The organism is Paenibacillus sabinae T27 (assembly GCF_000612505.1).
Classification (GTDB): Bacteria; Bacillota; Bacilli; order Paenibacillales; family Paenibacillaceae; genus Paenibacillus_AQ; species Paenibacillus_AQ sabinae.
The window spans coordinates 2588024-2645694 of record NZ_CP004078.1 but is presented as its reverse complement, the minus strand read 5'-3'; the positions used below and the strand labels follow the sequence as shown (position 1 = coordinate 2645694).

Here is a 57671-nt window from a genome sequence, read left to right as displayed (position 1 = left end):
TTGAAGTCTCTGCGCAAATCTTCAAGCATTTGATAGCCGTAGCCGTGATGCTTCTCCACCATCGTAATGAGATACAGCTTGATAAACGCCCTTTGGGCAATCATAAAAGCCATGAAAGACCTCCCTTATTTCAAAATTACGGGTAACATATCTCTATATAATCACTGTTTCCCAAATTTCACAATATGATTTTAGGAAATTGGCTCACCTTTTTCCAATGCAACGGATGTGGGGAGAGATTATTGATGGTATTTGTGAAAGGAATGGGGGGAGTTTTTATGTTTTTCTATTATGAATTTTTCATATGTTGAAATATTGTTAATAGTGGGTGAGTTTGGTTGGTTGGTTTTCGTGACGCAAAAAACCGCACTTCCCGGGTGAAGGGGAAATGCGGTTTGATCAATTTATTTTAGAGAGATTACAACGGGTTCATACTAGAACTTGTCCCGTTTATTGACCTCCGGATCGGTATCTGCGTTCATTGGGCCTCTGTTGCCCATCGCGTTGCCAACCCTTGTATTGTCCGGTACGATATCCGGGTTGGTCGGACCTCTGTCCTGAAGCCGCGCAAGAGTGCTGATCCCCGGATCACCTGCCGACGATCGGTACCGGGAAGCGTTTAATGAGCGGTTCCCGCGGAAAATGTCATGAATTTCGGTATCTCGGCCGTTGTCGTCCACCATCACCAGAATTTTGCCTTGGTCGACGTATCCTTCATACTCTCTTGCTTCGTCTTCCGGGATGCCCAGTCCGACCAGTCCTCCGACCAGTCCGCCTGCTCCTGCTCCCACCGCAGCACCTGTCAGCGCAGCCGCAATCGGTCCTGCTGCAATAATCGGGCCAATACCCGGAATGGCCAATGCGCCAATCCCGGCCAGCAGACCCGCAATGCCTCCAACCACTCCACCGGTTGCAGCGCCTGTTGCGACTCCTTCCAGTCCTACTGTGTCCGTGTCGTCAGTGATCGTATTCAGATCATCGCGATTCCTCGTTACCACTGAAATATCTTCATTACGGAATCCTCTGGCCTGCAATTCCTTTATCGCTTGGGTCGCCTCTCGTTCCGTATCGAAAATGCCTACAATTTTCTTTGTCACTTGAAGCCCTCCTTTGTCATGGTGCTACGTTAGTTATTACCCTTCATGAGGTTTTCCAAACGAAATGAGCGAAAGTGGAGGAGCATCAAGCTGTTTCCAAAATTGCAGTTTTTTAAAAAAAGATACTCACCTGATGCTAATGGACCGGCCGCGTGCGGTTGGTCGGAATGGCTTGAAGCGGGTCCTCCGGCCAGTAATGCTTGGGGTACCGCCCTTTCAAATCTTTTTTGACCTCAAAATACCCACTCTGCCAAAAGCTGGCCAGATCGGCAGTTACCTGTACCGGACGCCTCGCCGGGGACAGCAGGTGCAGCAAAACGGGGATTTTGCCTCCTCCCAGAGCTGGTGTCTCCTTCTGTCCGAACATTTCCTGCAGCTTCACCGCCAGCACCGGTGCCGCCGGATCACTGTAATCCACGGCAATCCGGGAGCCGCTGGGCACCGTGATATGCGTAGGAGCCTCCCGGTCGAGCTCGCGTTTCCGCTCCCAACCCAGCATCCCTTCCAGCGCATCCCGCAGCGAAAGACGCTGTACATCGCGAAGACTTCGGCAGCCGATGAGGTAAGGCAGCAGCCATTCTTTCATGCTGGCAGTTAGCCCCTCATCGCTCATATCCGACCAGCCCGGATCTAGCCGGTGCATGAATGCCATCCTCTCCCTCAGCTGAACGGTCCCCTTGTCCCAGGGAAGAAGCCGGTGACCTTCACGGGCAATGACTTCCATCAGGACCCTTGCGGCTTCCTCCGGCGAAGGCTGTTCATGCCCCGTCTCTTTTAGCACAAGCTCGCCGAGCATGACACGGCGGCGGGATTTCACGCTCTTGCTCTCCTCGTCCCAGTACACTTCGGAGAGCTGGGTTAATTGATCCTCATGATGAGCCAGCAGATCTCTTTCCTGCACCGGAGCCGCCAGCATAATCCGGCTCTGCGTCCCCTTGTCGTCGACAGAGACGGCAACAATATATGGCTCGCGCGCAAGCTGCTGGCCCTCCCCCATCGCCGAGCCGCGCCCGCCGGACAGCAGGAAGGCTCCGCCGCCTCGGCGCTGTCCGATCCGGTCGGGATAGGCGAACGACAGGAGCAGGCCGCAGAGGTAAGGATCTGCGGCCTCCGTCTCGGCCGATAGTGAATCGGCCGAAAGAGCGGCTTCGGGCGCAGCCGTCCGCAGCTGCGCCAGCAGTCCGCGGCTCGCGCGCGCAGCGGCGCGCAGAGCCGCGGGATCGCCTCCGCCCGCTTCGCGCCCGGCGGAGGCCTCGTACCGCAGCAGCGCCTCCACGCGGAGCGTGAGGTCGCAGCTGCCCGAGGCGGGACCGCGCATCGGGTCCCGCTCCTGCAGCAGCGCCGCCNGCCGGCAGGCGAGCGGCGCTGCGCCAAGCCCCGCCGCGCGCAGCATCATGTGCGCGGTGCGCGGGTACGTGCCGAGCGCGGCCAGGCGCCGGCCGTGCGGGGTTATGGCGCCGGCAGCGTCCAGCGCGCCAAGCCTGCGCAGCAGCGCCGTCGCCTGCGCGTAGGGCGCGGGCGGCGGGGCGTCCAGCCAGCTGAGCTGGGCGGGGTCGCGCACGCCCCACAGTGCCAGCTCGAGCGCGAGGCCGGTGAGATCGGCCTCGAGGATCTCCGGCGCGTCGGCTTCGGGCAGCCGGTCATGCTCTTCCCGGCTCCAGAGCCGGTAGCACACGCCCGGAGCCGTCCGTCCCGCTCGGCCGCGCCGCTGATCCGCCGACGCCCTGGAGATCGGCAGCGTCTCCAGGCGCGGCATGCCGGTTCGCGGCGAGAACCGCTGCGTACGGCGCAGCCCGGAGTCAATTACGGTCCGAATACCTTCGATCGTCAGGCTTGTCTCTGCGATCGAGGTCGCCAGCACAACTTTTCGCCGGCCCTCCACAGCCGGCGCAACAGCCCGGTCCTGCTCGGCCTGCGGAAGCTGGCCATACAGCGGGCGGATTTCCGTGTTGCCCGGAAGCTGGCCGGACAGCAGCTCCGACTCCACCCGGCGGATTTCCCTTTCGCCGGGAAGAAACAGCAGAATGTCTCCGGGCTGCTCGGTGAGCGCGCGCCGGACCGCGTTTCCCGCGACTTTTTCAAGTGGGAGTGTCTTTGCCGGCGGCGCATAGATCGTCTCAACGGGATAAGTTCTTCCCGGACAACGGACAACCGGTGCTGCGCCAAGCAGTTCCGACACCTTCTCTCCGTCAAGCGTGGCGGACATGACGAGAAGCTTCAAATCCTCGCGCAGAACGGCCTGCGTTTCCAAAGAGAGCGCAAGGCCCAGATCCGCATTCAGACTTCGTTCGTGATATTCGTCGAAAATCACGAGGCCAGTGTCGCCCAGTGAAGGGTCGTCCTGGAGCATCCGTGTCAGTATGCCTTCGGTAACGACGATGATGCGGGTATTCGGCCCCGTCTTGCTGTCCAGCCGCATCCGGTAGCCAACAGTCTGGCCCGCCTGTTCTCCCAGAACGGACGCCATATAGACCGCTGCCGCCCTGGCGGCCAGCCTTCTCGGTTCCAGCATTAGCATCGTTTTGCCCTTCATCCAGGGCTCATCAAGCAGCGCCAGCGGGACCGCCGTCGTCTTGCCCGCTCCCGGCTCCGCAATAAGAACGGCGGAGGAAGCCTCCGCAAGGATATGTTTAAGCTCAGGCATGACCTGCATAATTGGCAGTGTACTCATATAAATCTCTCCGTCATCAAAGATAGGTAGTCAATTTGGATTAAGGCCGTCATTCAAATGATCCCGGCAAATAAACAGCCGGACTGGAAATGGGAGGGATCGTGAATTACAATAACATATTGAATAGTAAAGAGCCGGTTCATTCATAGATTCATTTGCATCATTTCCACTATAGTCATCATGGGCGAAACGTACGGAAAATTCAAGGGCGGGGGCTGCGCTTCAAGCAGAGGCCCGACTTGTAATGTGAAACTTTCGCTTCGCACGTTATCCTATTAATGCAAAATTAGGAGGGCTCTCCTTTGCTTCATCACTTGAATAATGCTCCATACGGCAGCGGCATTCGCGGCCGGTTCGCGCCGTCCCCGTCCGGCTGCATGCACATCGGCAACGCCCTGGCCGCCCTGCTCGCCTGGCTGCAGATTCGCAGCCGGGATGGGGTCTTCGTCCTCCGGATGGAGGACATTGACACCGCCCGCTGCCGGCCCGAATTTGCCCGGCAAATCATCGACGATCTCCGCTGGCTCGGACTCGATTGGGACGAAGGACCCGACGTCGGCGGTCCCTGCGGACCTTATGTCCAAAGCGAGCGCCTGCAGCTGTACGAAGACGCGCTGAACCGGCTGCAGGCCGGAGGCAGGCTGTATTCCTGTTACTGCAGCCGCCATGATATTCTCGCGGCCGCCGCCGCTCCCCACGGCCTGGCTTCGGAAGGGCCGGTTTATCCCGGAACCTGCCGCAGCTTGTCCCCCGAGGAGGCGCACCGCCGTTCCATGACCAAGTCGCCTTCTCTCCGCTTCGCTGTGCCTACCGGTGAAATTTCCTTCACCGACGGCGTTGCCGGGCATCGGCGGAGCAGCGCATCCGCCGGAGGCGACTTCATCGTGCGCCGCGCCGACGGGATCTTCTCATACCAGCTTGCCGTCGTCGTGGATGACGCCCTGATGGGAATCACCGATGTGCTTCGGGGAGCCGATTTGCTCGATTCTACGCCCCGCCAGCTGATGCTCTTCGAAGCGCTGGGCTGGAAGCTGCCGCGCTACGCCCATGTTCCGCTTCTGATGGGCCCGGACGGGCGGAGGCTCGCCAAGCGTCATGGCGGAATTACCCTCGCCGAGCTGCGCGAAGCGGGGGTGACCCCGCAGACGATAAACGGCTGGCTGGCCTGGGCGGCCGGACTGCTGCCCGAGCCTGTACAGGTCTCGCCGCAAGAGCTGCTCCTCTTATTCGAGCTGGGCCGGATTTCCCGCAAAGACATCATTGTCACTTCCGATATGCTGGGCCTCCTGCACCCTTCCCTGAAACAATAAACGGGGTACAGCTTACACCAGAAATGCTTGGACATAACAATAAATGCCCGGGCGCTCCATCAGCGAGCGTCCGGGCATTTTTACTTTTTGGTCACGGCTCAGGGGCTGCTCTCCTTTCAAACATCCCCGGCTGTTTATTATGAATGAGTCATTTCCTACCCTTGATCCAGTCTTATCCGAATCTGTTCACCGTACTGCGCAAAAGCAGCGCTTCCGTCAAGTCCCCGCTGCCGCAGAAGCTCTTCCAGCCTCAGCTTTTTCTCTGTGAGTCTGCGTCCGAGCTCGCGCTTCTCCCCCGCACAGCTGTGGCAGGCGGCCAGAAGATTTTCCAGAGTCGCGCATTCCGCCCGCAGCTGCAGCTCCTCCGGTAGAAGCCCGGCATTCTTCATGATCTTGAACGAGATCAGGAGATCATCGGGCACCCCTGACAAATCCTCCAGCTCCAGCGGCTTGCCATGGCCCGGCAAATTTCGGAATTCGCCTTTGCGCATCGCTTCTTCAATCCGCTGCTCGGCCAGCCAGGACATAATGGCCATTTCCACCGCCTCCTTGATCCATATGTTGCGTTTTGAGCGTCTGGCATTATTTTAACACAGGAACCGCCGGTGATCAGCCAAAGATAAAATCAAGGAGGGCATGGCACAACGTCACCCCTGCTATATTGTTCGTTCTCGTATAAATGTATGTAAAATAAAGATGCATGAAAAAAATAATTAACAATTGGATGTACATTTTGTCAAGATACCCGGCATAATTCAGATTCAGCACCGCCATTTGGAACGGAACGTGAGTTAAGGCAAAGAGCAAGCCCGTTGTGAGGATGGCCGCTGACTTACTTGGAATAAGCCCCATTATCCTCGTTTGGATGTAACCCCGGAAGATCAGTTCCTCAGGCAGCGCGATCAGCGTCAAATAATACAGAAAGCCCAGCAACACCCCTCCATCCAGCGGCAGAGATTTGCCGTGAAAGATCCAGTTCATAAGGGGGACCCATCGGAAAGGCAAGACGGCAATTAGACCGATTAGAATGGACAACCCGATTTTGGAACGTTTAATTCCGATCGAACTCCAGGTTTCCCCCCGCAGCTTCAAGATGATGTACAGCGGAGCCAGCTGTAGAACAACCGCCGGAAAAGTAAACGCCAATCTCATCCAGTCTTCATGGGGTATTGCAGTTGTTAACTGAACCATCCAATGGGAATTATAGATTAGCCCAAGCAGATAAAAAATCACATTCACATAAACAAAATACAACAGGGCGGTGATTCCCTCCCTTACAGCCGGCCTTCGAATCGTGCTGCATGTCAAATGGAAGGAAGTTATAAAATTTAACACTCTCAACATTGTCACCTCATGGGAAAAATAACAACCTCACAACAGTTTATCATTTATTTCCAGTTCATGCCGCAAAAAAAATCCGCATTTTCCGGAAACAAGTCCGAAAAATACGGAACAACTTGGGTGTATACTCGCCCTGCATTAAGTCAGCAGAGATTCGGCGCCGTCAATTACGATATGCGCTCCGGTAATATGGGACGATTCGTCCGATGCAAGGAAGCTCACAAGGTTAGCCACATCCTCCGGCTTGCCCGGCCCGTCGGCCAGCGGCTGCTGCCCTTCCGGAAATTCGATCGGGATGACAATCGATTCAAGTTCTTCGGTTGGTTCGGTGCTTTGGTCGATGTTCGTGGAAATAGCCCCCGGCGAAACGACGTTTACGCGGATTTTGAATTTGGCCAGCTCCAGAGCGGCCATCTTGGCAAAGGCGACCTGACCCGCCTTAGTTGTGCTGTAGGGCGAGAAGCCGAAGCTGGCAAACCGCCGGTTGCCGTTGATCGAGCTGGTAATAATAATGCTCCCTTTTCCTTTGCTCTTCATATGGGGAATGGTGTATTTCAAGGATAGAAACGTCCCGGTAAGATTCACATTCAGCGTGCGCTGCCAGTCTTCAATGCTAAGCTCTTCAATCGGGCCAATGGAACCGTTGATTCCCGCATTGGCAAATACGATGTCCAGCCCGCCGAAATGCTCCACCGTCTTCTTTACCGCCGCTTCCATCCGCTCAGGACTTGAGGTATCCACATCGACGGCCAGCGCACAGCCTTTGCGAATCTGGTTCAGCTTCCGCTCCACATCGGCGGTACGTTCGTTCACCAGGTCGAACAGGGCGATATTGGCGCCTTCACGGGCCATCTTAATGGCAGTCGCTCTGCCAATGCCCGAGCCCGCTCCGGTAATAATGGCTGTTTTTCCTGCAAAACGCTGTTTGGGTTCAGTATTTGGGCTCATATGCTGGCTCTCCTTCCTTTTTCACATGATAAGCTACCCTGTCTCAAGATTACCCAAAGGTACCGCTTCTTTAATCATTTTGGTCAAAAAAGGTTCCCTCGCGCCTCCGTTACAAGGAAGAGTGATCTTACTATTTTCTCCGAAAAAGGAAAAACAAAACGGCCGCCTCCGGTTAAGAACCGAAAGCAGCCGTAAAACTCTGGCACCGCGCTTAAGCGCCGTGTTAACCTGATTACTTGTCCAATAAGCGAACATCCACCGTGACTTCAAGATTGCCCGCAACACCGCGGTACACCCCTTTGACCGGAACAATATCTTTATAATCGCGACCATGACCTAGCTTCACGTAGCGCCAATTCACTTCCACATTGTTGGTCGGATCGAAGCCAAGCCAGCCGGTTCCCGGGATATGCGTCTCCACCCAGGCATGGGAAGCCTGTTCAAAATCGGCATTGCCGCCCTGAAGATCACCCACAAAATGATATCCGCTCACATATCTCGACGGAAGCCCGACACTGCGGCAGACCGCGATCATAAGATGGGCATAATCCTGGCAGACGCCGCGTTTGAGCTTTAACGCTTTTTTGACCGTGGTGTTGACGCTTGTCGCTTCCGGATCGTAAGTGAACTGCTCATAAATGGTGGAAGACAGCCTCTTGGTCCATTCGTATAAATCCTCCGCTTCGTCAAAAGGGTGCTGGGAGGCAAATTCCATCAGCTCCGGCGTTACCTCCGTATAGCGGGTCGGCAGAATAAACTCGATATAACGGTTCTGAAATTCCTCTTCCTTCATCCGTGTGATCTGATCTTCCAGAGCCAGCTTCGGCAGATCACGGCGTTGGGCCCGGTCTTCCGTTACGACTGTTGCGCGGGTATGAATGACCATCTCGGTATGAGGTTTGTTCACCGAATAAGCGTGAACCCGGTTTCCGAAGAAATCTTCGTAAGTAAGTAAATTCGCCGGCGGAAAAATTTCCACCTCGTGATGATAACAGGACTGCCTGTAATTGGTTCGCGGAGTGAGCCGGATTTCATTGACACTGTCCGTCACGGGCTCCGGATAAGTATACCGGGTCGTATGATTGATTTGAATTTTCATATTTTAACCCCTTCTTGCCGAAAAAAAGCAACCTCCATCGTTCTCCCCAGCTTCTGGCAGGATGACTTCAGCGACTCCAGCACCTGATCCACCACATGCCCGGCTATATCTTCCTTCTCCATATAATCAAGCTCCGCCCGGATCTTGCCCGCCTGACGGATGACTCGCTCATACCCTTCGCCCCGGTCGCTAAAATCAATTTCGATATTCGCCAAGTGCTCTTCGAGCTGATGGGCGGAATAGCGGATGGAACGCGGAAACGAGATGTTGGTAATCAAAAATTCCAGAATGCATTCCGGGGACACCGCATCTGCGAAAAATTTACGGAACGCCTGATATCCGCTGACCGATTTCAACACGGCTTGAAGCTGAGTATAAACCGCAGACGGCTCCTTTCCCTCGCAGGAAGAGGTCACCGATTGCAGAATGCGCACCGTATTCTCCGCCCGTTCCAGAAAGCGGCCGCTTTCGATAAACCGCCATTCATTGCCCCGCAGCATTACCGACTCCTCGGCTCCGAGGAACGTCGCCGCCCGTTCTTTAATCTGCTGGTAGAATTGGTGCGGGCTCTTCATAATATCCGCAACAGACCGTTCGCCGAGCCAAAGGTTAAAGCTGTTGACGATATCCCACAGCTCGCTCGGAAGCTGCTGGCGCAGAGTACGAAGATTGTTGCGAGCGTGATGCACGCAGGAGTACAAAGAATTGGCATTCCCAAGATCCAGTGTTATAAATGACAGAACATCCGGTTCACAAAAGCTTTCAAATTGCTGCAAATATTCATTTCTCGCTCCAAGCGCATCGATCAGTCTGGACCACTTATGTCCATCTTCCAGAAAATCTTTTTCCTGCTGAATATGATAATGTACGTCAATCAGTCTTGCATGATTCTCCGCTCTTTCCATATAACGGCCGATCCAAAATAATGATTCTGCGTTGCGGTTCAACATGTACCGTCACTCCCTCGTCCTTGTATTGATGCGATCTATTTTTCTAGGACATGACCCAGGTATCCTTGACTCCGCCACCTTGGGAGGAATTCACAACGAGCGAGCCTTCCTTCATGGCCACGCGCGTCAGTCCTCCCGGAATGACATGCGGCTTGCGATCCGCGCCCATCAGAACAAAAGCTCTCAAATCAATGTGCCGGGGGACCATCTGGCCTTCGGACAAAATCGGCGCTCTCGAAAGAGAGACATGATCGGCTGTGCAATGTAACGATCGGGTTCGGCCAAAATTTTGAGCCGGAATTCCTCCAGCTCTTTCCTGCTCGCCTCGCTTCCGATCAGCATGCCGTATCCGCCTGACAACGAGGTTTCTTTAACAACCATTTCTTCGAGATTATCTAGCACATGCTGCCGTTCGTCCGGTTTGGACAGCAGATAGGTTGGAACGTTATTCAAAATCGGTTCCTCTTTCAAATAATACCGGATCATTTCCGGCACATATACGTACATGGCCTTATCGTCTGCGACGCCGGTTCCCGGAGCGTTGGCAATGGCCACATTGCCTGCGCGGTAAGCGTTCATAAGCCCCGCCACCCCAAGCAGCGAGTTGGGATCGAAGGCAAGCGGATCGATGTAGTCGTCGTCGAGCCGGCGGTACAATACGTCCACGCGCTTGAGTCCGTTCATTTCTCTTAAATACAGTTTGTGGTCCTGAATGACCAAATCGCGGCCTTCCACAAGATGAACTCCCATTTGCTGGGCCAGAAAGGCGTGCTCGTAATAGGCTGAATTGTATTCGCCCGGAGTCAGAAGAGCAATTACCGGATCGGGCGTGCGCGAAGGCGAAAGGCTGCGAAGCACAGACAGGAATCGGTTGATGCTGTGCTCCACATCCCGGATGGAGCTTGAGAAAGACAGCTCGGGGAAGAGCTGATTCATCAGGGATCTTCCTTTAAATAGGTAGGAAAAACCGGAAGGCGTGCGGAGATTGTCCTCCAGCACATAATAATTCCCGTCGTGATGCCGGATCAGATCAATTCCGGATGTCGTAATATAGGCGCCGCCGGGAACGCGCAGTCCTGTCATTTCCGGTCGAAAATAGCAATTGGAGATAACCATTTTACGGGGAACTATGCCGTCTTTTACAATATATTGTTCATGATAAATATCATGGATGAACAGGTTCAGCGCCGTTACGCGCTGGATAATCCCCGCTTCGAGCTTCTCCCACTCGTCCTTGGCGATAATTCTCGGGATCATATCAAAGGGGATGGTTCGTTCCATAGGATGGTCCTGAGCCGGGTTGTACAGAGTAAAGGTTATGCCCTCCTCCATCATTCGCCGCTGCATTAAATGCTGTTTGGCCTGCAGCTCCTCGGGACTCATTCCGGTAAACATGCGGTTGACATGCTTGTAATGAGGGCGGACGCTGCGTTCACCTTCGAACATTTCATCGTAAAAGTGATGCAGCGGATACGGAGACAGACCGGGCAGTGGATCAAGTTTGGACATAAGCCCGACTCCTTTCACAAAAATGTAATGTTTTTTGACAAACCATACTTATAATTAATCCGTAATCCATAAAATAATTCAATCACACTTTCATAATACGTAAACACGCTTATTCATGTCAATATATATAACAACGGATTTGATAGACTACCATTTTATGCTAGTTTGTATGCGGTTTCCTATTTCTGGAGCGGGTAAATTTGACTGAATGATGGATAAATGAATGCGAGAAAGATCGAATATTTTTCTATTCTGAATTTTTCATATGTTGTATTATTTGAAATAAGGGGGATAAATTGTTGTTCTTTAGGTTTGGACTATTTTAAATTATGATAGGAATTAAATAGAAAGGATGTGAGTACATGGACACGCTTCGTTATCCGATCGGCCCCTTCGTATCTGTAGAGAATCCATCGTCTGAACAGTACAGCCTTTGGATTGAAGAAATCCTGAAAATCCCGGGCCTGCTGAGGCAGACTATTGAAGCTCTGACTTTGGAGCAGCTAAATACCCCATATCGTCCCGGCGGTTGGACGGTTCAACAAGTCATTCACCATATGGCCGATAACGATATGAACGCCTACATCCGTTTTAAGCGGGCACTCACAGAAGATCATCCCGTCTCCGGTTCTTACCAGGAAGATTTGTGGGCGGAACTGAGCGACTACTCGGCGCCGGTGGAACTCTCCTTGCTTCTTCTGGAGTCCCTTCACAGCCGCTTTGCCGTTTTGCTACGATCCTTGCGCCCTTCCGACTTTCAGAGAACCTTTACAAGTCCCACACACGGACCGATGAATCTGGAAACAGCCACTCATCGATATGCCTGGCACGGCAGACATCATCTTGCGCAAATCCTATCTCTTAAAGAGCGTATGAGCTGGTAAAAGATAAGGATGAATTAAGGGATCGGATTTCTGGCGTAAAAAAGCGCCGGCAGATGCCAGCGCTTATAGATGTTGATCAAAATTTAAGAAAAAAGTCAGTCTTCCGGGTTCGCGTCTTCCTTCTCTTCGATAATCGCTCCCGCGAACAGAGCGTGCACGAATTGTTCGGAGTCGAACGGCTGGAGATCCTCCATTTTCTCGCCTAGTCCGACCAGCTTCACCGGTAGGTTCAATTCCTGGCGGATGGCAACAACAATGCCGCCTTTGGCCGTTCCGTCCAGCTTTGTTAGGACGAGGCCTGTCACTCCGCTCTTCTCGCCGAACAGCTTCGCTTGCGCAAGCGCATTCTGTCCTGTCGTCGCGTCGAGCACCATCAGCACCTCATGCGGTGCGCCCGGAATCTCGCGCTGGATGACCCGGAATATTTTGGCCAGCTCCTCCATCAGATTGCTCTTGTTCTGCAGCCGTCCCGCCGTGTCGCAGATCAGCACATCGACGCCGCGCTGCTTGGCAGCATGAACCGCGTCAAACATGACCGCCGCCGGGTCGGAGCCGGCGCTCTGTTTGATCACATCCACGCCTGCCCGCTGGCCCCATACTTCAAGCTGCTCTATAGCTCCCGCACGGAATGTATCGCCCGCGGCGAGCAGCACTTTTTTGCCCTCCTGCTTGTAGCGGTGCGCCAGCTTGCCGATTGTCGTCGTCTTGCCGACGCCGTTGACGCCAACGAACAGAATGACCGTAATGCCGTCCGGATTCTCCTTCAGCCTAACATCGTCGTCGCCGCGCAGCAGCTCCATCAGCTTGCGGGAGAGAATCGGCTGAAGCTCGGCCGCGTTCTCGATGCGCTGCTTCTTGACCTCGGTCCGCAGCTCGTCGACCAGCGTCATGACCGTATTCACGCCAACGTCGGCCCCGATCAGAATTTCTTCCAGCTCTTCGTAGAACTCCTCGTCGATTTTTTTGCGGCGGATCATCAGGTCGGATACTTTCTCCACGAACCCTTTGCGGGTCTTCTCCAGACCTTCCCGGAACTGCTTCGTCACACTTTCCGTTTTGCCGGCAATGCTTTCCTTCAATTTCCTGAAAAAGCTCAATCTTCTTCCTCCGTTCGTCATGTAAAATGGCTACCCGCCAAATTTAAGCGATCTCCGCTTCCTCATCTTCAAGCCGCACGGAGACAAGCTTCGATACGCCGCCCTCTTCCATCGTGACCCCGTAGAGCACATCGGCCTCTTCCATCGTTCCTTTGCGGTGGGTCACCACGATAAACTGGGTCTGTTCCGAGAATTCGCGTAAATATTGAGCGAACCGGACCACATTCGCTTCGTCGAGCGCCGCCTCCACCTCGTCCAGCACGCAGAATGGGACAGGCTTCACCTGCAGGATCGCGAACAGCAGCGCCATTGCGGTGAGCGCCCGCTCGCCGCCCGAGAGCAGCTGCAGATTTTGCAGCTTCTTGCCTGGAGGCTGGGCAACGATGTCAATGCCCGTATCCAGCAGATTGTCCGGGTCCAGCAGCATCAGATCAGCCCGGCCGCCGCCGAACAGCTTCGTAAACACCGTTCCGAATTCCCTGCGGATGGCATCGAACGTCTGCTTGAACCGCTTGGACATTTCATCCTCCATCTCGCGGATCACCTGGTACAGCGTTGTCTTCGCTTCAACGAGGTCGTCCTTCTGCTCGCTGAGGAACGTATAGCGTTCATGTATCCGCTGATACTCGTCTACGGCGCCAAGGTTCACTTCGCCGAGCGCGGAAATGCTCCGTCTAAGCTTCTGGACCTCGGCCTGCGCAGCAGGGACGTCCTCCGGCACGGAATAGCGCTGCTTGGCCAGCTCATAGCTCAGCTCGTAATCATCGCTCAGCTTCCGCAAAATATTGTCCAGCTCGACGTCCAGCCGGCCGACGGACACTTCAGTAGCCCGCAGCCGGTCTTCCACCGCTTTCAGCGCCTGCCGCTGTTCCTTCGTTTCGCCTTCCTCGAGCTCCAGCTTTCGGGTCAGCGACGTCCGTTCCGCCCTTGCGTAATCAAGATTCTCTGCCGCCTCTTCTTTCTTGAGACGGAAGGTGTTCAAATCTTCCTGCTGCTTGACGGCTTCCTCGGCATTCGTATTCAAATCCTGCTCGATCGTCGTCAGCAGACTGCGGTTCTGCCGCAGCTCCTTGTCCTGCGAACCGGCGTCGGCCTTCAGCCTCCGCAGCTGTTCCTCCAAGGAGAAAATCTCCTGATCCAGCTTGCCCTCGGCAACCTTCATTCCGGTCAGCTTGCTCTGGAGCTCTTCCTTCTCGGTCTCGCTCGCCTTGCGGAGCGATTCCGCATTCCGGATCGCTTCATGGGCGGCTTTCTCCTCCGCTTCGAGCGAAGCCAGCTCGGCTGCCGCCTGCTCCCTTAGCTTCTCGAGCTGCTTCGCTTCATCAGCGAACCCGCTTCGCTCCGCCCCGGCGCTCTCCACCTGCTCCTGCACATGGCGGAGCTCCTGCTCCAGCTGCCTCAGATCGCCGGCAAGCCGCTGCTCCTCCAGCCGCTTCTCGTCCCCTCCAAGACGAAGCTTCTCCAGCTTGTCATTGGAATCTTCCTGCTCCTTCCGCAGCCGGGAGATGCCGGCTTTGAGCTTGTCGATCTGGCGCTCGGTTTCGCCGATTTCTTCCTTCAGCTGATCGAGCTGGCGTTTGCGTCCCAGCAGATTGACATTCTTCTTGTGCTGGCTGCCGCCGGTCATCGACCCGCCCGCATTGACGACATCGCCTTCCAGGGTAACGACGCGGTAGCGATACTGGCATCTGGCGGCGATTCGGTTCGCCTGCTCCAGATTCTCCGCGATCACGACATTCCCGAGCAGACTGCCGACAATACTGGCATACTTATCGTCAAAGCCGACCAGCTCGGAGCCGATGCCGACGAACCCTTCCGCTCCTTGGATCATCCCGCGGTCGCTGCCGGTAATCTGCCGCGGCCGGATGACATCAAGCGGAAGGAACGTCGCCCGTCCAAGCTGCCGCTGCTTCAGAAAAGAAATCGCCTGGCGCGACACAGCCTCGTTCTCCATCACGATATGCTGCAGCGAAGCGCCCAGGGCGGTTTCGACGGCCGTCTCCAGCTGCTCGGGCACGGAGATCAGCTCGGCCACCGCGCCGTGGACGCCGCTGAGCTGGCCCTTGCGCGCGCCTTTGAGCACTTCCTTGACGCCGAGCATGAAGCCGTCGAAGTCGTCCTGCATTTCCTTCATCGTCTCATGGCGGGAGACCTGGGCTTCCCGCTTCTGCTCCCACTTGCGAAGCCCTGTGTGAGCTTCATCCAGCAGCTTCTGCCTTGCCACCGTATGTTCGCTCTCGGTGATATAGTCCTTCCGCAGCTTTCCAAGCTCATTGCCCAGCGCCTCGATGGCGCTCTTCAGCTTGCCCTGCTCCCGCAGAAGCTCCTCATGCCGCGCCGTCCATTTTCCGCTCTCTTCTTCACTGCGGTTCATCCGCCGCTCCAGATTTTCCTTCTGCTGGTCAGCATAGCGGATTTCATTGCGCGCCTGGGCCATTTTGTTCATGAGCTCCAGAAGTGCGCTCTTCAAGCTTTCCTCTTTGCTCTGGCTAAGCCCGTCCGTAACACCCGACAGCCTTGCTTCTTCTTCCTTCAGCTGGTTTCGCAGCTCGGCAAGGCGAAGCCGTGTCTGTTCCATTGTCTTCTCCAGAGCGCTCAGCTCGCGCACCCGGTCTTCAGAACGCTCACCCACCGAGCCGATGGTCTGAAGCAGCTGCTCCCTGTTTTTTTCCAGATGCCGTCTGCGTTCTTTCAGCAGTTCACCGTACCCTTCGCTCTTCTCAAAAGCTTCGCTGTACCGCAGGAGCTGCTCCTGGAGCTTCTCGATCTTCTCCTCCAGCTGACGGAGCGCGGCTCTTCCGCCTTCGAGCTTGGCGTCATGGGCCGTGACGACCGTCGACAATTGAAGCTGCTCGTCCCGCAAAATTTCCAGCTTGGCGTTGCCGTCCTTCCACGCCTCATGAATCCCCTCGATCTGATGGACGTAGACGGATATTTCCAACTGCTTCAACTGCTCTTTCAGTTCCTTGTAACGGGTCGCTTTCTCGGACTGCTCCTTCAGCGGACCAATCTGATCCTCGAGCTCGCTGATCAAGTCGTGGATGCGCAGCAGATTCTGTTCCGTCTCATCGAGCTTCCGTCCCGCATCCTTTTTCCGCGACTTATATTTAACGATTCCCGACGCCTCTTCGAAGATCCCCCGCCGATCCTCGGACCGGGTGCTGAGAATTTCCTCAATCCGTCCCTGTCCAATAATGGAGTACGCCTCGCGGCCGATGCCGGTGTCCATGAACAGCTCCGTAATATCCTTCAGGCGGCACGCCTGCTTATTGATCATATACTCGCTGTCACCGCTGCGATGGACCCGCCGTGTCACCGTCACTTCGCTGAAGTCGAGCGGCAGGGCATGGTCTTCATTGTCCAGCGTCAGCGACACTTCGCCATAATTGACCGCCTTGCGGGCATCGCTTCCGGCAAAAATAATATCCTCCATCTTGCCGCCGCGGAGCGATTTGGCGCTTTGTTCGCCGAGCACCCAGCGGATGCCGTCGGAAATGTTGCTCTTGCCGCTTCCGTTGGGTCCGACGACAGCCGTAATGCCCCGCACGAACTCCATCTCCGTTTTGTCGGCAAATGATTTAAAGCCAGCTAATTCAATCCGTTTCAAAAACATACGTTGCCAGTCACCTCCGCCCCATTATACCATAGCGTTCCATGCCCACAAAGAGAACGTTGCCATGAAGAGCAGGATGTTGGAAGTTAGCTGGATTGTGAAATATAAAATTGACAGTTATTGCAATTCGTGATGTAGTAAAGCTGTTATCATTTCTATTATTTACTATTTAAGTTATTTTTCTATATTTCAAATCTTTCATTAATAAGGGTGATGGAGATGAAGCGTGAACCTGAACAGCAAGGACACATTATTCGCTACCGGAAGGGCCGAATCACCAGGGAACCGGATCTCATCGTGACGGAGCATCCGGTCACACTCAAGATCAACGGCGAAGAATTCGTGACTCTGGTATGCACACCCGAGCACATTGAGGACATGGCGGTTGGCTATTTGGCGTCGGAAGGCATTATCCGGGGAATTCAGGACATCAAAGAAATGTGGACACAGGAAGAAGAAGGATACGTACACGTCTCCACTGACCGCTGGAATGAGCTTCACCGCCAGCTGTATGCCAAGCGTTATGTCAATTCCTGCTGCGGCGGAGGGCGTCATGGCTTCGTGTATGTTAACGACGCAAGGACGGCCAAGATTATGGAAGGCGTTCATGTCTCTTTATCGTTTAAAGATTGCTTTCGCCTTATGGAAGAAGTGCAGACCGGGTCTGAGCTGTTTCACCGGACAGGGGGCGTCCACTCCGCCGCGATTTGCGATACTGACGGGGTGCTGCTCGCCCGCAGCGATATCGGCCGGCATAATGCCCTCGACAAAATTTACGGCCACTGCCTAAGACATGCGATGAACCTGAATGACAAAATCATCGTGTTCAGCGGTCGGATTTCTTCGGAAATTCTGCTGAAGGTCGCCAAAATCGGCTGCGAGATCATTTTGTCCAAATCCGCTCCGACGGCGCTGGCCCTTGAACTGGCTGAACAGCTCGGGATTACGACCGTCGGCTTCATCCGGCAGGACTCATGCAACGTGTATACACGACCGGAGCGGATCAGCGATTGTGCGCTTCTGAACAGCAATTGAATAATCTCTGATTTCAAGCAAAAAGCTCACAGTTCTTCATTTTTACTTTTGTTACATTATTTACATGTTTGTGCTTGCAAGAAAGGTTTACCTGTTCATCTTGAGGAGGGATGTACAACGGACTATTTACTGGATCAATTATTGGATCGTTTATATGCGCAAGAATCCTTGGATTCCGAAGAAATTATCCTGCTGCTCGAAAATCTCGGCCCGGATTCACGAGGGCGGCTGCATACTTTAGCACACCAGAAACGGATGGATCGTTACGGAACAAAGGTGTATTTGCGCGGGCTGATTGAATTCTCCAATATATGCAAACAAAACTGCCTGTACTGTGGGATTCGCTCTGCCAATAAATCGGCCGCCCGCTACCGGCTTCAGCTTGAAGAAATTATGGATTGCTGCCAGGAAGGATACGACTTGGGCTATCGTACCTTCGTTCTGCAGAGCGGCGAGGACGATTGGTATACAACGGACAAACTGGCGCAGCTGATTGCCGGTATCAAGCGGAGCTATCCGGATGCGGCGGTGACGCTCTCGATCGGCGAACGTGACGACGAGACGTATACCCGGTTATTTGAAGCGGGCGCTGAGCGTTTTTTGCTCCGGCATGAGACGGCTTCCCGAAGGTTGTATGAAGCGCTGCATCCGACCATGACCTTCGAGAATCGGCGGGACCGTTTGCGGTCTTTGAAAACCATCGGCTATCAAGTCGGTGCCGGGTTTATGGTCGGATTGCCCGGGCAGACGTCTCAAGACTTGGCTGAGGATTTACTGTACCTCAAGGAGCTTAATCCGGACATGATTGGCATCGGCCCTTTTTTGCCGCATCAAGCGACGCCTTTAAAGGACGAGCCAGCCGGAACGCTGGAAGCCACACTGGATATGATTGCTCTTGCGCGGCTGTTCGTGCCGGACGCCCTGATTCCGGCTACGACTGCGATGGGAACCGCCCATCCATACGGACGGGAGCTCGCACTGCAGGCGGGCGCAAATGTCGTCATGCCCAATCTGTCGCCTCTGGCCGTGCGTCCAAAATATACGTTATACGACAATAAAATATGCACGGGAGACGAATCGGCGCAGTGCCGGTTCTGCCTGGAGCAGCGGATCGAGACTGCCGGATTTCGAGTTGATATGGGCCGCGGAGACAGTCTGAACTGGCTGTCACGTCCTCAGAAGAAAATGAACCCAGAAAGAAGTGGATGTTCGTGAACCGAGTAAATGAGCGCCGTCCGGCGGATTTTATTCAAGACGAGGAAATCAAGGGAGCGCTGCAGTACGGGGAGACAGCGGTTAACGACAGCAAGCTCATAACCGCAATCCTGGACAAAGCAAGAATGTGCAAAGGCCTGACTTCACGCGAAGCCGCGGTGCTGCTGCATGTGAATGATGAAGAAACGCTGGAGCGGCTGTACCAGGTATCCCGGGAAATTAAGGAACGGATTTACGGCAACCGGATCGTGCTGTTCGCCCCCCTCTATGTCAGCAACTATTGTGTCAATAACTGCGTCTACTGCGGATACAAGCATTCCAACTCCGAGTTTGAGCGCAGCCGTCTCACTCAAGATGAAATTGCCCAGGAAGTCAAGGCTCTTCAGTCCCTTGGGCATAAACGGCTTGTCCTTGAAGCGGGGGAAGACACTAACCACTGTTCCATCGACTACATTCTGGAATGTATCCGGACCATATACGAGACCAAGCTGGACAATGGCAGTATCCGGCGGGTTAACATCAATATTGCCGCCACGACCGTGGATGATTACCTCAAACTGGCCGATGCCGGAATCGGAACGTATATTTTATTCCAGGAAACGTATCACCGGCCCAGCTACGGCAAATACCATCCGCAAGGGCCAAAAAGCGATTATGACTGGCACACGACCGCCATGGACCGGGCAATGAAAGCCGGGATCGATGATGTCGGCATCGGCGTCCTGTACGGACTCTACGATTTTAAATATGAGACCATCGCCATGCTGCAGCACGCTGAGCATCTGGAGCAGACATTCGGCTGCGGACCGCATACAATCTCTGTACCCCGGCTTCGGGAAGCGGAGAACGTGAATCTGGACAATTACCCCTATCTTGTGAGTGACAGTGATTTTGCGAAGATTGTCGCCGTCCTGAGGGTGGCCGTACCTTATACGGGGATGATCCTGTCCACTCGTGAAGACCCGGAATTCCGCGACCGGATCATTAAGCTGGGTATATCGCAGATCAGCGCAGGCTCAGCCACCGGTGTTGGCGCGTATAGCGTCAATAAAGACAAGGACGACAAGCCGCAGTTCACTGTCGGAGATCACCGTTCTCCCATGGAAATTATCAAAAGTCTGTGTCAAGACGGCTATGTTCCCAGCTATTGCACCGCCTGCTACCGCGAAGGCCGGACGGGAGACCGCTTTATGCAGCTGGCCAAATCGGGGAATATCCACAATGTATGCCAGCCGAATTCCTTGATGACCTTTCAGGAATACCTGCTGGATTATGCCGACGAGGAAATGCGTGCCATCGGGGAGCAGACCATTCGCGAGAATCTGGAGCGCATCCCCAAGGAATCTGTTAAGAAAGCCACGATAAAGCAGCTTGCTCGTATCCGTTCGGGTGAGCGGGACCTTCGCTTCTGATAACAATTATAATTGAACATAAATCTACAAAAATACCCGGAACCTTGAAAAAGGAACCGGGTGTTGTTATTAACCGAAACGCAGCTCGTCTTCCCATGCCAGCATCGCGGACGGAAACATTTCAATGGCCCTTGGGAATACCCCGTGGACATACGCAATAAACACGCCATAATTGACAATCGGGACACCCGCCGCTGAGGCCTCCTCAATTCGATGCAGCATCGCTTTGCGGTTCAGGATGCAGGCTCCGCAATGAATAATGAGGGAGTACTGGCCCAGCCCCTCTGGAAAATCACTTCCGGCGGCATGCTCGATCTGCAGCCGCCTGCCTGTAATCTCTCGGAGCCAGCGGGGAATTTTAACGGTGGCGATATCGTCGGACTGCCGATGATGCGTGCAGGCCTCCGCAATAAGCACCCGGTCGCCGTCATTCAAGCGGCTGAGCGCCCGCACCCCGCGAACAAGCCGGGGAAGATCGCCTTTATATCGCGCGAACAAAATGGAGAAGGAGGTGAGCCACACATCCTTCGGTGTGTCGGCCTGCACTTTCAGAAACGCCTGCGAATCTGTGATCACCACTTTCGGCTTACGCCCAAGTGTAGCCAACGTATGCCCAAGCTCCTGCTCCTTGGTCACAACAGCTACCGCATCGCATTCCATAATGTCGCGTATCGTCTGCTGCTGAGGCAGGATCAGACGGCCTTTGGGCGCCGCCTTGTCGATCGGGACGACAAGAACCGCAAGATCGCCGGGATTTAACAGATCGCCGACAATCCTGAACTTGTCATCCTCCCTCGGCAAAGCGGCGGTTATCGCAGTCTTTAATTCACCGATTCCATTGCCGGCGGCGGCACTTATTGGAACCGGCTTGCAGCCGAGCACGGCTTCGGCATGTACCACAGCCGCGCCGACCCCAGTTTCATCTCCTTGTACGTGAAGCAGATCGATTTTGTTTAAAACCGCTACCACCGGAATCCCTCTGGCGGAAATCGTCCGCAGCAGCTCCTGCTCGAATTCGCCGGCTCCATTGCCGGCATCCACGACGAGCAGCGCCAGATCGGTTTTATTTAAAATCCGCATCGTTTGGTGTATACGCTGCTGTCCCAAATCGCCTACGTCATCCAGACCGGCTGTATCAATAAGCACCACCGGGCCAACCGGCAGCAGCTCCATCGGCTGATAGACGGGATCGGTCGTCGTACCGCTGACGGGGGAGACAATCGAGGTCTCCTGTCCGCCAAGTGCGTTGATCACACTTGATTTCCCCGCATTTCTCCGACCAAACACGGCAATATGCAATCGTTCTCCTCTTGGTGTACCGTTCAAGCTCATAAAGTTTCTCCTTCGTTTCCCTATACCTCATTAGACCATTCTGCCGCTTCCGGGAATGCCCGGCTTGGTCACTTCCAGCGGATGAAGGGCCGCTTCGATTTGTTCCTCCGTCATGAGGCCGCGCTGCCGCACAACCTGTTCAAGCGGCAGCCCCGTGGCCGTCGCTTCACTGGCCAGCTCCGCCGCGGTGTCATAGCCAAGATAAGCTGCCGCAGCAGCAGCCATCACTCCCGAGCGGTCAAGATTCTCCCCGCAACGGGCGGTGTCAAGCGTCAGCCCTACAACGCACCGCTCCTTAAACAGCGGCACGGCACGGCTCAGCAGCTCCAACGATTCCAGCAGCGCCTCGGCGATCAAGGGCGTGAACGCATTAAGCTCAAGCTGTCCGCTTGCTGCCGCCAGCGTCACCGCCGTATCGTTAGCTATCACCCGCATCGAGGTGGACCCGGCCATCTCGGCGATAACCGGGTTGACCTTGCCGGGCATAATGGAGGAACCTACCTGCACCGCAGGCAGCATATATTCGCCAATGCCGCCCTGAGGTCCTGAACCCAGCAGCCGGAAATCGCCCGATATTTTCAGCAGATTCACCGCAGCCGCTTTTAGCAGACCCGAAGTCTCAACGAACACATCCATATTCTGTGTCGCATCCATGGGGAAATCGCTTCGACATAAGCCGAGGCCGGTCATTTCCCGCAGCTCCTCCGTAACAGCGTAAGCATATTTTAGCGGGGCGTTCATTCCCGTTCCGACAGCTGTGCCGCCAAGGTTGATCTCCCTCAGCCGCTCCTCCGCTTTATACAGCCGCCACCGGTCGCGGGCTACCGCCTTGGCGTAGGCGCCGAAGCTCTGCCCGGCCAAGATCGGCAGCGCATCCATCAGCTGCGTCCGTCCAAGTCTTAGCACATCAGCAAATTGCCGCTCCTTCTCCTGCAGCGATTCCTGAAGAGAAGACAACTCGTCACTCAAGAGACGAAGCAGCGGAATGACAGCGATGCGCAGCGCAGTTGGATATACGTCGTTCGTGGACTGATAGAGATTGACATGGTCAATGGGATGGACCAGCCGGTAATCCCCCTTTGTTCCTCCTAGCCGCTCGATGGCTCGGTTGGCAATCATCTCATTTACATTCATGTTAGTGCTCGTTCCCGCGCCTCCCTGATAGGCATCCACGATAAAATGATCGTCCAGCATACCCTTCAAAATATCATCGCAGGACCGCTCAATCGCTTCAGCTACGGATTCCGGAATAGTCCCTTGTTCTCCGTTTACTTTGGCCGCGGCCTTCTTGACCAGCACCATAGCCTGCATGAGCCGCCGATGGGCCGGGCGGCCGCTGACTGCAAAATTGTCCCGGGCGCGTACGGTATGAATCCCGTAATAAGCATCTTTGGGGACGGAGGCATGGCCAAGCGAGTCCTTCTCCATACGGAAGCTGGATTCATCAACCATCTTAAAGATCACCCGCCGATCTGTGACATCTGACGCATCATCGTATGTTGTGCAGGCTTCTGGCCCGGCTGAACAATCATCTCATGCCGCTGGGGCTTGGCTTCAAGCGAACGCCGGATGGCTTGTCTAAGCAACTCGTTATTGCCGATAAACGGTTTCAGATCCCACTCGTCGTTCCAGTAAAGGCAGGGCTTGACGGAGCCGTTCGCCGTAATGCGCAGCCGGTTGCAGGCCATACAGAAATGATCGCTGACCGGATTAATCAGACCGAATTCTCCGGCAGCTCCGGAAATCCGGTAATACTTGGCCGGCCCTGAATCATCCTTCGTACCGCAAAAAGACGAGCCTGACATTCGATCGGCAGGCTCAACACGCCTTGCGTTCCAGCCTTTATCCGCGCACTGCGCCATTATGCCATCCAACGCCATATATCCCGCTTTCCACGCTTCGGCCTGCTTGCCGATAGGCATATATTCGATAAAGCGGACTTGGAGCGGATAATCCAGAGTCAACCGTAAAAAAGACTCGATCTCGTCATCATTGACTCCACGCATGAGTACAACATTAAGCTTGAGCATTTCGAATCCGGCTTTAAAGCAGGCTTCTATCCCACTGATTACCCGGGACAAATCACCGCCGTTCGTAATCATGGCATACCGATCCGGGAGCAGGGAATCCAAACTGATGTTCATGTCGGTCAGCCCCGCCTGTCGAAGCGCCCGAGCCTTAGACGCTAGCAGCATGCCATTGGTGGTCAACCCGACGCGACTGATGCCCGGAATGGCGCTTAGTCTGTCCACAAGGTCTTCAAGATGGGGCCGGAGGAGCGGCTCTCCCCCGGTAATTCTCACCTTGGTAACCCCCATCTCCGCGAGCACACTTACAATGGCAGCGATCTCGTCAAAGGTGAGCAGGTCCATCTTGGAAGGATGTCCGGCCGTTTCCCCCGGCCTGCAATATTGGCAGCCCAGATTGCAGCGGTCCGTAACGGATATTCGTACATAATTATGCACACGGCCAAAGGAGTCAACCAGAAGATCGGACAAAGAATTCACCTTGCTTTCTAATTTTTCTGACAGTATTTGATTAAATGCAGTTTAAGTCTAATAACCGGACAAGCCGCCAAACTGCTGAAGCAGTTGTGCGCTGGCCGCTCGTTTCCGGGCAATCGATTCATCAATTTCACCGGGGACAACGAACCGCAGGGCACTTGTCGGGCACACACGCACACATTCCGGGCCATTGCCGCTTTCTTCACACAAATCGCATTTATTGGCAACAATTCTTTCCTTCGGACTCCATGTTCCTTCAATATTTGTCCGCAGCCCGGATTGCCGCTGTTTTCGGCCTTCCTGGTATGCGGTTACCATCGTAATAGCCCCGTACGGGCAGGCCAGCATACAGGTTTTACAGCCGATACATGTATCCTGGTTAATAAAAATGCCATTGTCCTTGTTAAAAATCGAGCCATTCGGGCACACATTGGCACAAGGTGCATCCTCACAATGCCGGCACTGGACCGGAGCGGTAACCTCGTCCGTTTCGATGACGGTGAGACGCGGGTAAAAAGCGATCTCGCTTTCTTCCTGCTCAAACAAACGGTTTCCCGAATGCGCAACGACACACGCCGCTTCGCAAGTATGGCAACCTATACATTTATCCGGATCGGCTAGTACGAAACTGTTCATGTCTACTCCTCCTTGGTACTTCTAGATATAAACTTGGTGTGGAGCAAATGATGGGAGACGTGGCCCAATGGCTCACCTAAAAAATCTTTATATAATTTAATAATGGCCGGGTTCTCATGCGACTTTCGAACCTTTTGGTTGGAATCATGACGGTAAATCGAGCTCTTGCGGGCCTGATAAGCGGCCTTCCGCTGCGTCTCCAGCAGAAGCTTCGGCTGCCCGCCGCCGCTGACGCATCCTTCCGGACAGGCCATCACTTCGATAAAATGGTAAGGGCAGGTCCCTTCGGCGGCTTGCTTCAAAATGGTCGAGACGTACTGAAGCCCCGCGACCATGGCGACTCTAAGCTCCAAATCCCCGATCTGAACCGTAGCCGTACGAATTCCTTCATTTCCTCTTATAAAATCGAGCTGGAGATTCGGAATGGACTCATGCGTTACCAGCTCATATCCCGTCCGGATTGCCGCTTCCATCACCCCTCCAGTTGCCCCAAAAATAGTTCCCGCACCCGAATATTTACCGAGCGGCGAATCAAACGGTTCGTCAGGGAGATTAAGGAAATCAATGCCCTTGTCCTTGATTAATTGGGCTAGCTCCCTCGTTGTAATGACGAGATCCACTTCCCGAAGCCCGTCGACATTCATCTCTTCCCTGCCGGCTTCAAACTTCTTGCAGGTGCACGGCATGACTGCCACGCTGAATATATCAACAGGATCGACTCCATCCAATTCGGCGCTGTAGGTTTTGACCAGGGCGCCCACCATTTGCATCGGCGACTTGCAGCTCGACAGATGTTCCAATAACTGCGGCGCGGCCGTTTCCGCATGCTTAACCCAAGCTGGACAGCAGGACGTGAACATAGGAAGCCGCTCGCCGGACATGACTCTGCTTATTAGTTCGCTGCCTTCTTCCATAATCGTGACGTCAGCGCCGAAGTTTGTATCATACACCCGGTCAAAATTCAGCTGTCTTAACGCAGCCGCCATCTTGCCTGGCGTCAGGGTGCCGAACGGCAGGCCAAATTCCTCGGCAAGCGATACGCGGATAACCGGAGCGCATTGCACGACTTTATACCTTTTCGGATCGGCCAGCGCTTCCTTCAGCTCTTTCGCATGCCCCGTCGAATAAGCGGCGAATAAAGGCTCGCGCACGCTGGGAAGCTGTCCTCGTTGCCGCAGCTTCTCCTCGCGAGTCGCCAGAGAAGGGGCGCTTTCCGCGGCGTAAGCAGAGCATATCTGTACACATTGCCCGCAAACTACGCAGCGGTGCGCGTCAATGCTCTGCGGAGCGCCCGCTTCCCCGGTAATGGCATCCACCGGGCAGACCGCCGCGCACCGTCTGCAGCCGGTACACAGCTGCTCGTCAATATGAATAATCGGATCGAGGTTTGACATTACAGATGTACCTTTCTTTTCTAAAATAAGGTTCGTCATAATTTCAGCCTGCTTAAACAACTCAGGCTTTCAGCCGCCCGTGAGCGGGCGGTCTCACGTTCCGGACTGACCAGCGTCAGCGCCTGTTCCGGACACACGGAGACACAAGCCGGAACAGGACCGCCTCCGTCTCCGCTCTGGCTGCCTGAAGGATATCCCGCGTTTGACACTGCCATTTCTCCGGACACCATTGTTGTTCCAGGAACCGCGATATTGCGGCATAAATCACATTTATAAGCGACGACTCTCGCTTTCCGATCCAGACCGCCGTTCTGCTGTTCCCTTAAGTAAGGCTGCTTCAACTCCTGACCGCCGGTATACGCTTTGTACAGGCTGATCGCGCCAAACGGGCATACCATGGCGCAGCCTTTGCAGCCTATACATCGATCCTCATCAATCAGAATCACGCCATCCTCTTGCCGGATTGCCTGCACCGGACACACGCCTGCGCACGGCGCATTCTCGCAGTGCCGGCACTGAAGCGGCATAGTGAAGCTTTCCGTTCGCATTACATACAGCCTTGGAAGGACCGGCGTGGCGACCGTTCCTACCGCTCCAGCCACCCTGTTATCCTGGCTATGCACCGCGAAGCAGGCCAGTTCGCACGCTTTGCAGCCTATGCATTTACCGGCTTCGGCAATGACGAACGAATTGGTCCGTTCATTCATCATGCCTGACCCGCTCCTACGTGCATTTGCTTTCTGAGAGAATCATACTGCTGCTGCACCTGCTGCTCGGCACGAAGCTGATCCGGAATTCTCTCCAGCCGAATTGCGCAATATTTGTATTCCGGCGTCTTGGAGACAGGGTCCAAAGCATCGCCGGTCAGCTCGTTGCAAGAGCCAATCCAGAAATGATAGGTCATATAGGTCGCGCCTTGCTTGACCCGTTCGCTGACTTGCGCCCTGGCCACCACTCTCCCCCGCCGGGAAATAATACTAACGAGTTCCCCGTCTTTTATGCCAAGGCTGGCGGCATCCCCGGGACTGACTTGAATATTGCCCGGCTCGTCGGACAGTTGGCTGAGGGCACGGCAGTTCCCGGTCATGGTGCGAACGGAATAATGTCCGACTTCACGGACGGTCGACAGCGTTAATGGATACTCCTGATCCGGCTGTTCAAGCGGGGCCCGCCATTCCGCGGCAAACAGCTGTCCTTTGCCGTTAGGCGTTGAAAAACGGTTGCCTTCGTACAAATACGGCGTGCCCGGATGATCTTCGGACGGGCACGGCCATTGAACGCCGCCCTGCTCCTCCATCTTCTTATAGCTTGCTCCCGCAAATGTCGGACAGAGGGCTCTCATCTCGTCCCAAATCTCCTCGGTATTTCGGTAAGACATCGGGTAGCCCATCGCCGTGGCAATCTCGCTGATGATCTGCCAGTCCGGCTTCACATCCCCGGGTGGATCGATCGCTTTTCGAATCCGTTGAAATCCGCGGTCGGCTGACGAATATACCCCATCATGTTCGCCCCAGGAGGTGGCGGGCAGGATGACATCCGCATGCAGCGCCGTCTTGTTCATGAAAATATCCTGCACAATGACAAACTCTATCTTCTCCAGCGTCTCTCTTACTTCGGCCGCGTTCGGATCACTCTGCACCGGGTCTTCGCCAAAGATGTAATAAGCCTTCACCTTGTCTTCCTTCAATACCAGATGGGGAATTTCCGTCAAGCGATAACCGATATTATCCGGTAGTGTCACGCCCCAGGCCTTCTCGAATTTTTTGCGGATTTTGGGATCGGTGACCGACTGATAACCCGGATATACATTAGGCAGCGCCCCCATATCGCATGAGCCCTGTACGTTATTCTGTCCGCGAACCGGTCCAATGCCGACTCCGGGTCTGCCGAAATGGCCGGTCAGCAGCGCCAGCGAAGCGAGCCCTTTGACAACGTCCACCGCCTGGGCGAATTGACACACTCCCATGCCATACAGAATCATCGCTTTATTCGCTTTGGCATACTGTCGCATCACCTTGCGGATCTCATTTGCTTTTACACCGGTGATGCTTTCGGCATATTCCGGCGTATACTTTTGCACACCGGCCTTATATTCGTCAAACCCTTCGACATAATTGGCTACATAATCCTTGTCATACAGCTCTTCTTCGATGAGAACATGTCCGAATGCATTGACAAGCGCCATGTTCGTCCCCCCTTTGAGAGGGAGCCAGGTATCCGCAATTCTGGCCGATTCAGTCTTCCGTGGATCGGATACGATAATAGTAGCGCCTTTCTGCTTCGCCTTGACGATTCTTCTGGCTACAATCGGATGCGTAACGGCTGCATTATAGCCAAAAATAAAGAGTAGATCCGTATCCTCGATTTCCGGAATCGAATTCGACATGGCTCCATCGCCGAGCGAATAGGTCAGCCCCGCCACAGAAGGCCCATGGCACACTCTGGCACAGTGGTCAATATTGTTGGTGCCGATCACCGCCCGCATAAATTTTTGCATCACATAGTTAGCTTCATTACCCGGTCCTCTGGCGGAACCCGTACCCATGATCGCATCCGGTCCATATTTTTCCTTAATAGCTGTAAGCTTCTCAGCTGTAAATTGGATGGCCTCCTCCCAGGGAACTTCACGCAAAACCCCTTCTTTACGAATCATGGGCTTACGAAGGCGAGCGGTCAGAATCTGCGGATCATTCAGAAAATCCCAGCCATAATGGCCCTTCAGGCACAGGTTCCCTTCATTCGTTCTCCCGTCAGCAGGCTCGGCTCCCACAACCTTTCCATCCTCAACCAGCAAATGCATCTGACAACCACTTCCGCAGTATGGGCATACCGTCAGAACTTTGTTCGCCATTGGTTAACCACCTCTTCATGTGATTTTTTGCACAATTTAAACAATAAAAAAATAAGCCAATACAAAGTATATTCAGAACATACACCGTGTACTGGCTTATTAAAAAGCGAAGAAGCATAGGCTCTTTCTCTTTAATCAAACCGATTTATTCAGTTGAATCATAATTGCCCGGCCGCTTGGACAAAGCTCGTAAATCTTCCAGTTATATGTAAACTGGGTGCCAATCGTCTCTATCATTTCGGCCATAAATTCTTTTTCCAAATAAGGCTTTAGCACTTTCCAATATTCCGCAACGAGATCGACAGCGCCTTCCTTTACCAAAATCTCCGACAGGCTCGAGAGAACCCCTCTAATCTCAATCGTGATTAATTGGCTGCTCTCCAGCTTAACCTTCACATTCTCCGGACCTTTGCCTCGATAATGCTTGACAATCTTGACTACAAGCCTTCTGATCTTCTCCTGGTATTCGAATTCAGCTTCAGACATCCAAACACCTCAGCAGTATTCATCATTTATGGTATTTTATATCATTTATTACATGTTCATGTTAGACTCTTCCAATTTTCTTGTCAATACACAAATTAACACATATCCATCGATTTCCAGTTGTTTAGCAAGAATTTCCGAATATGATCGTCAAAAATCAAAAAGAGCAGCAAAGGTCTGAGTTCCATCAATACGATGAATTCAGAGCTTTGCTGCTCTGCTGCGTTTCGTAAACGCGCTTGTTTAGTTAGCCCAATTTCTCAGAACCGTCTTCTTTCAAACGCAATAGCGCAGCTGCAGCAGCCTGCTGCTCTGCCTCCTTCTTCGAGCGCCCGCTTCCCCTTCCCAGGGTACGGCTGGTCATGCTCACTTCGGACACGAATTCACGTTCATGAGCCGGTCCCCGTTCCTCAATAATCCGATATTCCAGGGTGCCCATCCCATGATGCTGAATCAATTCCTGCAGTTCCGTCTTGAAGTCGTTAACTCCTAGAAGCAGCTTGCCGTCCGTCTCCACCAAAGGGAGCACATACTCAGCCAGAAACCGACGCACCGTCTCCAAACCCTGATCCAAAAAAAGCGCTCCGATAAAGGACTCGAACACATCCGCCAGCAGAGCCGGCCTGGTGCGTCCTCCTGTCAGCTCTTCGCCTTTGCCGAGCAGCACATAGCGGCCAAAGCCGAGGTTCTCGGCGAACTTGACCAGGGAGGGCTCGCAGACGATTGCGGCCCGCAGCTTGGTCAATTCGCCTTCCGGCCGATCCGGAAGCAGATTGTACAAATATTCGGAAACCGTCAGCTCCAGAACGGCGTCGCCCAGGAATTCAAGGCGCTCATTGTCCTGGTGCTGATTGAAGCGGTGTTCATTGACATAGGACGCATGGGTAAAAGCCTGCTTCAGCAGCTGAGAATCGTGGAATTGAATATGAAGTTGACTTTGTAATTGCTTCAGGTCCCCATTCATCGCACGGTCTCCTTACTGATTATATTTTTTCAAAATAACGGTTGCGTTATGTCCTCCAAATCCAAATGAGTTGGACATAGCGATGTTCAGATCCGCTTTGCGCGGCGTATTCGGAACGTAGTCCAGATCGCATTCGGGGTCCTGGTTATCCAGATTGATCGTCGGAGCGATCATGCCATTTTGCAGGGAAAGACCGCAAATGATCGCCTCAACGCCGCCGGCTGCTCCGAGCAGATGGCCCGTCATGGATTTCGTGGAGCTGACCGCCACCTTGTACGCATGGTCGCCCAGCGCCTTCTTGATGGCTGCCGTCTCGGACTTGTCCCCTACGGGAGTCGAGGTTCCGTGCGCGTTAATATAATCGATTTCATCCGGCTCAATGCCTGCGTCGCGGATCGCCATCTTCATGCAGCGGGCTGCGCCGTCCGGATCGGGCTCGGTCATATGGTGGGCGTCGCCGCTCAGGCCATAACCGATGACTTCGGCGTAGATCCGGGCGCCACGTTCAAGCGCATGCTCAAGCGATTCCAGTACCAGAATGCCGGCACCTTCGCCCATGACAAATCCGTCTCTGTCCGTGTCGAACGGACGGCTTGCCTTCTCAGGTTCATCATTGCGTGTGGACATCGCTCTCATCGCACAGAAACCGGCCATACCTGTCGGACGGATCGTCGCTTCCGCTCCGCCGCAGATCATGGCGTCCGCGTCGCCGCGCTGAATCATGCGGAAGGAATCGCCGATGGCGTGGCTGCCCGTGGCGCAAGCGGTTACCTGCGTCGTATTGGGGCCTTTCGCTCCAAGGCTGATGGACAGCTGCCCCGAACCCATGTTGGCGATCATCATCGGGATAAAGAACGGGCTGACACGTTTTGGGCCTTTTTCAAGCAGCAGGTTATGCTGGTCTTCCCAAGTGCCAAGTCCGCCGATACCCGAGCCGACCGATACGCCCACTCTCTCGGGATTAATGTTCTCGCCAAGAACGAGACCGCTGTCATTCAGCGCCTTCTGCCCTGCCGCAAGGGCGAATTGTACGAAACGATCCATTTTGCGGGCTTCCTTGCGGCCGAACAGCTCGTCGGGATCAAAATCTTTAATCGAAGCCGCGATCCTTGTCGGATATTCACTGACATCGAAAGCTTCGACTGTAGATACGCCGGACTTGCCGTTCATCAGGCTGTCCCAGAACGTCTCCAAATCTTTCCCCAGCGCTGTCATCACGCCCATACCGGTAATAACCACTCTATGACTCAAACGCATTCACCCCATCTGTTAACTGTTAGCTTGATTTCTCTCTTGATTAATTACTGTATATACCACAAACGCCGCGAATAAGGCGGCGGTTTGTTGTTTTCCGTGGAAATACGCGTGTCCGAGCTTTTCATTCGCCAAGACTTAGTCGCTTCTAAAAATGAGGAGAAGTCCCGCCTTAAGCAGGTACGGGACTCTTTAAGCAAAGGACTCTAGGTATGAGATTGTATGTAGTTTACAACTTCACCCACGGTCGTAATTTTCTCTGCATCTTCATCAGAGATTTCCATATCGAATTCATCTTCCAATTCCATCACCAATTCTACAACGTCGAGAGAATCAGCTCCCAAATCATCTTTGAAAGACGCTTCAAGTGTGACTTCGGCTTCATCGGCGCCTAAGCGGTCGACGACAATGCGCTTTACACGCTCCAATACATCGGACATCCGGTTCACCTCCTCTTTTGGTATTATACGAGATATGAATCCAAAATACCATAGAGCGAAAAAAACGCTTTACAGCAGCTCATTCCCGTACTTAGCACCCCGGTAAGGGGTTTCTGATCACTTTACATGTACATGCCGCCATCTACATGAAGGGTCTGTCCTGTCATATAAGCCGCTCCCTCCGACGAGAGGAAGAGGACAGCCGACGCGATTTCTTCCGGCAATCCAAGACGGGCCAGCGGAATACCCTTCGCGAGATCGGCGCGCACTTCCTCGGACAGCTGGCGGGTCATATCGGTGTCGATAAAGCCAGGGGCAATGCAGTTGACTGTAATGCCGCGGGAAGCCAGCTCGCGCGCCGCCGACTTGGTCAGCCCGATAATGCCTGCCTTGGCCGCCGAATAGTTCGCCTGCCCGGGATTGCCCGTCACGCCGACCACGGAGGAAATGTTGATGATCCGGCCATAGCGCTGCTTCATCATCGGGCGGGTGGCCGCCTTCAGGCAGTTAAACACGCCTTTCAGATTCGTCTCGATGACCTGGTCGAACTCTTCCTCTTTCATCCGCATGATCAGGTTGTCGCGTGTAATCCCGGCATTGTTGACGAGAATATCGATCCGTCCCCAAGCGTTAAGGGTCTCTTTAACCAGAGCTTCCGCCTGTTCGACGCTGCCGACATTCCCCCGGAGGGCGATGCCTTCGGAGCCGAGCTCCGCGATGCGTTCCACGGTCTCCCGCGCCGCATCCTCGCTTCCGGAATAGTTCACGGCAACCTTGACGCCGTACTCCGCCAGCGCCAGTGCGATGCTGCGGCCGATGCCGCGCGACCCGCCGGTGACGAGGGCCGTCTGGCCCCGCAATGATGAGAACATCCTTATATTCCCCTTTCATTATCCGTAAAACTTATTTGCGCGGTTCGAATCCGTTCACAGGTCAGGCAAGAGCCTCAATGCTTGCCAGACTGTTGATGTTGATCACTTTGACGTTCTTGTCAATTTTGCGGATAAGTCCGGCCAGCACGCTTCCGGAACCGATCTCGACAAACGTGTCCACGCCATCTGCAATCAGCCGCTCCACGGAGTCCTGCCACAGCACCGGCGAGTACACCTGCCGAACCAGCAGTTCGCGGATCTCCTGCGGATCGGTAACGGGAAGAGCAGTAACATTGACGACAACCGGAACGGACGGAGCATTGAACGTGATCTTGGCAAGCTCGTCCGCCAGACGCTCTGCCGCCTCCTTCATCAGGGAGGAATGGAAAGGGCCGCTCACTTCCAGCGGAATTGCCCGCTTGCCGCCCGCTTCCTTCACCCGCTGAACGACTGCGTTCACGCCTGCCTGCGAGCCGGATACGACAATTTGTCCCGGGCAGTTGACGTTGGCCAGCTCAACCGGGCCTTCCTGCTCCGATATGCTCCGGCACAGCTCGGCCAGCGCCTCGCGCTCGGCTCCCAGTACGGCTGCCATCGCGCCTTGTCCTCCCGGCACGGCTTCTTCCATAAACCGGCCGCGCAGACGCACGAGCTTGACGGCGTCCTCGTAGGTCAGGACTCCGGCTGCAACCAGCGCGCTGTATTCGCCCAGGCTGTGCCCAGCCACGTAATCCGGCTCAAGGCCTTTGCCCTTCAGCGCTTCCAGATAGGCTGCGCTTGCGGTCAGCAGTGCAGGCTGCGTGTTGACGGTCTGTTTCAGCTCGCTTTCAGGCCCTTCGAAGACGAGCTGGCTAAGCGGAAAGCCGAGAACCTCATCGCCTGTTTCAAATATCGCGCGGGCCTCGGGAACGGCTTCGAATACATCCTTCGCCATGCCGACCGCCTGCGCGCCCTGTCCGGGAAATACGAATGCGATTTTACCCATTATGCTATAACTCCCTTTCACTTACCAAATCAAGATGGAAGCGCCCCATGTCAGGCCGCCGCCGAAGCCGACCAGCAGAACGGTGTCGCCTTCCTTTATCCGGCCCTCTTCCGCCGCTTCCACAAGGGCAAGCGGGATGGATGCGGCCGAAGTGTTCGCATATTTATCTACATTAATAACACACTTCTCCGGCGGAAGCTCCAGACGCTGCATCGCCGACTGAATGATCCGAATATTCGCCTGATGCGGCACGAACAGATCGATGTCTTCTTTCGTAAGACCGGCTTTGTTCAATACCTTCTCCGTTGCAGTTCCCATAACCCGGACCGCGAACTTGAAGACTTCCCGTCCGTTCATGTAGATAAAATGCTTCTTGCCTTCAACCGTTTCCACCGAAGCAGGCAGCCGCGAGCCGCCGCCTTCGAGCTTCAGGAGCGGTCCGCCGGCGCCTTCGGCGCCGAGATCGAAGGACTGGAAGCCCCGTCCTTCCGGCACTTCGCCGACAATAACCGCTCCAGCGCCGTCGCCGAACAGCACGCAAGTATTGCGGTCCGTATAGTCCGTAATCCGGGACAGCGCGTCCGCACCGATAATCAAGGCGTTGTTGTACATGCCGTTCTGAATGAAGCCGACCGCCGTCGCCAGGCTGTATACGAAGCCGGAGCAGGCTGCAGACAGATCGAACGCAGCAGCCCCCTTCGCGCCAAGCTTATCCTGCAGAATGCAAGCCGTAGAAGGGAATGTCGTGTCAGGCGTAATCGTTGCGACAATGATCAGGTCCAGATCCTCGGGCTTCATGCCCGCCGATGCAAGCGCACGGAGCGCTGCCTCGTAAGCCAGATCAGAGGTCGCCTGTTCCGGAGCCGCGATATGGCGCTCCCGGATGCCTGTGCGGCTCACGATCCATTCGTCATTCGTTTCCACTATTTTTTCCAAATCGCTGTTGGTCAATATTCTCTCCGGCACATATTTACCGGTGCCGATAATACCGACCGGCCGTAAGCTCTTCATATTGTCACTCACTTCCCGCTAATTTCCTTGGATATGCTTGGCACAAGACCGGATGAGAGCGCCTGCCGTGCCTGCCGGACGGCATTCTTGATGGCGTTGCCGTCGGAAGATCCATGTCCCTTGACGATCAGACCGTTTAAGCCGAGCAGCGGCGCTCCGCCGTGCTCCTTGTAATCCATCTTGCCCTTAAGTCCTCTAAGTTCGGGCATAAGTATCGCTGCCCCTAGCTTTGTCTTAATAGACTTGCTGAACTGTTCCTTGAGCAGGGAAAAAATCGCTCCCGCCGTTCCCTCGAGCGACTTGAGCAAGATATTTCCCGCAAAGCCATCGCAGACAAGCACATCGCAGCTTCCCGTCAATACGTCACGCGCTTCCACATTGCCGACAAAGTGAATGCCCTCCAGCTGCTCCAGCAGCGGATAGGCTTCCTTGGTCAGCTTGTTCCCCTTGCCCGGTTCGGCGCCAACGTTCAGCAGCCCTACGCGCGGCCGCGAAATCCCGTGCATCTTGCTGCGGTAAATGCTTCCCATCAGCGCGTACTGCGCCAGATGCTGCGGCTCGGCGTCCATATTCGCACCAAGGTCCAAAGCCAGCACCCCTACATCATCGAGGGTTGGGATCATGGGGGCAAGCGCCGGCCGCTCGATCCCCTGCATTCTGCCGACGACAAGCAGCCCCGTCGTCATAAGAGCCCCTGTATTGCCGGCTGATATCATGGCCTCGGCTTCGCCTTCTTTTATCATTCTTCCCGCAACAACCATGGATGAATCTTTTTTTCTCCGAACGGCTCTGACGGGCTCTTCATCTGTCCCAATGACTTCGCTCGCATGGCGTACCGTTACATTGGACGGTTTATTCTTAAGCAGCGGCGTAAGCTTTGCTTCATCGCCTACCAGCACGATCTGCGTATCTTTCCACTCCGTCGCCGCGGACAAAGCGCCTTCTACATTGCTCTCGGGCGCATGATCCCCGCCCATGGCGTCAATGGCGATCTGCACTTCGGCTTCCCCCTTCGCTGTATTCTTCTGCCGCGGACCGGTACACGACGAAATGGCCCTGAAAGACCATCTCTTCGCCGACATAAGTGAACACGTCGACCTCGGCCTTGCCCCTGCGGCCCGCCAGCGAACGGACATAAGCCTTGGAAATGCATTTCTCACCGAGCCGGACCATGCGTACAAAACGGATATCGGCCGAAGCCGTAAGTGCGATTTCATCGTTGATGACGGCAACCGCAAGCGAGTTGGCCTGCGCGAACACATAATGCCCCCGTGCAATGCCGTTTCTGGAGAAGACATGCTCCTCACGAATCTCGAAGATCGAGATCCCGCTCTTGTCCAGCTGCAAATCAACGATATCCCCAACCACTTCATCCGCCGGAAGGGAACGCACTTGATCATAGGAATGCTCCGCCATCTGCTTCATGCGCTCCCGCAGCTCCGGAATGCCGAGTTCCATACGGTCCAGCCGGATCGTCTGTATGCTAACCTTCAGCTGCCGCGTAAGCTCGCGGTCCGTGACAAAAGGATTGTCCGCAATGATCTGCAGCAGCTTCTGCTGGCGTTCTTTTTTTGTCAATCGCTCGATGGCGGTTCACCTCCCGTCCGTCCCTTCGCAAGCAATGACCGGCCTCTGAACGGCCGCAAATGATATGGAAGCAATCATAAATTCATAAATTAGAACCAGGTACTAGTATGTAGTATAAAGCATGAAGCCGGAAAAATAAAGCATTGACTTCAAACCCGCGCCATGACGCAAAAACTGCATTGTGCTATCCAACTTACAACCCATGCTTATAATCCGCAAAAAAAATAGCACCTCACCAATAGATGAAGTACTACTTTGTTCAGAAAGATCACTATTGTTTGATGATCTCTCTAGCTTTGTACGTTCCGCACACTTTGCATACGTGGTGAGCAAGCTTCAGTTCTCCACATTGTTCACATTTCACCATGCCCGGCACAACCAGCTTAAAGTGCGTGCGACGCTTGTCACGGCGTGTTTTGGACGTTCTACGTTGAGGTACTGCCATGTGTTCCACCTCCTTATTCAAGTAAACCCGTTAATACAGGTTGTTTATTTCATCTTCTCATTTGAAAAAATCCTTCAATCCGGCGAGACGCGGATCGATTACGGTGTTGTCGCAAGTGCAGGCGCCTTCGTTCAAGTTCTTCCCGCAAGTCGGACAGAGTCCTTTGCAATCTGAAGTGCAGAGCACGGAAAGCGGTAAATGGAGAAGAAAGCTCTCCACGACATAAGGCTTTAGATCCACGGCTTCATCGGTCACGTAAATCAAATCCTCGTCTTCCTCTTCCTCCGGCTCGGCCGGTTCCTTACCCCACTTGAACGTCTCGGCAAAAGGAATATCCATATGGCTCTTGACTGGAGTCAGGCAACGAGCACATAACATGTCCGCATCTCCGCTCAGCTTACCCTCCACGGTTACGAGATCCGCACCCGCGGGCAGCGCATCGAGATCGGCCAATAACGGCGATACAGTCAAAATATCCTTACGCCCCTTGACGGCTTCGCTGACATCCACGTTCTCGTGAAAGCGCAAAGGTCCGTCGGCATTTGCAATTTTGCGAAAGTGAAACTTCATAGATATCACTCCAAACAAACAAAATTTATTATACCTATCGTTTATTACCTTTGTCAACCATTTTCCCTTTATATTGTTGCAGAAGACGGGAGGATTTATGTTATAACTATTAGTAACCGATTCGGGACGTTTTGACGGAGATTTTATACACTTTCTCAGAACGGACCGATAAACCGAACAGGAGTGAACCCCTGGTGCCGACAGTAGGAATTATTGCCGAATACAATCCTTTGCATAACGGGCATGTCCATCATTTCGAAGAGGCCAAGAGACGGTCCGGCGCATCCCGTTCCATCGTCGTGATGAGCGGCCCGTTCACCCAGCGCGGAGAGCCCGCGGCCCTAAGCAAGCGGGCGCGGACTGAAATGGCCCTCCGCATGGGCGCTGACCTTGTGATCGAGCTCCCGGTCGCATATGCCGTGCAGCCCGCGGAGTGGTTCGCCTACGGAGCGGCTTCGCTGCTTGAAGCGACAGGCGTCGTGGACAGCCTGTGCTTCGGCTCCGAGTCCGGCAGCCTGGCGCAGCTGCTGCCGCTGGCCCGCTTTCTCGCCGAAGAAAGCGGGCCGCTCCAGCGTGAGATTCGCCGGCGTCTCGCGCTCGGCGAGAGCTTCCCCGCCGCTTACAGCGCGGCGGCGGCGCTTGCTTGGCGGGACCGCCTTGGCGAAGGCGGTCCGGCGGGCGCTGCAGGCAGCAGCGCAGGACCAGCCGAACCGGCGGCTGGTCAGGGAGACGCTGCTGAGGGCAGCGCCGGTTCTCCAGGCAGCGGCAGCGGCCTGGAGGATCTCTTGCGGAGACCGAACAACAGTCTCGGTCTCCATTACCTGATCGCCCTGCGGCGGCTGGGCAGCGGGATCGTCCCGCTGACTGTTCCCCGCCTCGGGGCGGGCTTTCACGATCCGCTCCGCCCGGGAGCCTCGATCGCCAGTGCAACGGCGCTGCGCGGGCTGCTGCGGGAGGGCGGCTCTCCTGAAGGCTATATGCCGGAATACAGCCTGAGCATCCTCCGGCGCGAACAGACAGAAGGCCGGGGGCCTCTCGATTGGGAAAGCTTCCGGTCCCCGCTGCTTCATCTTCTCTCCACCCGGACAGCCGCCGAGCTTGCCGGACTGCTTGATGTCGGCGAAGGCTTGGAGAACCGTCTTCTCCGCGTTGTAACGGAGCTTGAACGGTTCACGGTCGATGGACTGCTCTCCGCCTTGAAGAGCAAACGCTATACCCGTACCCGGCTTCAGCGGATGCTGCTGCATATCATGCTGAATCATGGCAAGGAAGAATTCTCGCCGGAATCGCTGTCAAAAGGGCCGGGATATATCCGGGTGCTCGGCTTCAGGGAAAGCGGCCGGCCGCTTCTCAAAAAAATGAAGCAAAGCGCCGCCCTCCCCGTCATCATCCGGCCGGCGCTCTGCTCTGATCCTATGCTTGTGCGGGATCTTCAGGCTTCTTCGGCGTATGCCGCCGCCTTTGCGAACCCGCTGCGCAGCGATCTGTACAGCGACTATCTGCAGCCGCCGGTTATGGTTTGACCGGCAGCTTCTTCATATACTGAATAGCCTGGTCCAACGTCGATACGGGTACCAGTTTCATTTTGGCGCCGATCTTGTCCGCCTTCGCCTTGGCTTCTTCAAAGTTCTTCACCGGAACAAAAAAGATTTCAGCACCCTTCCGCTCGGCGGCGACGATTTTGAACTGCACTCCGCCAATCGGACCCACCTCTCCCTTAGGATCGATCGTGCCGGTTCCTGCGACCCTGTACCCTTTGGTCAGATCGCCCTTCGTTAACCGGTTGTATATTTCCATCGTGAACATCAAGCCCGCCGACGGTCCTCCGACATCGGTATCCGTGAAGCTGACTTCCCTTCCCGGCTCCGATGCCTTAACCTTTTGAATAGCCCCGATAACGACGCCCAATCCTGGACGAACCGCCTTCTTGCCGCTGTCCTTGATTTCCACGAGCGTCACGTCCTCGGTAAGCTTTTTGCCCTTTCGTTCAAGCGATACCGCCACCTCATCCCCGACTTTTCTGGTTGAGAGCAGCTTGCTCAACTCTTCTGGATTGGCCACCTGCTGACCGTCGACGACTAGAATTTTGTCTCCGGGCTGAAGCTGCTTATGACCGGTCTCTCCGGGAACGGAGAACACGAACAAATAATCGGTGACATCTCGGTAAGGAATTCCTGCCGCCTTGTATGCGGCCTCCACGGCATTCGACTGTGAGCTGCTCATATAGTACACCTGTGTAGCCGCGTACTCATCCTCTGACTGGTTGCCGAGTCTTTCAGCTTTGCGAGCGATTTCGGCATTCGGGTTCAGCGCTGAATAGATCAGCAGTGCCACATTCGCATAGCTGGCGGAAACGGTGGTCATCATGAACGTTCCAGCTTCATCTCCATCCTCATTCTCTACCTTGATCATGGGGGCAACCTCGGAAGCCGCTCCCGGCTGGTACACCACGTAAGGCGTCCCCATGAACACAATAACGTAGATTAGCACGATTAGCGTGAACAGATAAACTCCTGCACGTATTCCCGTTCTGTTCCTGGACTGCCTCAAAGGAGTTCCCCTTCTTTCCAATAAACTCCGCCCTTTATTTCCGGTTATGTATAGTGCGATGAAGGAGCCTTCTGTCCTGCACCCGCATTAGCATGAAGACTGCCAAGCCTGCATAAATTGTTAGAGAACTCGTCTGCTCCCAAGCTATGAGGAGGTGGAATGAAACATGAGCGTCAAAATAAAACAAATCGCCAAACAATCCGCTCCTTTTCTGTCCGGGGGCCTGGCCATACTTCTCGCAGCAGCCATCATTTCCTCGCCGGAAAGCTCGTTTCATGCCTCACTTCAGGGCCTCCAGCTGTGGTGGACGCTCGTCTTTCCAGCACTGCTGCCATTTCTGATGCTCTCGGAAATGCTAAGCGCATCCGGTTTCGTCCACGCCGTCGGCGTCCTACTGGAACCGATCATGAAGCTTCTCTTCCGCCTGCCTGGCTCCGCGGGCTGGACACTGGCACTTGGGATGGCATCCGGCTTCCCCGGCGGAGCCCAGGGCGCGCTCCAGCTGCACAGGCAGGGCGAAATCTCTGCCAGAGATGCCTGCCGTCTGGCGTCGCTTGCCCATTTCGCCAGCCCAGTGACGCTGCTGATCGTCGTCGGCACCGCCATGCTTCACAGCCCCTCGGCCGGTTACGGCTTGCTGGCCGTGCACTGGCTGGCGGGCCTCGTCGCGGGCATGACGGTTTCGGCGGGAGCTTCGCACCGCAAGGATACCGCTCCTCCAGATGCCCCCGCCAAACGGCGGGCTTCCCTGATCCGGCGCGCGGTATCCGCTGCATTGGACGCCCGCGCCAGAGACGGCCGCAGCTTCGGCAGACTGCTCGGCGAGTCGGTTGGCGCCTCGGTGCAGAGCCTGATGCTGGCCGGGGGATATATCATTATCTTCTCCGTTGTCGTCAATATTGTGGCAAGGGTGTGGCCTGCACTGCCCGCAGCGCTGCCCGCCAGCTTTCTCGAAATTCATCTCGGGGCGAAGGCGCTCACGTCGGGAGCCTCGTTTCCCCCGGCAATTCCAGGCGCATCCGTCGGACCGCTGGGACTTGCAGTTCTGTCGGGGGCGCTGGGCTGGAGCGGCATCAGCGCACAGCTCCAATCACTGACGGTGCTGAGACCCGCCGGCGCCCACTTCCTCCCGTTTGCCGGCGGGCGGCTGCTGCATGGCGGTTATGCGTTTCTACTGACGCTGCTGCTCTATAAGCCAATTTCGGCGATTCAGGAGACGCTGCCCGCTTTTTCCGGTGGGAACTTTTCTACTCTGTCCGGATCAACCGTCGAAGGAGCGGTTTGGAGCTTTTTTCCGAATGCAGCCGCCCTGTTCGCGTTAACCCTGCTCGCCCTGCTGGTGCTGGCCTTTGCCGTCCGGCTTACTTTCGCTCTCCGCCGCCATTTTCACTGAACTTCCGCCGGATGGCCCGTTCGACCTCCGGAGTCACGAAATCGGTCAAATCGCCGCCAAAATGGCCGATTTCTTTGACCACGCTGGAACTCAGATAGGAATACTTCGGATTCGTCATCATAAAAATCGTCTCGGCATCCGAATTCAGCTTGCTGTTAATGGTAGCGATTTGCAGCTCATATTCGAAATCGGTAACGGTGCGGATGCCCCGTACGATGACGTGCGCATTTTTTTGCCTGACATAGTTGGCAGTCAAATCCCGGAAGCTGTCAATTTCCACATTGGGAAGATGCGATGTTACCTCGTGAAGCAAATCGATGCGTTCCTCAACAGAGAACAGCGGGTTTTTGCTTATATTGTTCAAGACAGCCACGACGAGCCGGTCGAATTGCTTCGCCGCCCGCTCAATGATATCAATGTGGCCCAGCGTTACCGGATCGAAACTGCCGGGGTAAATCGCGATTCTTTCCTCTCTGATTTGCAGACTCACTTTTATACCCCCTCATCCTTGTCGATGTCGGTCTCGGCGCCGGGTTCATAACGGTAAATGGATACCGCCGTCTCACCATACACTGCATGACGCATCCGTATAAAGCCCGGAATTAATTCAGGATATTCATAACCGGACTCATGCTCAAGCACAATGACCGCGCCTTCGCGCAGCAGCCCTTTGTCAATCATCATGGCCATAAGCTCGTCCCCGAATTTATGCCGGTAAGGCGGGTCCAGAAATACGAGATCGAACCTCCGCCCCCGTTTCTCGAGCGCGACCAATGCCTTGTTCGCATCGTTCCGGTATACCTCGGCTTGCTCTTCAAGCTTTGCCGTCTTTAAATTCTCGCGCACTGTATCGATGCTTTTCGGCTCCTTGTCAATAAATACGGCGCTCCCGATGCCTCTGCTCAGAGCTTCGATTCCAAGTCCGCCGGTCCCGGCGAATAGGTCCAAACAATCGCCTCCATCGAAATAAGGGCCGATCATGCTGAAAATCGCCTCCTTGACCTTATCGGTCGTAGGGCGGGTTCCGGTTCCCGGAACGCTTTTTAAAGGTCTTCCCTTGGCTGTGCCCGACACCACTCTCACTGCTTGCTTCACCTGCTCTGTATATCTATTTATTACGCCGTTAGCGGCATAATTTCACGCCTATCGTACCACATTCCCGCCTCTAAATAAAAAAGTTTGTCACACCCCGTCACCTAAGGCGGCGGATAAAATTTAGGGTCAGATGTATAAAACCGGTTATCCGGGGTCATCCTGTAATTATCGACATCACAAAATGTCGAAGACAACCGCGGAGCAAGCTTACGCTTCCCCATAAGCTCTTCGTCCGGTTTCTCCTCTCCCATGAAGGGCCTCGTCGCGAGACGGGGCCCGATTTTTTTGTATAATCCAGCAACCTTAGCTCGCCGCAAAAACTATCCCCCCCTCCCCCGCAAGTTACCTATCAGGAATTCTATCTATTAACCAAAAGCTTTGAGCAAGCATAAAGTGTGGTACAGAAGAAATACCGAAATCCTTCTCAAGTTCAGCACAGGGAGGAAGGGAGAATCTTGGCTCCTCTCGGAAAACGCAATAACTCAAACTCCAAAAAGAAAACCCCTGCTTCCTTGATCAAGGAAAACAAAGGGCTTGAATTAGCGGTGGCCGCGCTTTTGTTAACCGGCAAACTTAAAGTCGATTCCGTTCAGCTGTTCACTGATGCTTCCCTGGTCATCAGCCTGGTGGGCAAATACAAAAAATTAAGTGATATCAGCGACAGCAACGTTGAAAAGCTGGTTAACTTCATGAATGATAACGGCGGCTTAACCTTAAACGATCTGATGGAAGCTTTAAAGAAGAAAACCGGGAACAGCAAATAATTTTCAGGAAAAGAAGGCGGGGGAACGGAAATGAGCTGCTTCGACGGAGAAAGTTTTGCCGGAAATATTCTATTGATCATAGTTATCGCTTTGCTTGTCTATGGATCTACAGATATCGAGGACTTAACCGGCGCTCCATCTTCATCCTGAACAGAAAGCACCAGCCCTTCCGTACGATAGGTAATGCTGAAATGCAAAACAACCCCGCCGGCCTGACGGCTGACGGGGTCTTTGCTTATTTTTCTAAACTCGGTCCTCCGGTTTGTATGTTTCATAACCATCACGAATTTCACGATTTTTCGTATAAATGTATAAGTCCAACGCTTCAATTCCACGACGGGCAAGCTTGACAAACAGGACAAAGGCGTAAATCCCAAGCCCTGCTGAAATCAGCCAAAAAAAGAAGAAAAATGGAGCTATAGCCAATCCACCGCCATAAAATATCCCTGGTTGTGCCATCAAATGTCTCATCTCCTTGTAATGCAGCTTCAAAAAATAGTGTAAATCAACTGGTACATTCTGTAAATGAATAAAATCTCGGTAAGGGATTAAAGCCGTGAATCAGCGAAGAAAAGATGAAGGAAACTGTTGGACGATACCGCGAGTCATGACGTCGGCCATCTCAAGCGCCTGGGCTTCGATCCGGTCACTTGATGCGACGTTCTCCGCATAATTGCCCGCAATACGCGTAGCAACCTCATTGCTGAGCAGCCTCAAATGCTCATGAAGCATGCGGCGCCATTCTGCCTCGGACCAATGGGGATTGATTCGGCTTAAAACTTAGCGATAGCATCCGCATTTTCATACCACCGTTTCTGGGCGTCCGCTGCCGCTTTGGAGTTCCCCGCTTTCAAAGCCTTGACGAGCTCTGCTGCGATCGTGAGATGCCCCCGCAATAATTTGGCAAATTCGGCCGCGACAGCCGGACCATACAGTGGGGCTAGAACAGCCGCAAAATCGTCGGGATTCCGGAGAAGCCTTTCCGTTGTTTCTTTTTCATCCTTAAGGCCGTCGACGATACTGTTGACCGTTAACCGGGTCCAGAACGCATGCTGCTCCCACAAAGTTCTGAGCTTCCTGTTCAACTCTACTTTCGATGGGGTCCATTCCATTTGATGGGGCTGCCGGTAGCGTAATGGTGATAAATCGGGAAATAAACATTCATTGGGCTGACTCCTTCTTTTTTCAACAGTATATAGGCGGAATCCTTATTTTGTGCCTGCTTTAGCCCCAAATTGCGATCCGGCAGAAGAAAATGGGACCTCTCCTTGCAACCTTTACGGTCACCGGATAGGTCCCATTCGGAGCAGCGCCCCAATCAACCACTTTTGATTATTGCAAACTCAAACTTGCTGCGATTTCAGACTCTTCAGTTCCTGTCTCTTGGCTGCCAGCGCAGAAAAGGTCTCGAAGGTTTGTTGAGCCAATCCGGGGAGTTGTTCCAGATTCAGCGGCAGGCTCTCCGCCAGATCGTGAAGCTGGTTCTGCAGGCTGACCGCCTCACTGTTCAATTGCTTGATTTCTTCCTTCAGCTGAACGATTTGCTCCATACATTACCCTCCTGTTTGAGCCGTTTCGCCCGAATACAGCCCATGGTATTAGCCTTGCTTACAATAATTATACTGTTTTTATAACTATTATTATGTAATAAATGTTACACTCGCATATAAAAATAGGAACCGACTTCCGCATGATTGAGCAGCTCCGGTTGATTAAGGCGCAGGCTTGTTTTATCATAGATGACAAACTGAGGGGGTGTCTTAGCATGTGCGGCCGTTACACGATAACCGTCTTATTGGAAGAGCTTATGCTGAAATATTACACCGAAGACGTCACCATCAAACATTATGCTCCAAAATATAATGCCGCGCCCATGCAATATATCCCCGCCGTTATCGGCACCGGAGCCGGGAACCGGATCGGCCAGCTGCGCTGGGGGCTTGTTCCTGCATGGGCAGCGGACGACAGATCCGGAAGCAAAATGATCAATATCCGGGCCGAGACGCTGCGGGACAAGCCCTCATTTAAAAAGCTACTGTCCTCGCGGCGCTGCATTATTCCGGCAGACGGATTTTACGAATGGAAGAATCAGGGCGGAAGCAAGCAGCCTATGCGGATTGTGATGCGTGACGGCGGTATTTTTTCACTGGCGGGGATTTATGATATATGGGTGAATACGGATGGCGCAAAGCTGGGCACCTGTTCCATCATCACCACGGAGCCCAATGTATTAGTGGCGGAAATTCATAACCGGATGCCGGTCATTCTTCGACGGGAAGATGAGGCTAGCTGGCTTGAGCGAAGCAATCAAGATGCGAACAGTCTGGCCCAGCTGATGAAGCCATATGACGCTTCCAAAATGCGGGCCTACCCCGTCTCTCCGAAGGTCGGCAATGTCCGCAACGATTCGAAAGAATTGCTGGAGGAGGCTTAATGCTCTTTTTGGTTAAAAAATTCCTCGACCTCATTGTAGATCTGCTGTAAATTTTTGCTCCCGTCTATTTTTAATACATCAAGATTAAGTTCTCGGGCTTCATGTTCGACAAAAGCGGCAAATCCGGCATCCCTGATCATCCATTTGTCAAAAGCTACAACCGGATCATCTGTGCAGTCCAGTATTTCCTCTATCCACTCCCGCTTACGGTAATGATGACGCTGAAAAGGTTCGGTAGGGATCAGCCAGATGGCTTTATGCATGGATTTCAGGCAAGGAGCAACCAAGGCTGGCAGCAGCTGATTGCCCTCGACAATAATGGGCTGATGGCTCCTTTCCTCAAGATCACGCAAGACGAATGAAAAATCTTCTTTAAAAAACTCGATATACTCTTTTAACTGTTCCTGAACACTTCTAATATAAAAGGCTTCATTATAAGTCATCCTCGAAATCTTGTACATGGCAGGCTGATTTGAAGTGGATATGTTCTGTAAGTGACGATCCAGATGCTCATCGCAGGAATATAAAGCCAAACCGTGCTTCTCCGCGTACCGCTTGGCTATGGTGCTTTTTCCAGCACATGCTGAGCCGCCGATCCAGTAGATTGATTGTTCCACAGTACAACCTCCCTTCTTAATATAAGTATAGCATTTCACAGATTATTTGTAAGCGCTTGAAATATCTATCCTTCGCTCCATTTAACCTCTAACGCCCATTCTGCTACACTTAAGATATCAATCAAAATCAGAGCCTGGGAGGAACTAATTATGAGAAAGCCCATCTATACCGAATGGCGGTTTTGGGTTATTATCGTCGTTATTGTATTGGGGATTGCCATTGCAGCCGCGATAAAACAGCGGCAAGAGCAAGCACAGGACAGCCCTCCTTCACCCTCTCCGCCGGCGGCTGCAGGCACGCAATTGCCATCGCAGGTAACGGCTCCCACACCTTCAGCGACGGTAGCCCCCGGGGCTTCTGCGGCAAATCCGGCGTCATCGCCACCAGACGTAACGCCTTCGGCGGACACACAGCCGGTAACCCCCCCGCCTTCGGCATATCCCGGCCAAACCTCTCCAGCGGATCAGGTCCCTTTGCCGAAATCAGATGTGCTGGCCTACTCACGGCAGTTGAAGGGCTCTCCTTATATAAGAGATGTTGCGGTCGGAACGGATAATATTGAAATCCATTACTTCGGAAGCTTCGCGGAGTTCGCACAAGCCAACCCCGGCACGCAGAAGACCAAAGCGGATTATAATGAATATTTCAGCTCCCGCGATGCCATTAACAAAATTCTTATGGAAGCACCGGTCCAGTTGTTCCGCCAATTCCCGGGTACGGCATCTATTGACATTTCCCTGCCGTTCAGCGGCAAGACCTATTCGGTCTCCCTGACCAAAGGTTCTGTGGAGAAGTTTTTCAATACCGATTTGGATGGCATCGAAACTGACGAGCAGTGGGCCGAGCAAATCAGCGGTCCTTACTTCAATAAAGAATACAGGGATCAGTTCGCGGAGCGATACATTAAAGTCAATTAATGTGAAAAATAAAAAAGGACCCCGCCTACCGGCGGGGTCAATCCTGTATTATAAGGGGGTTATGATTCTAAATTAACCCCCAGCCGCTAAAATGAATCTGAATCGAAACTAAAAGTTGATCGATTGATGATCGGGGGCCGATTCCAGCTTCATCAGCACCTCTTTCACTTTGACAACCTCCCCGATGATGATCATCGCCGGATTGCCAATCTCGAGCGCAGAAGCCAGTTGTTCCATATTGTCCAGTGTCCCGACCGCCGTCCGCTGCCGGCTCGTTGTTCCGTTCTCAATCAGCGCCACCGGCGTCGATCCCGATTTGCCATGGCGAAGGAGCTCCTCCCGGATTTGTCTCAGGCGGCCAACTCCCATATATACGGCTATTGTATCCACGCCGCGAGCAAGATGCTCCCAGTCAAGCTGAGCCTCCGGATCGCCGCACCGGCTGGCGGTGATGACGGCAAAGGAAGCGGCGACACCGCGGTGCGTTAGCGGGATGCCGGCGGCTGCGGCGGCGCCGATAGCAGAAGTAATACCGGGAACGACTTCCCAGACGATACCGGCCTTAGCGGCGGCCAGCGCTTCCTCGCCGCCTCTGCCGAACACGTAAGGATCGCCACCCTTCAGCCTGACAACCTTGGAACCTTGACGGGCATGATTAATCATCTCATGCTCAATTTGTTCCTGGGTCATGGTGTGCTGGCCCGGCGCTTTACCGCAGTAGATCAAGCGCGCATCGGGTTTTGCATAATCGAGCAGCTCCTTCGACACTAGCCTGTCGTACAGCACGACATCCGCTTCCCGGATGCGGCGCACAGCCTTCAACGTGATCAATTCCGGATCTCCCGGCCCCGCCCCGACGATGGATATACGTCCGCTCTTCATAAGCTTTTCCCCACCGGAATAACAAGCGCGCTTGCAACCGGAATTTTCGTCTGTGCCGCTGCAGTATTAGACAGGGTGGTGGCAGAGGCCAGTATGGCTCCACCCAACACACCGCGTGTCACCAACTGAGAAATGGTCAGCTCCGCTTTAGTCTTCTCTGCATCAATCATTGACTGCTGAACTTCACCGGGTTTTACGTAATCCATGATGTGCTGCCCCCTTTCTAACCAGACTTCGAAATCTATCCCCCGAGACCGAAACTTGCCGGCCTTTAGACTGTCAGATAAATGGCGCCAGTTGCCGGGTCAACCTCAACTTCAAACGTGGGAACGCATCCCGTGTCAGGCTCCTGCACTTTTCCCGTATGAAGGTCAATACGCCAGTCATGCAGCGGACAGTGGACCTTGTCGCCGCAGACTATTCCTTCCGATAACGTGCCCCCTTTATGCGGGCACTTGTTCTCCACAGCCAGCACTTCCCCGTTCGACAGACGGAACAAGGCAATTTCCAAATCTCTTACTTTAAGTGTCCGCGATCCCTTAAGGTCGATTTCCGACACATTGCCGACATGCATTTTGGTCATCGTCATATCCGTTAGCCCTCCTGGTATACCGTCTCGGTCCGAGAGATCGGCTCGAAATTTTTGCGAAGCTTTTTGTTAGATACGATCTCCTTCCACGGATCGGTGGTCACGCTGAGCGCTGTCTGGATTCTTTCCTGCAGCGCAAGCCGCTCTTCTCTTTCCTCAAGCGCCTTCTTGATGCTGTCCAGCCCGACACGCTCCACCCAAGTCGAGGTTCTTTCGTTCCAGCCGGCATTTTCACGGTAATATTGAAGGAACGCGCTTGCCCACTCGACAACCTCATCCTCTGTCTTCACTACGCAGAGCAGATCCGTCGCCCGGACATGCACGCCGCCGTTGCCGCCGACATGCAGCTCCCAGCCTCCGTCTATTGCGACAACGCCAAAATCCTTGATCGTCGCTTCCGCACAGTTTCGCGGACAGCCGGAGACGGCAAGCTTGACCTTGGCCGGCGTATTCAGCCGCTCAAATTCCTTCTCCAGACGGATGCCCATCGCAATAGAGTCCTGGGTGCCAAACCGGCAGAAGGTCGATCCGACGCAGGTCTTGACCGTACGCAGCGTTTTGCCGTATGCATGTCCCGAAGGCATGTCAAGCTCTTCCCAGATTTTCGGCAGGTCCTCTTTTTTGATGCCGAGCAGGTCAAGCCGTTGGCCTCCCGTGAACTTCACCAACGGAACGTCGAATTTCTCTGCAACCTCGGCAATCTTCTTCAGCTCAGCCGGGGAAGTGACGCCGCCGTAGATCCGGGGAACGACGGAGTACGTTCCGTCCTTCTGAATGTTTGCGTGAAAGCGTTCATTCGTGATCCGGGATTCTTTCTCATCCACATATTCTTCCGGCCACAGCATGCCGAGATAATAGTTCAGGGAAGGACGGCATTTCGAGCAGCCCTCCTCATTGTTCCATTCCAGCACATTCATGACTTCCTTGACACTCTTGAGCTCCATTCGCTTGATTTCCGCAACGATTTCGTCCCGGCTAAGCGTGGTACAGCCGCAAATGCCTTCCTTGACCTTGACCGCAGCATCGCCCGCATACAGCTCCAGCAGCCCTTCTACCAATGGCTTGCAGCCTCCGCAGGAAGCCGACGCTTTCGTGCAGGCCTTGATCTGCCCTACACTTGTGCAGCCGCCGCTTGTAATGGCTTCTGCGATGGCTCCCTTGGATACGCCGTTGCATCCGCAGATGATTTCATCATCCGCCATTGCTTCGAGGCGGGCCGTCGGAGAAGATTTCACCGCGTCATCCAGCAGGCCAAGCAGCAATGCTCTTTCTTTGCCCTGAATCGATTCGCCGCTCTTAATTAGAGAGAACAGCTGCGCTCCGTCCGCTGTATCGCCGAACAACACCGCGCCGATGAGCTTGTCTTCACGGATAACGAGCTTCTTGTATACTCCGCCGATTTCATCCTGATAGCGGAGCGCCCGCGATCCGGCCGGCTCCTCGTATTGTCCACCGGAGAATACATCCACGCCCGACACTTTAAGCTTGGTCGAGGTGACCGATCCTTCATAGCCTTGCGTTTCGACACCTGCCAGCTTTTTGGCAAGTACGGCACCCTGCTCATACAGCGGTGCGACAAGACCGTAAGCGATGCCCCGGTGCTCCGCGCATTCCCCAATGGCATAAACGCCCGGAATATTCGTTTCCATATAGTCGTTGACGACAATACCGCGGTTAACGGTTATGCCGCTCTTTTTCGCAAGCGCGGTATTGGGCCGGATTCCGACCGCCATCACGATCAGATCGGCTTCCGCCGTGCTGCCGTCCGCGAAGAGCAGGCTTTTGACCCGCTTTTTGCCGAGAATGGCTTCCGACTGCTTGGTCAGCAGGAACTTCATGCCCTGGGCTTCCAGCTCCTTCTGCAGCATGACCGATGCTTCCCTGTCGAGCTGCCTTTCCATTATATATTCGGAAATATGGACAACGGAGACGTCCATTCCCAGATGCAGCAGGCCACGGGCCGCTTCCAGGCCAAGCAGTCCTCCGCCGATTACAACGGCTTTTTTATAGGACTTTGCAGTTTCCATCATGATTTGACAGTCTTTGATATCGCGGAAAGCGATAACGCCCTCCTTGTCCGCTCCCGGAAGCGGGAGCATAAACGGATCAGAACCGGTAGCGAGAATCAGCTCGTCATAAGCCGCCTCCACCCCGAGGTCGGAACGGACAACTTTGTTCTCCGTATCGATACTCTCGATTTTGTGTCCTGTATACAGAGTGATATTATGATTCTTATACCATTCATAATCGTTAATAACGATTTCGGATAAATCGGTTCCCCCTGCCAAAACGGAGGACAGCATAATCCGATTGTAGTTCGGATGCGGCTCGGCGCCAAAGATCGTTATTTCATAAGTATCGGGAGCCAGCTTGAGCAGATGCTCGATTGCCCGCACACCCGCCATGCCATTGCCTACAAGCACCAGTTTTTTACGTGATGATTTTATCATGTATCTCTCTCCTCTCCTTGGGGAACACAAAAAGCCCGCTTCAAGCCCGTACGAGAGAAAGCATCACTCGAATCAGACATGAAAGCAGGCGCCATTGCCGCTTTTTCTCAGATACGCCTTTGTATCCGCAAAAGATTGAATTTGTTAAATCGACTATACAACACCGTTTTTTAAACGTCAATAAATTTAACATATTAATTTTTAATTATTAAAAATATCGACATTTAGGCGCACTTTGTGTTATATAAAATAACATTGATAGATAATCGTACGATTTATAAGGCGACTGTCAAGCATTACCAAACCTAATTTCTTCCAAGTTTAAAAAAAGGGGCGTCCGACTATGCATTCCCTGTTGGTTGTCTATAGCGGGCTGGCCGGGAAACACCCTGGCAAGACCGATGCCCAGTCCAAACCGGAGGTTATTCTCAGGTCCTGCGGCTATATTGTTGAAGTGGCCGCTTCTCGGGAAGAAGCCGTCAAGCTAATTGCGGACGTCGACGCCTCCATCCTTTGTATTCCGATTACGGAATTCAAATGCTGGGCGGATCTTTTGATGTCCCGCAAGACTGCCCCCGTCATGTGGTGGTGTACGGATGAGACCGCAACGCTCTCTGTATCCGCATGCGAGGACAATATTTTGACTGACGGTATCCTCTGCCCGTCCATGCTGCCGCAAGAGATTCATTGGAGCCTTCACTTTGGCGCCAAACAGTGCTTCGAACGGAAGCAGTGGATGAAGGAAAAGGAGCAGCTGCTCTCCCGGCTCGAAGAAAGAAAATGGATCGAAATGGCGAAGGGGATTCTCTCCAAGGCCAAAAACATCCCCGAATCCGAAGCGTACGATCTTCTGCGCAAGCAAGCGATGAACGAACGCAAACGGATGGTGGATGTCGCAACTTCAATCGTCAAGGTATACCAGATGCTTCAGGATCAAAAGTAAGGGGGCACCGAACATGATTAACCTACTTAAAGAAGTTGCCAGAGGCAAACGGGGCGCCCGGGATTTAGACTTCGGAGAAGCTGCCGCCGCCGCAGAAGCGATTCTTAATCAGTCCGCCACACCGGCGCAGATTGGAGCGTTCCTTGTAGCCGAACGGATCAAGCTTGAAAGTATAGAGGAATTGGAGGCATTCGTATCCGTCAGCCGAAAGTTCACGCGCCGCGAGCAGGTCCAGGAGGGCCTGGACTGCGCAGGACCTTATGACGGACGAATCCGGTCCTTTGCGGCGACCTTTCCGACCGCTTTCCTGCTCGCCGCGGCGGGTCTGCCGGTGACCCTGCACGGTTCCGCTCCGCTCCCTCCGAAATGGGGGATCACCCTGCAGGACATTATTCTGGAGGCGGACATCCCGCTCTCCGCTCTTTCCCGCTATAGCTCCATTCACGCGGCCCGCCGCAGCGGTGTGCTATATGCAAGCTCCGAAGAGTGGTGCCCTCCGTTCGGTAAAATCCGGGGAATCCGCGAGGAAATCGGGATGCGGACCATTTTTAATACGACCGAGAAGCTGCTGGATTACTCCTGCTCGCCTTTCATCGTGTTCGGAATCTATCACAATACGGTCTTTGACCGTCTCGCGCGGCTCATGATTAAACTCGGATACCGGAAAGCCATGATCATACAAGGGACTGAAGGCTCGGAAGACCTTTATATCGACCGCCCGACACGGGTATACAAGGTGGAGAACGGCGCGGCGGGTCTTGATATTATTGATCCCGAAGCGCTCGGATTGGATACTCCCGTTCCGGAACTTGTCTGGGATGCCCGCCTGCAGCTGACAACGGCTGAAGCCGTGCTGCAGGGCGGCGGCCACATCGCCTTTTACAATCAGGTCCTCCTCAACGGGGCCGTCAGACTGCATTTGGCTGGCCGTGTCGGTTCCATTGAGGAGGGTGTGTACACCTGCAAGGATCTGCTGGATGGCGGCAAGGCTTGGGACAGCTATAATGCATGGAAGAATGCGCTGCTCAGTGAGCCGCCTGTTACACATCAAGTCTAATCTGCGGAAGACCGGATCAAACGCCCTCATTCATACGCAGCAAGCGCCTTTCCCTAGAATGCCGGGGAAAGGCGCTTTTTCTATACGTACCTATTCAGTTATCAGCCGTTCCTAATACATAAAAGTCCGAGTAATAATGACAAGCAGGATAAACAATACCAGAATTGTTCCTGTCGATGTTCCGATTCCGCAGCCGCAGCCTGGAGCTTCACCCATTCGAAAATTCCTCCTTCAAAATAGCGTACGACATATCCTATTCCGCAGCCCCTTGAATCGATTGGGTGTTTATCCCAGCATTAAACCGCTGTTTCAAATGTAATCCGGTTCTTGCCGCTCCGTTTGGAAATATAAAGCGCGTCGTCAGCCAATCGCAAAATTTCGCTTGTGTCCTGGGTTTCGGGACTCCAGACCGCGGCGCCGACGCTGCAGCCGACCTGCACGATTTCCCCACCGATCAGGAAAGGCTGATTGATTTTGTCGATAATACGCTTGGCTACGACCTCGGCTTCCTGCATCGGCTTTGCTGCCGAAGTGTGCAGGATCACCACGAATTCGTCTCCCCCGATACGGGTGACCATCTCATTGTCCCGGGTCGATTCAAGCAGACGGAAGGCGACCTCTTGCAGCAGCTTGTCTCCGGCTGCGTGTCCGAGCGTATCGTTCACCTTCTTGAAGCCGTCCAAATCCAGATACAGAAAGCTGAGAGTAGAGCGGTTCTGCTTCGCCTTGTTGACTGCATGGGCCAAATAATCGTCCAGCGCCATCCGGTTAGGCAAGCCGGTCAGCGCATCATGCCGTGCAATATCCGACATATAACTCAGCTCCGTCTCGGTTTGGCTCAAGTTCTGGACCAGATTTCGCAGAGAAACGGAGAGGATGGACAAATCCTTGATCCGGTTAAATTTCGGAATCTCCGCCTCTTTTCCGGTACTGAGGAGATCGGCTTTCTCCGCAATAAGCTGAAGCGGGCGGGCAATCCACCCGGCGATAAACCAGCCTGCAATGCCGAACAGAACGGCAACGGCGAGGCCGGAGAGAGCGATATAATTTTGCAGCCGGTGTACGGAAGCAAAGGCAATTTCCGCCGGTTGGCGGATGATGACGGACCAGCCAAGACCGGGATAATCCATGTATCCGTCTCCGTGTGCGTAACCTGTCAAATAGGCTTGTCCGCCATCTGACTTATTGACGAGCCATGAGCTTTTGCCCTGACGGGCCTCTGTCAGCGCCGCGTCCTTCATCGGCTTGCCCACCTGGCTGGACGGTCCGAGCACAATCGTATTGTCATTTTTGCTGACAACGAAGACCTGCACGCCCTTCATATTTTCCTTGAGCGGCGTGAGAATCGACGACTCCACCTGACGGGACCATTCCCAGCTGAGATGTGCAGCCAGGACGCCCACCGCTCTACCGCTTGCGTCCATTACAGGAACGCCGATATCGACGAATTGCAGCGGCTCTCCGCCCGGATTGGGCAGCAGTTTGGCGAGCAGCTTGGCATCATGGACATCTCCGATAAAAGGAGCATCGATCCCGAATTTGAAAACCGGCCGATCCTTAATGTTGCTTCCGACCAAAATGTTATCCGTTGCCGACAGAACATTGCCTTTTGCATCCATATATCCGACCCAGGTAAATACTGGGAGATTTTCTTTCAGCTGGTTTAATAATCCCCCAATTTCCTTCTTGTCGACAGGCTCCTGGAACGCTTTAAGCTTGCTCAGAACCTCCACTTCCTCAGAACGCGCCCACATAAAATGATCCAAACTATAAGACATCTGGTAAGCGACTTCCGCCAGCGATCTGCCTATGGTAACCTCCGCGGTCTTCGATGATTCTTTGCCGATCAATAAACTGAGCAGAGCCGTCAGCAAAATAATAACAACAGCAAACGCGCCTGCAAACAAAGTCCGCAAATGGATTGACACCCGTTCTTTCCTCCCTCCCCGTCGCCCGTCCGTATAGTATATCGTGCAGAATGGCAACGGCGTAAAAACGCATGATCTATGTTTTTAGTATATTTATCGGTTGGTCGACCAATTTTATGTAGATGCGCATTATTAAATAGAGCGCTTTCAACAGGAAGACTGACATGTTCCAGTGAACGTTGCCTGTAGCTGCGATATCAACCGTCTGTTCCTTTAATTTTTTTACAATTTATCCTCCCGGCAGATTGTCCAAAGCGCTTCATTCCGATATAATAGTGAATAAATGAGCGGAGGGAATTTATGGGTGCTTCCAGCAGAAAAGAACCATTCCGTTTTGTGATGAATCAACCGATCGATTGCTGGCTGGAAGTGCCGGCCCGTAATACCGGTCCCGGTACCGGCAAGCGTACCGCAGGTGTACTGCTCGACCTCAGCCGCTCAGGCTGCAAGGTTCGCAGCTCTTTGAATCTCCGGTTTACAGCCGGGGATACCCGGCTTATAATTTATTTTCAATTAAATGAAACCCTGCTTCAGTTCAATGGAAGCGTACGCTGGGGCTGGATGTACGGTCTTGGCGAATATCAGTACGGAATCAGGCTCGATTTGACGGATGAAGAAGAAGATATTCTCATGCACGAGCTCGATATATGGACGATGTCTTCAGGCGGTGAAGGCGTTTAGAAGAAAGACGGGGCTGCCCGTCTTTTTTTGTGGGTGCCTAAATGTTTGCGGCCCTATTCTCTTTGTGTATGCTTCTTTATTCGATATAATAGACTTTAAATACTAGAAAAATTAGGAGGAAGGTATAATTGATGGATACCGTCGTTTCTCCCCGCTGGCTGCTGGCCCGGCTGTACGAGCCTGAGCTTGTGATCGCGGATTGCCGTTTTCTGCTGTCTGAACCCGAAGCGGGTCGCAGCGCCTACCTGAAGGATCACATTCCGGGAGCCGTATATTTGCATCTGGAAGAGCAGCTGTCCGCTCCTGTCGGCAAGCATGGCGGGCGCCATCCGCTTCCGGAGCCCCACGAAATTGCTGCTGTACTTGGCCAAGCGGGAATCAGCCGGGACAGCATCGTCGTCGCTTACGATGATCAGGGAGGCGCATACGCTTCCAGGCTTTGGTGGATGCTGCGTTATGTCGGGCATGAGAAAGTGTATGTCATGGATGAAGGCTACTCGGCATGGAAAACGGCAAATTTCCCTGTGAGCGACAGCCAGCCAGTCCGTATTCCAACGCTCTATGAACCGGAGGTCCACCCCGAAATGCTGGCCGGAATAGATGAAGTCCGTACAATTTCACAGGAAGGGGGAGCGTCCTCTCCCCTGCTGATCGACTCTCGGGAGCCAAGGCGTTATGAAGGTCTTGAAGAGCCGATCGACTCCAAGGCTGGTCATATCCCGGGTGCGATCAACCGGTTCTGGAAGGACGTCCTTGACGACCAAGGCCGATGGAAAGACGCAGAAGCGCTGAAGCAGCATTTTGCCGATGTTGATCCTGGACGCGAAGTCATTGTCTACTGCGGCTCCGGCGTCAGCGCCTGCCCGAACGTGCTGGCTCTTAAGCGGGCCGGATTTGACAAGGTAAGGCTGTATCCGGGAAGCTGGAGCGACTGGATCAGCTATGAGGAGAATGCGGTGGCAACGGGAATAGAATAGAATTTCATAGCAACACAGAGAAGCCCGCGATTGACGCGGGCTTTTGCATCTGCTCAGTTTGAGCTAACCGGTTATTTTTCCAGTTCCATCATATCAACTAGCACATCAAACACAATCGGCAAAGCGGTAAAACCGTCACCTTCCAAAAAATGGCCTCCCTTGTCCACTTCAAAAAAATCGCCCTCTATGTGCTCCATTAGTTCTTTGCTGAAGGCATACGGTACAATGGGATCGTCCTTAGCCGCAATACCGGTACGCCGGCTGGCCAACTGTATCAGTTGATCATAATCAAGTGGCTTTTCGACAAATTCATCCAATATCGGCAAGGTCGGCAATGATTGAGCAAATCCGGATACAAGTACGAGGCCGCCGATTGGCTGAGAAGAAGTTTGCCTCAGCAGAAAACGCAGCAATGTTATACAGCCCAAACTGTGAGCGACAAAATAGGTATCGGAATCCATATCTTTGGCTGCTTGTGCCAACTGGTTAAGCCACTCGTCGAGCTTCGGTGTTTGCGGAGTTGGCATTGCGATAATTTCAACATCCACTCCGATTGCCGTTAACTTATCTTTTAGCCAAGGAAACCAATGGTTACCGGGTGTTGCCCTATAGCCGTGAATAATGTAGACTCGCTTTCAGCTTTGTTGTTCCGCCATATCTTCCACTCCTTCGATTAATCCGCACAATAATAAAGATTGGATTTCTACAAAATTTACTAAACGTTTAGATTATAAAACCTCACTTGTATGCGAACAAGCACTTTTAATAGAGTAAACTCACCTAATTTTCGATCAATTTCTGCCCCTAAAACCCGCAACGAACCTTACACTGTCGCGTAATTTATGCCTTGTTTTCAAGTGATTTTGCACCATTCAATAAAA

Annotated in this window: 57 protein-coding genes and 1 pseudogene (1 of these 58 cut by a window edge); 14 read left to right on the top strand and 44 right to left on the bottom strand. The window is 53.8% G+C overall.

From position 1 onward, the window contains the following. The 3 genes from PSAB_RS12165 to hrpB all read right to left on the bottom strand — a co-directional run. Positions 1 to 113, bottom strand: the beginning of a protein-coding gene (locus PSAB_RS12165) for a replication termination protein (RefSeq protein ID WP_025334853.1). Its footprint begins 247 nt before the window's first position; only the first 113 of its 360 coding nucleotides appear in the window; the start codon lies at positions 111 to 113; its stop codon lies off the left edge, out of view. A gap of 321 nt (positions 114 to 434) precedes the next feature. After that, positions 435 to 1097, bottom strand: coding sequence for a general stress protein (locus PSAB_RS12160; RefSeq protein WP_025334852.1), 663 nt, complete (start codon positions 1095 to 1097; stop codon positions 435 to 437). Positions 1098 to 1233: 136 nt separating this feature from the next. Then, positions 1234 to 3768, bottom strand: a complete 2535-nt coding sequence (hrpB, locus tag PSAB_RS12155; protein WP_025334851.1) for an ATP-dependent helicase HrpB — start codon at positions 3766 to 3768, stop codon at positions 1234 to 1236. 302 nt (positions 3769 to 4070) lie between these two features. Between hrpB and gluQRS the strand changes: the two genes are divergently transcribed. Continuing rightward, entirely contained in the window at positions 4071 to 5078 is a 1008-nt protein-coding gene (gene gluQRS, locus PSAB_RS12150; protein WP_226991703.1) for a tRNA glutamyl-Q(34) synthetase GluQRS, read from the top strand. A 155-nt stretch (positions 5079 to 5233) separates the two neighbouring features. Here gluQRS and PSAB_RS12145 read toward each other — a convergent pair whose 3' ends face one another. The 6 genes and pseudogenes from PSAB_RS12145 to PSAB_RS12120 all read right to left on the bottom strand — a co-directional run bounded on the left by PSAB_RS12145 (position 5234) and on the right by PSAB_RS12120 (position 10925). Further along, positions 5234 to 5614: a DnaJ family domain-containing protein gene (locus PSAB_RS12145; protein ID WP_025334849.1), complete on the bottom strand. Its 381-nt coding sequence runs from the start codon at positions 5612 to 5614 to the stop codon at positions 5234 to 5236. A gap of 73 nt (positions 5615 to 5687) precedes the next feature. Then, the gene (locus PSAB_RS12140) at positions 5688 to 6332 is read right to left on the bottom strand and encodes a CPBP family intramembrane glutamic endopeptidase (protein ID WP_025334848.1); all 645 of its coding nucleotides are present in this window, start codon (positions 6330 to 6332) and stop codon (positions 5688 to 5690) included. 225 nt (positions 6333 to 6557) lie between these two features. Next, complete coding sequence (locus PSAB_RS12135; protein ID WP_025334847.1) at positions 6558 to 7367, bottom strand: SDR family oxidoreductase; 810 nt, start codon at positions 7365 to 7367, stop codon at positions 6558 to 6560. Between the two features lie 232 nt (positions 7368 to 7599). Next, positions 7600 to 8466 (bottom strand): transglutaminase family protein, encoded by an 867-nt coding sequence (locus tag PSAB_RS12130; protein ID WP_025334846.1) that lies wholly within the window; start codon positions 8464 to 8466, stop codon positions 7600 to 7602. After that, positions 8463 to 9416 carry an alpha-E domain-containing protein gene (locus PSAB_RS12125; RefSeq protein WP_025334845.1) on the bottom strand — a complete coding sequence of 318 codons (954 nt, stop codon included), beginning with the start codon at positions 9414 to 9416 and terminating at the stop codon, positions 8463 to 8465. The genes PSAB_RS12130 and PSAB_RS12125 overlap by 4 nt, the downstream gene beginning before the upstream one ends. A 43-nt stretch (positions 9417 to 9459) precedes the next feature. Beyond that, a pseudogene (locus PSAB_RS12120) lies at positions 9460 to 10925 on the bottom strand (circularly permuted type 2 ATP-grasp protein). 362 nt (positions 10926 to 11287) lie between these two features. Here PSAB_RS12120 and PSAB_RS12115 point away from each other — a divergent pair. Continuing rightward, complete coding sequence (locus PSAB_RS12115; RefSeq protein ID WP_025334844.1) at positions 11288 to 11809, top strand: YfiT family bacillithiol transferase; 522 nt, start codon at positions 11288 to 11290, stop codon at positions 11807 to 11809. A 95-nt stretch (positions 11810 to 11904) separates the two neighbouring features. Here PSAB_RS12115 and ftsY read toward each other — a convergent pair whose 3' ends face one another. Together ftsY and smc are read right to left on the bottom strand one after the other, a co-directional pair. After that, entirely contained in the window at positions 11905 to 12906 is a 1002-nt protein-coding gene (ftsY, locus tag PSAB_RS12110; protein ID WP_025334843.1) for a signal recognition particle-docking protein FtsY, read from the bottom strand. Positions 12907 to 12949: 43 nt separating this feature from the next. Further along, a complete protein-coding gene (gene smc / locus PSAB_RS12105) occupies positions 12950 to 16519 on the bottom strand; it encodes a chromosome segregation protein SMC (protein WP_025334842.1) in 3570 nt (1189 codons plus the stop codon). 219 nt (positions 16520 to 16738) lie between these two features. Between smc and fdhD the strand changes: the two genes are divergently transcribed. From fdhD to hydG, 3 genes are all read left to right on the top strand, one after another. Beyond that, on the top strand, positions 16739 to 17554 hold the full coding sequence (gene fdhD / locus PSAB_RS12100; protein WP_025334841.1) for a formate dehydrogenase accessory sulfurtransferase FdhD: 816 nt from the start codon (positions 16739 to 16741) through the stop codon (positions 17552 to 17554). 129 nt (positions 17555 to 17683) lie between these two features. After that, a complete protein-coding gene (gene hydE / locus PSAB_RS12095; protein WP_025334840.1) occupies positions 17684 to 18769 on the top strand; it encodes a [FeFe] hydrogenase H-cluster radical SAM maturase HydE in 1086 nt (361 codons plus the stop codon). After that, on the top strand, positions 18760 to 20181 hold the full coding sequence (gene hydG, locus PSAB_RS12090; RefSeq protein ID WP_038595828.1) for a [FeFe] hydrogenase H-cluster radical SAM maturase HydG: 1422 nt from the start codon (positions 18760 to 18762) through the stop codon (positions 20179 to 20181). Before hydE ends, hydG begins: the two co-directional genes overlap by 10 nt. A 69-nt stretch (positions 20182 to 20250) precedes the next feature. On the opposite strand, the gene hydF is transcribed toward hydG, so the two are convergent. The 18 genes from hydF to PSAB_RS12000 form a co-directional block, all read right to left on the bottom strand. Next, on the bottom strand, positions 20251 to 21513 hold the full coding sequence (hydF, locus tag PSAB_RS12085; protein WP_025334838.1) for a [FeFe] hydrogenase H-cluster maturation GTPase HydF: 1263 nt from the start codon (positions 21511 to 21513) through the stop codon (positions 20251 to 20253). 30 nt (positions 21514 to 21543) lie between these two features. After that, positions 21544 to 22965 carry an aspartate ammonia-lyase gene (locus PSAB_RS12080; RefSeq protein ID WP_025334837.1) on the bottom strand — a complete coding sequence of 474 codons (1422 nt, stop codon included), beginning with the start codon at positions 22963 to 22965 and terminating at the stop codon, positions 21544 to 21546. 8 nt (positions 22966 to 22973) lie between these two features. Next, positions 22974 to 24020 carry a GTP 3',8-cyclase MoaA gene (gene moaA / locus PSAB_RS12075; RefSeq protein ID WP_338045084.1) on the bottom strand — a complete coding sequence of 349 codons (1047 nt, stop codon included), beginning with the start codon at positions 24018 to 24020 and terminating at the stop codon, positions 22974 to 22976. A 48-nt stretch (positions 24021 to 24068) separates the two neighbouring features. Beyond that, on the bottom strand, positions 24069 to 24653 hold the full coding sequence (locus PSAB_RS12070; RefSeq protein WP_025334835.1) for a 4Fe-4S dicluster domain-containing protein: 585 nt from the start codon (positions 24651 to 24653) through the stop codon (positions 24069 to 24071). 2 nt (positions 24654 to 24655) lie between these two features. After that, on the bottom strand, positions 24656 to 26047 hold the full coding sequence (locus PSAB_RS12065) for a [FeFe] hydrogenase, group A (RefSeq protein ID WP_038597007.1): 1392 nt from the start codon (positions 26045 to 26047) through the stop codon (positions 24656 to 24658). 35 nt (positions 26048 to 26082) lie between these two features. Further along, the gene (locus PSAB_RS12060; protein WP_051529763.1) at positions 26083 to 26757 is read right to left on the bottom strand and encodes a 4Fe-4S dicluster domain-containing protein; all 675 of its coding nucleotides are present in this window, start codon (positions 26755 to 26757) and stop codon (positions 26083 to 26085) included. Beyond that, positions 26754 to 28898, bottom strand: coding sequence for a formate dehydrogenase subunit alpha (fdhF, locus tag PSAB_RS12055; RefSeq protein WP_025334832.1), 2145 nt, complete (start codon positions 28896 to 28898; stop codon positions 26754 to 26756). The genes PSAB_RS12060 and fdhF overlap by 4 nt, the downstream gene beginning before the upstream one ends. Positions 28899 to 29033: 135 nt before the next feature. Further along, positions 29034 to 29384 carry a Na-translocating system protein MpsC family protein gene (locus PSAB_RS12050; RefSeq protein ID WP_025334831.1) on the bottom strand — a complete coding sequence of 117 codons (351 nt, stop codon included), beginning with the start codon at positions 29382 to 29384 and terminating at the stop codon, positions 29034 to 29036. 247 nt (positions 29385 to 29631) lie between these two features. Then, positions 29632 to 30348, bottom strand: a complete 717-nt coding sequence (rnc, locus tag PSAB_RS12045) for a ribonuclease III (RefSeq protein ID WP_025334830.1) — start codon at positions 30346 to 30348, stop codon at positions 29632 to 29634. 12 nt (positions 30349 to 30360) lie between these two features. Further along, positions 30361 to 31599 carry a beta-ketoacyl-ACP synthase II gene (gene fabF / locus PSAB_RS12040; RefSeq protein ID WP_025334829.1) on the bottom strand — a complete coding sequence of 413 codons (1239 nt, stop codon included), beginning with the start codon at positions 31597 to 31599 and terminating at the stop codon, positions 30361 to 30363. Positions 31600 to 31808: 209 nt separating this feature from the next. Then, positions 31809 to 32042: an acyl carrier protein gene (acpP, locus tag PSAB_RS12035; RefSeq protein ID WP_025334828.1), complete on the bottom strand. Its 234-nt coding sequence runs from the start codon at positions 32040 to 32042 to the stop codon at positions 31809 to 31811. 122 nt (positions 32043 to 32164) lie between these two features. Continuing rightward, on the bottom strand, positions 32165 to 32914 hold the full coding sequence (fabG, locus tag PSAB_RS12030) for a 3-oxoacyl-[acyl-carrier-protein] reductase (RefSeq protein WP_025334827.1): 750 nt from the start codon (positions 32912 to 32914) through the stop codon (positions 32165 to 32167). Between the two features lie 61 nt (positions 32915 to 32975). Next, positions 32976 to 33899 carry an ACP S-malonyltransferase gene (fabD, locus tag PSAB_RS12025; protein WP_025334826.1) on the bottom strand — a complete coding sequence of 308 codons (924 nt, stop codon included), beginning with the start codon at positions 33897 to 33899 and terminating at the stop codon, positions 32976 to 32978. A 21-nt stretch (positions 33900 to 33920) separates the two neighbouring features. Beyond that, positions 33921 to 34910 carry a beta-ketoacyl-ACP synthase III gene (locus PSAB_RS12020; RefSeq protein WP_025334825.1) on the bottom strand — a complete coding sequence of 330 codons (990 nt, stop codon included), beginning with the start codon at positions 34908 to 34910 and terminating at the stop codon, positions 33921 to 33923. An 8-nt stretch (positions 34911 to 34918) separates the two neighbouring features. Then, entirely contained in the window at positions 34919 to 35908 is a 990-nt protein-coding gene (plsX, locus tag PSAB_RS12015) for a phosphate acyltransferase PlsX (protein ID WP_025334824.1), read from the bottom strand. Continuing rightward, positions 35892 to 36488 (bottom strand): transcription factor FapR, encoded by a 597-nt coding sequence (gene fapR / locus PSAB_RS12010; protein WP_025334823.1) that lies wholly within the window; start codon positions 36486 to 36488, stop codon positions 35892 to 35894. Before fapR ends, plsX begins: the two co-directional genes overlap by 17 nt. Before the next feature lie 280 nt (positions 36489 to 36768). Then, positions 36769 to 36942, bottom strand: coding sequence for a 50S ribosomal protein L32 (gene rpmF / locus PSAB_RS12005; RefSeq protein WP_019911234.1), 174 nt, complete (start codon positions 36940 to 36942; stop codon positions 36769 to 36771). A gap of 57 nt (positions 36943 to 36999) precedes the next feature. Beyond that, a complete protein-coding gene (locus PSAB_RS12000) occupies positions 37000 to 37512 on the bottom strand; it encodes a YceD family protein (RefSeq protein ID WP_025334822.1) in 513 nt (170 codons plus the stop codon). Between the two features lie 194 nt (positions 37513 to 37706). Here PSAB_RS12000 and PSAB_RS11995 point away from each other — a divergent pair, with 194 nt between their 5' ends. After that, positions 37707 to 39035 carry a tRNA(Met) cytidine acetate ligase gene (locus PSAB_RS11995; RefSeq protein ID WP_025334821.1) on the top strand — a complete coding sequence of 443 codons (1329 nt, stop codon included), beginning with the start codon at positions 37707 to 37709 and terminating at the stop codon, positions 39033 to 39035. On the opposite strand, the gene PSAB_RS11990 is transcribed toward PSAB_RS11995, so the two are convergent. Continuing rightward, positions 39025 to 40062 carry a SepM family pheromone-processing serine protease gene (locus PSAB_RS11990; protein WP_025334820.1) on the bottom strand — a complete coding sequence of 346 codons (1038 nt, stop codon included), beginning with the start codon at positions 40060 to 40062 and terminating at the stop codon, positions 39025 to 39027. The two genes, PSAB_RS11995 and PSAB_RS11990, sit on opposite strands and share 11 nt — an antisense overlap. A 166-nt stretch (positions 40063 to 40228) precedes the next feature. Between PSAB_RS11990 and PSAB_RS11985 the strand changes: the two genes are divergently transcribed. Beyond that, the gene (locus PSAB_RS11985; RefSeq protein WP_025334819.1) at positions 40229 to 41455 is read left to right on the top strand and encodes a nucleoside recognition domain-containing protein; all 1227 of its coding nucleotides are present in this window, start codon (positions 40229 to 40231) and stop codon (positions 41453 to 41455) included. Here the strand turns inward: PSAB_RS11985 and coaD are convergent. Beyond that, complete coding sequence (gene coaD / locus PSAB_RS11980) at positions 41424 to 41945, bottom strand: pantetheine-phosphate adenylyltransferase (protein ID WP_025334818.1); 522 nt, start codon at positions 41943 to 41945, stop codon at positions 41424 to 41426. The genes PSAB_RS11985 and coaD overlap by 32 nt on opposite strands. 2 nt (positions 41946 to 41947) lie before the next feature. Continuing rightward, on the bottom strand, positions 41948 to 42538 hold the full coding sequence (rsmD, locus tag PSAB_RS11975) for a 16S rRNA (guanine(966)-N(2))-methyltransferase RsmD (RefSeq protein ID WP_038595818.1): 591 nt from the start codon (positions 42536 to 42538) through the stop codon (positions 41948 to 41950). A 467-nt stretch (positions 42539 to 43005) separates the two neighbouring features. On the opposite strand from rsmD, the gene PSAB_RS11965 reads away from it, so the two are divergent. After that, on the top strand, positions 43006 to 43314 hold the full coding sequence (locus tag PSAB_RS11965) for a hypothetical protein (protein ID WP_025334817.1): 309 nt from the start codon (positions 43006 to 43008) through the stop codon (positions 43312 to 43314). Between the two features lie 243 nt (positions 43315 to 43557). Here the strand turns inward: PSAB_RS11965 and PSAB_RS11960 are convergent, their stop codons facing one another. The 4 genes from PSAB_RS11960 to PSAB_RS11950 form a co-directional block, all read right to left on the bottom strand. After that, positions 43558 to 43773, bottom strand: coding sequence for a hypothetical protein (locus tag PSAB_RS11960; RefSeq protein WP_025334816.1), 216 nt, complete (start codon positions 43771 to 43773; stop codon positions 43558 to 43560). Positions 43774 to 43875: 102 nt separating this feature from the next. Beyond that, entirely contained in the window at positions 43876 to 44046 is a 171-nt protein-coding gene (locus tag PSAB_RS26145; RefSeq protein WP_226991793.1) for a hypothetical protein, read from the bottom strand. A gap of 41 nt (positions 44047 to 44087) precedes the next feature. Further along, positions 44088 to 44378 (bottom strand): hypothetical protein, encoded by a 291-nt coding sequence (locus PSAB_RS26140; RefSeq protein WP_226991792.1) that lies wholly within the window; start codon positions 44376 to 44378, stop codon positions 44088 to 44090. 279 nt (positions 44379 to 44657) lie between these two features. Continuing rightward, positions 44658 to 44864 (bottom strand): CCE_0567 family metalloprotein, encoded by a 207-nt coding sequence (locus tag PSAB_RS11950; protein ID WP_025334815.1) that lies wholly within the window; start codon positions 44862 to 44864, stop codon positions 44658 to 44660. Between the two features lie 215 nt (positions 44865 to 45079). Here PSAB_RS11950 and PSAB_RS11945 point away from each other — a divergent pair, with 215 nt between their 5' ends. Further along, positions 45080 to 45748, top strand: coding sequence for an SOS response-associated peptidase (locus PSAB_RS11945; RefSeq protein ID WP_025334814.1), 669 nt, complete (start codon positions 45080 to 45082; stop codon positions 45746 to 45748). On the opposite strand, the gene PSAB_RS11940 is transcribed toward PSAB_RS11945, so the two are convergent. After that, positions 45745 to 46365: a hypothetical protein gene (locus tag PSAB_RS11940; protein ID WP_025334813.1), complete on the bottom strand. Its 621-nt coding sequence runs from the start codon at positions 46363 to 46365 to the stop codon at positions 45745 to 45747. The genes PSAB_RS11945 and PSAB_RS11940 overlap by 4 nt on opposite strands. A gap of 150 nt (positions 46366 to 46515) precedes the next feature. On the opposite strand from PSAB_RS11940, the gene PSAB_RS11935 reads away from it, so the two are divergent. After that, on the top strand, positions 46516 to 47283 hold the full coding sequence (locus tag PSAB_RS11935; RefSeq protein WP_025334812.1) for a hypothetical protein: 768 nt from the start codon (positions 46516 to 46518) through the stop codon (positions 47281 to 47283). A gap of 108 nt (positions 47284 to 47391) precedes the next feature. On the opposite strand, the gene cobA is transcribed toward PSAB_RS11935, so the two are convergent. The 4 genes from cobA to nirB all read right to left on the bottom strand — a co-directional run bounded on the left by cobA (position 47392) and on the right by nirB (position 51204). After that, the gene (gene cobA / locus PSAB_RS11930) at positions 47392 to 48165 is read right to left on the bottom strand and encodes a uroporphyrinogen-III C-methyltransferase (RefSeq protein ID WP_025334811.1); all 774 of its coding nucleotides are present in this window, start codon (positions 48163 to 48165) and stop codon (positions 47392 to 47394) included. After that, the gene (locus tag PSAB_RS11925) at positions 48162 to 48371 is read right to left on the bottom strand and encodes a hypothetical protein (protein ID WP_025334810.1); all 210 of its coding nucleotides are present in this window, start codon (positions 48369 to 48371) and stop codon (positions 48162 to 48164) included. Before PSAB_RS11925 ends, cobA begins: the two co-directional genes overlap by 4 nt. 65 nt (positions 48372 to 48436) lie before the next feature. Then, the gene (nirD, locus tag PSAB_RS11920; protein ID WP_025334809.1) at positions 48437 to 48748 is read right to left on the bottom strand and encodes a nitrite reductase small subunit NirD; all 312 of its coding nucleotides are present in this window, start codon (positions 48746 to 48748) and stop codon (positions 48437 to 48439) included. An 11-nt stretch (positions 48749 to 48759) separates the two neighbouring features. Then, entirely contained in the window at positions 48760 to 51204 is a 2445-nt protein-coding gene (gene nirB / locus PSAB_RS11915; protein WP_038595815.1) for a nitrite reductase large subunit NirB, read from the bottom strand. Positions 51205 to 51547: 343 nt separating this feature from the next. On the opposite strand from nirB, the gene PSAB_RS11910 reads away from it, so the two are divergent. Both PSAB_RS11910 and PSAB_RS11905 read left to right on the top strand, forming a co-directional pair. After that, a complete protein-coding gene (locus PSAB_RS11910; protein WP_025334807.1) occupies positions 51548 to 52147 on the top strand; it encodes an ANTAR domain-containing response regulator in 600 nt (199 codons plus the stop codon). 13 nt (positions 52148 to 52160) lie between these two features. After that, a complete protein-coding gene (locus PSAB_RS11905; protein WP_038595812.1) occupies positions 52161 to 53204 on the top strand; it encodes an anthranilate phosphoribosyltransferase in 1044 nt (347 codons plus the stop codon). A gap of 111 nt (positions 53205 to 53315) precedes the next feature. On the opposite strand, the gene PSAB_RS25945 is transcribed toward PSAB_RS11905, so the two are convergent. After that, the gene (locus PSAB_RS25945) at positions 53316 to 53420 is read right to left on the bottom strand and encodes a sporulation protein YjcZ (protein WP_193373921.1); all 105 of its coding nucleotides are present in this window, start codon (positions 53418 to 53420) and stop codon (positions 53316 to 53318) included. 80 nt (positions 53421 to 53500) lie between these two features. Beyond that, positions 53501 to 55132 (bottom strand): sensor domain-containing diguanylate cyclase, encoded by a 1632-nt coding sequence (locus PSAB_RS11900; protein WP_025334806.1) that lies wholly within the window; start codon positions 55130 to 55132, stop codon positions 53501 to 53503. Positions 55133 to 55432: 300 nt separating this feature from the next. Here PSAB_RS11900 and PSAB_RS11895 point away from each other — a divergent pair, with 300 nt between their 5' ends. Then, positions 55433 to 55813 carry a PilZ domain-containing protein gene (locus PSAB_RS11895; RefSeq protein ID WP_025334805.1) on the top strand — a complete coding sequence of 127 codons (381 nt, stop codon included), beginning with the start codon at positions 55433 to 55435 and terminating at the stop codon, positions 55811 to 55813. Positions 55814 to 55944: 131 nt separating this feature from the next. Beyond that, positions 55945 to 56790 (top strand): sulfurtransferase, encoded by an 846-nt coding sequence (locus tag PSAB_RS11890; protein WP_025334804.1) that lies wholly within the window; start codon positions 55945 to 55947, stop codon positions 56788 to 56790. A gap of 71 nt (positions 56791 to 56861) precedes the next feature. Here the strand turns inward: PSAB_RS11890 and PSAB_RS11885 are convergent, their stop codons facing one another. Continuing rightward, positions 56862 to 57413, bottom strand: coding sequence for an RBBP9/YdeN family alpha/beta hydrolase (locus PSAB_RS11885; RefSeq protein WP_038595809.1), 552 nt, complete (start codon positions 57411 to 57413; stop codon positions 56862 to 56864). Positions 57414 to 57671: the final 258 nt, after the last annotated feature.

Excerpts from the sequence above, each read along its gene's own strand:
- smc (WP_025334842.1), bottom strand. The coding sequence starts at position 16,519 with ATGTTTTTGAAACGGATTGAATTAGCTGGCTTTAAATCATTTGCCGAC.
- hydG (WP_038595828.1), top strand. The coding sequence starts at position 18,760 with ATGTTCGTGAACCGAGTAAATGAGCGCCGTCCGGCGGATTTTATTCAA.
- PSAB_RS12115 (WP_025334844.1), top strand. The coding sequence starts at position 11,288 with ATGGACACGCTTCGTTATCCGATCGGCCCCTTCGTATCTGTAGAGAAT.
- PSAB_RS11910 (WP_025334807.1), top strand. The coding sequence starts at position 51,548 with ATGCATTCCCTGTTGGTTGTCTATAGCGGGCTGGCCGGGAAACACCCT.
- acpP (WP_025334828.1), bottom strand. The coding sequence starts at position 32,042 with ATGTCCGATGTATTGGAGCGTGTAAAGCGCATTGTCGTCGACCGCTTA.
- nirB (WP_038595815.1), bottom strand. The coding sequence starts at position 51,204 with ATGATAAAATCATCACGTAAAAAACTGGTGCTTGTAGGCAATGGCATG.
- PSAB_RS12145 (WP_025334849.1), bottom strand. The coding sequence starts at position 5,614 with ATGGCCATTATGTCCTGGCTGGCCGAGCAGCGGATTGAAGAAGCGATG.
- PSAB_RS11985 (WP_025334819.1), top strand. The coding sequence starts at position 40,229 with ATGAGCGTCAAAATAAAACAAATCGCCAAACAATCCGCTCCTTTTCTG.
- PSAB_RS12065 (WP_038597007.1), bottom strand. The coding sequence starts at position 26,047 with ATGTCAAACCTCGATCCGATTATTCATATTGACGAGCAGCTGTGTACC.
- PSAB_RS12080 (WP_025334837.1), bottom strand. The coding sequence starts at position 22,965 with ATGGTTGATGAATCCAGCTTCCGTATGGAGAAGGACTCGCTTGGCCAT.
- PSAB_RS12135 (WP_025334847.1), bottom strand. The coding sequence starts at position 7,367 with ATGAGCCCAAATACTGAACCCAAACAGCGTTTTGCAGGAAAAACAGCC.
- cobA (WP_025334811.1), bottom strand. The coding sequence starts at position 48,165 with ATGAAGAGCGGACGTATATCCATCGTCGGGGCGGGGCCGGGAGATCCG.
- PSAB_RS12125 (WP_025334845.1), bottom strand. The coding sequence starts at position 9,416 with ATGTTGAACCGCAACGCAGAATCATTATTTTGGATCGGCCGTTATATG.
- PSAB_RS12060 (WP_051529763.1), bottom strand. The coding sequence starts at position 26,757 with ATGATGAATGAACGGACCAATTCGTTCGTCATTGCCGAAGCCGGTAAA.
- PSAB_RS11925 (WP_025334810.1), bottom strand. The coding sequence starts at position 48,371 with ATGGATTACGTAAAACCCGGTGAAGTTCAGCAGTCAATGATTGATGCA.
- fabG (WP_025334827.1), bottom strand. The coding sequence starts at position 32,914 with ATGTTCTCATCATTGCGGGGCCAGACGGCCCTCGTCACCGGCGGGTCG.
- PSAB_RS11935 (WP_025334812.1), top strand. The coding sequence starts at position 46,516 with ATGAGAAAGCCCATCTATACCGAATGGCGGTTTTGGGTTATTATCGTC.
- hydF (WP_025334838.1), bottom strand. The coding sequence starts at position 21,513 with ATGAGCTTGAACGGTACACCAAGAGGAGAACGATTGCATATTGCCGTG.
- PSAB_RS12130 (WP_025334846.1), bottom strand. The coding sequence starts at position 8,466 with ATGAAAATTCAAATCAATCATACGACCCGGTATACTTATCCGGAGCCC.
- PSAB_RS12020 (WP_025334825.1), bottom strand. The coding sequence starts at position 34,910 with ATGAAGAGCTTACGGCCGGTCGGTATTATCGGCACCGGTAAATATGTG.
- fdhF (WP_025334832.1), bottom strand. The coding sequence starts at position 28,898 with ATGGCGAACAAAGTTCTGACGGTATGCCCATACTGCGGAAGTGGTTGT.
- fdhD (WP_025334841.1), top strand. The coding sequence starts at position 16,739 with ATGAAGCGTGAACCTGAACAGCAAGGACACATTATTCGCTACCGGAAG.
- PSAB_RS25945 (WP_193373921.1), bottom strand. The coding sequence starts at position 53,420 with ATGGGTGAAGCTCCAGGCTGCGGCTGCGGAATCGGAACATCGACAGGA.
- fabD (WP_025334826.1), bottom strand. The coding sequence starts at position 33,899 with ATGGGTAAAATCGCATTCGTATTTCCCGGACAGGGCGCGCAGGCGGTC.
- PSAB_RS11905 (WP_038595812.1), top strand. The coding sequence starts at position 52,161 with ATGATTAACCTACTTAAAGAAGTTGCCAGAGGCAAACGGGGCGCCCGG.
- rpmF (WP_019911234.1), bottom strand. The coding sequence starts at position 36,942 with ATGGCAGTACCTCAACGTAGAACGTCCAAAACACGCCGTGACAAGCGT.
- PSAB_RS11960 (WP_025334816.1), bottom strand. The coding sequence starts at position 43,773 with ATGGCACAACCAGGGATATTTTATGGCGGTGGATTGGCTATAGCTCCA.
- PSAB_RS11895 (WP_025334805.1), top strand. The coding sequence starts at position 55,433 with ATGGGTGCTTCCAGCAGAAAAGAACCATTCCGTTTTGTGATGAATCAA.
- rnc (WP_025334830.1), bottom strand. The coding sequence starts at position 30,348 with ATGAATGGGGACCTGAAGCAATTACAAAGTCAACTTCATATTCAATTC.
- PSAB_RS12000 (WP_025334822.1), bottom strand. The coding sequence starts at position 37,512 with ATGAAGTTTCACTTTCGCAAAATTGCAAATGCCGACGGACCTTTGCGC.
- PSAB_RS11950 (WP_025334815.1), bottom strand. The coding sequence starts at position 44,864 with ATGGAGCAAATCGTTCAGCTGAAGGAAGAAATCAAGCAATTGAACAGT.
- PSAB_RS11890 (WP_025334804.1), top strand. The coding sequence starts at position 55,945 with ATGGATACCGTCGTTTCTCCCCGCTGGCTGCTGGCCCGGCTGTACGAG.
- PSAB_RS12070 (WP_025334835.1), bottom strand. The coding sequence starts at position 24,653 with ATGAACAGTTTCGTACTAGCCGATCCGGATAAATGTATAGGTTGCCAT.
- PSAB_RS11945 (WP_025334814.1), top strand. The coding sequence starts at position 45,080 with ATGTGCGGCCGTTACACGATAACCGTCTTATTGGAAGAGCTTATGCTG.
- PSAB_RS12050 (WP_025334831.1), bottom strand. The coding sequence starts at position 29,384 with ATGTCTGAAGCTGAATTCGAATACCAGGAGAAGATCAGAAGGCTTGTA.
- nirD (WP_025334809.1), bottom strand. The coding sequence starts at position 48,748 with ATGACCAAAATGCATGTCGGCAATGTGTCGGAAATCGACCTTAAGGGA.
- PSAB_RS26145 (WP_226991793.1), bottom strand. The coding sequence starts at position 44,046 with ATGCTTCATGAGCATTTGAGGCTGCTCAGCAATGAGGTTGCTACGCGT.